Origin of the sequence: Paenibacillus sp. 1011MAR3C5 (assembly GCF_003591485.1) — a bacterium.
Taxonomy (GTDB): domain Bacteria; phylum Bacillota; class Bacilli; order Paenibacillales; family Paenibacillaceae; genus Pristimantibacillus.
Genome location: NZ_QZCF01000005.1, coordinates 172,500 through 230,170, shown reverse-complemented (window position 1 = coordinate 230,170; position 57,671 = coordinate 172,500). Strand labels below are relative to the sequence as shown.

Annotated in this window: 45 protein-coding genes and 1 riboswitch (2 of these 46 cut by a window edge); of the genes, 5 read left to right on the top strand and 40 right to left on the bottom strand. The window is 54.0% G+C overall.

The annotated features are described in order from the left end of the window. From D3P07_RS16970 to D3P07_RS16900, 16 genes are all read right to left on the bottom strand, one after another. Nucleotides 1–1,540 carry the 5' portion of a histidine kinase gene (locus D3P07_RS16970; protein ID WP_119801435.1) on the bottom strand. It extends 851 nt beyond the left edge of the window, so the window shows 1,540 of its 2,391 coding nt (coding positions 1–1,540); it begins with the start codon at nt 1,538–1,540; the stop codon falls past the left edge of the window. Nucleotides 1,541–1,835: 295 nt separating this feature from the next. Then, nucleotides 1,836–3,950 carry a HelD family protein gene (locus D3P07_RS16965; protein ID WP_119801434.1) on the bottom strand — a complete coding sequence of 705 codons (2,115 nt, stop codon included), beginning with the start codon at nt 3,948–3,950 and terminating at the stop codon, nt 1,836–1,838. A 72-nt stretch (nt 3,951–4,022) separates the two neighbouring features. Beyond that, a complete protein-coding gene (locus D3P07_RS16960) occupies nt 4,023–4,316 on the bottom strand; it encodes a DUF1294 domain-containing protein (protein ID WP_259391552.1) in 294 nt (97 codons plus the stop codon). A 20-nt stretch (nt 4,317–4,336) separates the two neighbouring features. Further along, nucleotides 4,337–6,841 carry an ATP-dependent helicase HrpB gene (gene hrpB, locus D3P07_RS16955; RefSeq protein ID WP_119801433.1) on the bottom strand — a complete coding sequence of 835 codons (2,505 nt, stop codon included), beginning with the start codon at nt 6,839–6,841 and terminating at the stop codon, nt 4,337–4,339. A gap of 43 nt (nt 6,842–6,884) precedes the next feature. Beyond that, the gene (locus tag D3P07_RS16950) at nt 6,885–7,727 is read right to left on the bottom strand and encodes a phosphodiester glycosidase family protein (protein WP_259391551.1); all 843 of its coding nucleotides are present in this window, start codon (nt 7,725–7,727) and stop codon (nt 6,885–6,887) included. 160 nt (nt 7,728–7,887) lie between these two features. Continuing rightward, nucleotides 7,888–9,669: a copper amine oxidase N-terminal domain-containing protein gene (locus tag D3P07_RS16945; protein WP_119801432.1), complete on the bottom strand. Its 1,782-nt coding sequence runs from the start codon at nt 9,667–9,669 to the stop codon at nt 7,888–7,890. Between the two features lie 218 nt (nt 9,670–9,887). After that, complete coding sequence (locus tag D3P07_RS16940; protein ID WP_119801431.1) at nt 9,888–10,601, bottom strand: adenosylcobinamide amidohydrolase; 714 nt, start codon at nt 10,599–10,601, stop codon at nt 9,888–9,890. Then, nucleotides 10,582–12,249, bottom strand: coding sequence for a cobyric acid synthase (locus tag D3P07_RS27115; RefSeq protein ID WP_310732559.1), 1,668 nt, complete (start codon nt 12,247–12,249; stop codon nt 10,582–10,584). Before D3P07_RS27115 ends, D3P07_RS16940 begins: the two co-directional genes overlap by 20 nt. Before the next feature lie 3 nt (nt 12,250–12,252). Further along, nucleotides 12,253–13,347, bottom strand: a complete 1,095-nt coding sequence (gene cobD / locus D3P07_RS27110; RefSeq protein ID WP_182914366.1) for a threonine-phosphate decarboxylase CobD — start codon at nt 13,345–13,347, stop codon at nt 12,253–12,255. Nucleotides 13,348–13,434: 87 nt separating this feature from the next. Then, nucleotides 13,435–14,244, bottom strand: a complete 810-nt coding sequence (gene cobS, locus D3P07_RS16930) for an adenosylcobinamide-GDP ribazoletransferase (RefSeq protein WP_259391550.1) — start codon at nt 14,242–14,244, stop codon at nt 13,435–13,437. Continuing rightward, a complete protein-coding gene (cbiB, locus tag D3P07_RS16925) occupies nt 14,232–15,212 on the bottom strand; it encodes an adenosylcobinamide-phosphate synthase CbiB (protein WP_119801429.1) in 981 nt (326 codons plus the stop codon). Before cbiB ends, cobS begins: the two co-directional genes overlap by 13 nt. Then, nucleotides 15,209–15,817 (bottom strand): bifunctional adenosylcobinamide kinase/adenosylcobinamide-phosphate guanylyltransferase, encoded by a 609-nt coding sequence (gene cobU / locus D3P07_RS16920; RefSeq protein ID WP_119801428.1) that lies wholly within the window; start codon nt 15,815–15,817, stop codon nt 15,209–15,211. The genes cbiB and cobU overlap by 4 nt, the downstream gene beginning before the upstream one ends. Nucleotides 15,818–15,832: 15 nt before the next feature. Then, the gene (gene cobT / locus D3P07_RS16915) at nt 15,833–16,900 is read right to left on the bottom strand and encodes a nicotinate-nucleotide--dimethylbenzimidazole phosphoribosyltransferase (RefSeq protein ID WP_119801427.1); all 1,068 of its coding nucleotides are present in this window, start codon (nt 16,898–16,900) and stop codon (nt 15,833–15,835) included. A 108-nt stretch (nt 16,901–17,008) separates the two neighbouring features. Then, a complete protein-coding gene (locus D3P07_RS16910) occupies nt 17,009–17,791 on the bottom strand; it encodes an ABC transporter ATP-binding protein (protein ID WP_259391549.1) in 783 nt (260 codons plus the stop codon). Then, nucleotides 17,788–18,831, bottom strand: a complete 1,044-nt coding sequence (locus D3P07_RS16905; protein WP_119801426.1) for a FecCD family ABC transporter permease — start codon at nt 18,829–18,831, stop codon at nt 17,788–17,790. Before D3P07_RS16905 ends, D3P07_RS16910 begins: the two co-directional genes overlap by 4 nt. Beyond that, nucleotides 18,832–19,839 carry a helical backbone metal receptor gene (locus D3P07_RS16900; protein WP_259391548.1) on the bottom strand — a complete coding sequence of 336 codons (1,008 nt, stop codon included), beginning with the start codon at nt 19,837–19,839 and terminating at the stop codon, nt 18,832–18,834. It abuts the gene before it with no gap. Between the two features lie 182 nt (nt 19,840–20,021). Continuing rightward, a riboswitch (cobalamin riboswitch) is annotated at nt 20,022–20,221 on the bottom strand. Nucleotides 20,222–20,474: 253 nt separating this feature from the next. Here D3P07_RS16900 and D3P07_RS16895 point away from each other — a divergent pair. After that, the gene (locus D3P07_RS16895) at nt 20,475–20,942 is read left to right on the top strand and encodes a FixH family protein (RefSeq protein WP_119801424.1); all 468 of its coding nucleotides are present in this window, start codon (nt 20,475–20,477) and stop codon (nt 20,940–20,942) included. Between the two features lie 156 nt (nt 20,943–21,098). Here D3P07_RS16895 and D3P07_RS16890 read toward each other — a convergent pair whose 3' ends face one another. The 6 genes from D3P07_RS16890 to D3P07_RS16865 form a co-directional block, all read right to left on the bottom strand. After that, on the bottom strand, nt 21,099–21,785 hold the full coding sequence (locus D3P07_RS16890) for a sulfite exporter TauE/SafE family protein (RefSeq protein WP_119801423.1): 687 nt from the start codon (nt 21,783–21,785) through the stop codon (nt 21,099–21,101). Then, on the bottom strand, nt 21,785–24,037 hold the full coding sequence (locus D3P07_RS16885) for a heavy metal translocating P-type ATPase (protein ID WP_182914365.1): 2,253 nt from the start codon (nt 24,035–24,037) through the stop codon (nt 21,785–21,787). Before D3P07_RS16885 ends, D3P07_RS16890 begins: the two co-directional genes overlap by 1 nt. Nucleotides 24,038–24,160: 123 nt before the next feature. After that, nucleotides 24,161–25,480 carry a deoxyguanosinetriphosphate triphosphohydrolase family protein gene (locus D3P07_RS16880; RefSeq protein ID WP_119801421.1) on the bottom strand — a complete coding sequence of 440 codons (1,320 nt, stop codon included), beginning with the start codon at nt 25,478–25,480 and terminating at the stop codon, nt 24,161–24,163. Between the two features lie 494 nt (nt 25,481–25,974). Continuing rightward, entirely contained in the window at nt 25,975–26,877 is a 903-nt protein-coding gene (locus D3P07_RS16875) for an FAD binding domain-containing protein (RefSeq protein ID WP_119801420.1), read from the bottom strand. A 179-nt stretch (nt 26,878–27,056) separates the two neighbouring features. Beyond that, a complete protein-coding gene (gene uraD / locus D3P07_RS16870; RefSeq protein ID WP_119801419.1) occupies nt 27,057–27,578 on the bottom strand; it encodes a 2-oxo-4-hydroxy-4-carboxy-5-ureidoimidazoline decarboxylase in 522 nt (173 codons plus the stop codon). Further along, nucleotides 27,550–28,074, bottom strand: a complete 525-nt coding sequence (locus tag D3P07_RS16865) for a hypothetical protein (RefSeq protein ID WP_119801418.1) — start codon at nt 28,072–28,074, stop codon at nt 27,550–27,552. The genes uraD and D3P07_RS16865 overlap by 29 nt, the downstream gene beginning before the upstream one ends. Nucleotides 28,075–28,323: 249 nt before the next feature. Between D3P07_RS16865 and D3P07_RS16860 the strand changes: the two genes are divergently transcribed. Next, a complete protein-coding gene (locus D3P07_RS16860) occupies nt 28,324–29,964 on the top strand; it encodes a PucR family transcriptional regulator (RefSeq protein ID WP_119801417.1) in 1,641 nt (546 codons plus the stop codon). A 4-nt stretch (nt 29,965–29,968) separates the two neighbouring features. Here the strand turns inward: D3P07_RS16860 and add are convergent, their stop codons facing one another. The 10 genes from add to D3P07_RS16810 all read right to left on the bottom strand — a co-directional run bounded on the left by add (nt 29,969) and on the right by D3P07_RS16810 (nt 44,904). After that, complete coding sequence (add, locus tag D3P07_RS16855; protein ID WP_119801416.1) at nt 29,969–30,991, bottom strand: adenosine deaminase; 1,023 nt, start codon at nt 30,989–30,991, stop codon at nt 29,969–29,971. Between the two features lie 189 nt (nt 30,992–31,180). Continuing rightward, a complete protein-coding gene (locus D3P07_RS16850; RefSeq protein ID WP_119801415.1) occupies nt 31,181–31,492 on the bottom strand; it encodes a rhodanese-like domain-containing protein in 312 nt (103 codons plus the stop codon). 84 nt (nt 31,493–31,576) lie between these two features. Then, entirely contained in the window at nt 31,577–34,564 is a 2,988-nt protein-coding gene (locus D3P07_RS16845; RefSeq protein ID WP_259391570.1) for a VWA domain-containing protein, read from the bottom strand. Beyond that, nucleotides 34,554–36,533 (bottom strand): vWA domain-containing protein, encoded by a 1,980-nt coding sequence (locus tag D3P07_RS16840; protein WP_182914364.1) that lies wholly within the window; start codon nt 36,531–36,533, stop codon nt 34,554–34,556. Before D3P07_RS16840 ends, D3P07_RS16845 begins: the two co-directional genes overlap by 11 nt. A 152-nt stretch (nt 36,534–36,685) precedes the next feature. Continuing rightward, the gene (locus D3P07_RS16835) at nt 36,686–37,729 is read right to left on the bottom strand and encodes a DUF58 domain-containing protein (protein WP_147384528.1); all 1,044 of its coding nucleotides are present in this window, start codon (nt 37,727–37,729) and stop codon (nt 36,686–36,688) included. Next, nucleotides 37,726–38,715: an AAA family ATPase gene (locus tag D3P07_RS16830; protein ID WP_119801411.1), complete on the bottom strand. Its 990-nt coding sequence runs from the start codon at nt 38,713–38,715 to the stop codon at nt 37,726–37,728. The genes D3P07_RS16835 and D3P07_RS16830 overlap by 4 nt, the downstream gene beginning before the upstream one ends. Nucleotides 38,716–38,759: 44 nt before the next feature. Next, nucleotides 38,760–40,556 (bottom strand): hypothetical protein, encoded by a 1,797-nt coding sequence (locus D3P07_RS16825; RefSeq protein ID WP_119801410.1) that lies wholly within the window; start codon nt 40,554–40,556, stop codon nt 38,760–38,762. Nucleotides 40,557–40,586: 30 nt separating this feature from the next. Next, on the bottom strand, nt 40,587–41,510 hold the full coding sequence (locus D3P07_RS16820; protein ID WP_259391547.1) for an ABC transporter permease: 924 nt from the start codon (nt 41,508–41,510) through the stop codon (nt 40,587–40,589). Then, nucleotides 41,507–42,439: an ABC transporter ATP-binding protein gene (locus D3P07_RS16815; protein WP_119801636.1), complete on the bottom strand. Its 933-nt coding sequence runs from the start codon at nt 42,437–42,439 to the stop codon at nt 41,507–41,509. Before D3P07_RS16815 ends, D3P07_RS16820 begins: the two co-directional genes overlap by 4 nt. Before the next feature lie 68 nt (nt 42,440–42,507). Next, entirely contained in the window at nt 42,508–44,904 is a 2,397-nt protein-coding gene (locus D3P07_RS16810) for a hypothetical protein (RefSeq protein WP_119801409.1), read from the bottom strand. Between the two features lie 392 nt (nt 44,905–45,296). Here D3P07_RS16810 and D3P07_RS16805 point away from each other — a divergent pair, with 392 nt between their 5' ends. Then, complete coding sequence (locus tag D3P07_RS16805; protein ID WP_119801408.1) at nt 45,297–46,577, top strand: extracellular solute-binding protein; 1,281 nt, start codon at nt 45,297–45,299, stop codon at nt 46,575–46,577. Between the two features lie 113 nt (nt 46,578–46,690). Here the strand turns inward: D3P07_RS16805 and D3P07_RS16800 are convergent, their stop codons facing one another. The 6 genes from D3P07_RS16800 to lepB form a co-directional block, all read right to left on the bottom strand. Then, the gene (locus D3P07_RS16800) at nt 46,691–47,011 is read right to left on the bottom strand and encodes a DUF3889 domain-containing protein (RefSeq protein ID WP_182914363.1); all 321 of its coding nucleotides are present in this window, start codon (nt 47,009–47,011) and stop codon (nt 46,691–46,693) included. Between the two features lie 131 nt (nt 47,012–47,142). After that, a complete protein-coding gene (locus D3P07_RS16795; RefSeq protein ID WP_119801406.1) occupies nt 47,143–48,018 on the bottom strand; it encodes an NAD(P)-dependent oxidoreductase in 876 nt (291 codons plus the stop codon). Between the two features lie 130 nt (nt 48,019–48,148). Further along, complete coding sequence (locus tag D3P07_RS16790; protein WP_119801405.1) at nt 48,149–51,181, bottom strand: efflux RND transporter permease subunit; 3,033 nt, start codon at nt 51,179–51,181, stop codon at nt 48,149–48,151. Nucleotides 51,182–51,215: 34 nt separating this feature from the next. Continuing rightward, nucleotides 51,216–51,905 carry a response regulator transcription factor gene (locus D3P07_RS16785; RefSeq protein WP_119801404.1) on the bottom strand — a complete coding sequence of 230 codons (690 nt, stop codon included), beginning with the start codon at nt 51,903–51,905 and terminating at the stop codon, nt 51,216–51,218. Beyond that, a complete protein-coding gene (locus D3P07_RS16780) occupies nt 51,883–53,376 on the bottom strand; it encodes a sensor histidine kinase (RefSeq protein WP_259391546.1) in 1,494 nt (497 codons plus the stop codon). Before D3P07_RS16780 ends, D3P07_RS16785 begins: the two co-directional genes overlap by 23 nt. A 121-nt stretch (nt 53,377–53,497) precedes the next feature. Next, complete coding sequence (gene lepB, locus D3P07_RS16775) at nt 53,498–54,043, bottom strand: signal peptidase I (protein ID WP_119801403.1); 546 nt, start codon at nt 54,041–54,043, stop codon at nt 53,498–53,500. A gap of 233 nt (nt 54,044–54,276) precedes the next feature. Between lepB and D3P07_RS16770 the strand changes: the two genes are divergently transcribed. Next, nucleotides 54,277–54,930 (top strand): HAD-IA family hydrolase, encoded by a 654-nt coding sequence (locus tag D3P07_RS16770; protein ID WP_119801402.1) that lies wholly within the window; start codon nt 54,277–54,279, stop codon nt 54,928–54,930. On the opposite strand, the gene D3P07_RS16765 is transcribed toward D3P07_RS16770, so the two are convergent. Next, nucleotides 54,907–56,664: an ATP-binding cassette domain-containing protein gene (locus tag D3P07_RS16765; protein ID WP_119801401.1), complete on the bottom strand. Its 1,758-nt coding sequence runs from the start codon at nt 56,662–56,664 to the stop codon at nt 54,907–54,909. The genes D3P07_RS16770 and D3P07_RS16765 overlap by 24 nt on opposite strands. Continuing rightward, on the bottom strand, nt 56,654–57,496 hold the full coding sequence (locus D3P07_RS16760) for an energy-coupling factor ABC transporter ATP-binding protein (RefSeq protein WP_182914362.1): 843 nt from the start codon (nt 57,494–57,496) through the stop codon (nt 56,654–56,656). Before D3P07_RS16760 ends, D3P07_RS16765 begins: the two co-directional genes overlap by 11 nt. 123 nt (nt 57,497–57,619) lie before the next feature. Between D3P07_RS16760 and D3P07_RS16755 the strand changes: the two genes are divergently transcribed. After that, nucleotides 57,620–57,671, top strand: the start of a protein-coding gene (locus tag D3P07_RS16755; protein WP_119801399.1) for a biotin transporter BioY. The gene runs 566 nt beyond the window's last position; only the first 52 of its 618 coding nucleotides appear in the window; it begins with the start codon at nt 57,620–57,622; the stop codon falls past the right edge of the window.

Genomic DNA, 57,671 nt, shown 5'->3' with positions numbered 1-57,671 from the left:
CATCCAGCTTGCGAGCTTGGTCGATATGCGCCAGCGCTTCCGCTCCGTTCATCACCGATGCGATCTTGTAGCGGTCGTCCGTCAGCGTATCATGAATCATCCGCAGCGAGCAGCAGTCTTCGTCGACCACGAGGATGTGAAGCGTCGTATCGCTACCCTGTTCGGTTCTCGATACTGCATGCTCCATTGCCGCGCTGTCCGATCTGTCCTCTGTTTCTTCAGGAACCTCCCTCGCAAGATAAGCGCTGTCCGGGGACCGGATTCGCGCTGGCAAGCGCGGCTCCAGAAACCGCCTGGAGAAGTCGGTCGTCTCAAGGAATATCAACAAAAAGATGACATAATACAAGATTGGCTTATTGAACAGCATGGCTGCATTCCGGCTAAGCATATAGTCATGGACGAGCGCCAGCACGCTCAGCACCAATCCCGCAAGCCGGGCAATCGATCCTTCCCTGCCGCTTCTGATGGCATGCATAAGCATATATAGCAAATGACCGCCTGCCACGGATACATATATGTAAAACGCTACCCGAATCGCCGGATACAGATGCAGCGGCACTGCGAACAAAGACAGATTGAACAAGATACCCGCCCATGCCAGCACCTTCATGACAGACCGATTGAATTCATTCGGGAACAGCTGATGAACAAAGAGGATCGTAATCGCAATGCCCCCGTATAGCGAGAGAGCATCCAGAAAGGTCAGCCAGTCCACGGACAAGCCGGGAGCTAGCTGCAAGATAAACATATGATCGATGACGAGCATTCTGATCGCGGCCAGCATACACAGAATACTATAATATAAAGCGGCCGGCACGAAGCCGTACACGATCCATGTATAGAAATAATACAGGGAAATAATGATGGCGGAGCCGAGAAAAAACATTGTCCCCGCCAGCTCTTGGTCTCTGAGCATCCGCATCTGGTCCGCGCTGCCGAGTTCGAGCGCTTCCACCATGCCCCCGTCCCGTTCTGTATAATTGGAGATCTGGACGATCAGATCGAGTGAAGTCGATTGCGGCTTGAAGTAGACCGTTTGGGGCAGATAGGCCGCGACAGAGCTCTCTTCCCGAGCAGAGACATGGCCGCCTGCTGCAATCGTTTTTCCGTTCGCCATCACTTTATAAGCGGTAGACAGTACCGGTATTTTTAACGCCAGCACATCGGAGGAAGTCTGCAACTCTACTCTTAGCCGAAATGTCGCATATCCCTTGTGATGTGGCCTAAGCCCGCCCAGATTGTAATGATTCCATGCTTGCGGCACGTGTACGTTGGTTCCGGCGCTGAGGACTTCGTGCGAATGAAGATCCCCGCTTGTCAAGAGCTTGTCCCAATAGAAAGACCATTCTCCCGCAAGTGACACTCTCCCGTCCTTCTGCATGCTCCAATTCTCCAACTGCAATACGCCTTCAGCCGAAACTGGCGAAGACTCCTCCAAACTGCCCTTCATTGCAGATGCCGCGACCAATAACACAACGGCGAGCAAGATCACCAAAAAATAAGTGCTGCTAGCAATCGATCGTTTCTGTTGAACTACCATTCTCTAGGAATCTCTCACTCTCGGCTGACAATCTCAACATATTTCCTTTATTATACTGAAACGGAAAGGGACGCGCGAATGAGCAAGCAACAGTCGGCTTTTGGCATGGTTTCATTGCAAAAACGCCGAAAAGAATCTTTTCGGCTTTCGGCTAAGGCAGTACTTCTATTGTAGGACAGCAATGAATTTCGATCGGCACTAACAGGTCAGCATGCCCGTTCACGAATGAAATCGCAACGGGCACACGCGTACCTGACTGCATGATGGATACGGGAATCCAAGTATCATTTACCGATTAAGTACGAGGTTGTTCGTCGGCAATGAGCGAAGACTTATCCCCGCGATAAAGCAGCTTTAGCTTGTGCAGAGCTCTCGTACAGCCGACATACAGCAGCTTCGCATCCATCTCGTCGTAATTGGCGCTGCCTGCATCCGCAATTAGCACGGCATCGAACTCCAAGCCTTTGGACAGATAGACAGGTACGACCGTCAGGCCGCCGCCGTAGGTAGGCTGCTTGCTCTGAACAAGCGAAGCCTCTAGACCTTGATCCGTCAAATAACGGTGGATCTCCCCGCACTCTCGCGCCGTTCTGCCAATGACGGATATGGTATCGTAATCCCCTTTGTCACGCCAATCCAAAACCGTAGCATACAGCTTCGGCAGCCACTCCTGATCCGATACGGCTTGCGTCTCGACAGAATCGCCGCTCCGAAAGACGGGTACAGCAGGTTTTACGCTGCCAGTCATGCCGCTCAGAATAATATTGGCGAAATCGATAATCTCCATTGTGGAGCGGTAGCTTCGGTTGAGCTCGAAAAATCCGGTATCCTCCTCGGGGAACAATTCCATCAGCGCATTCCAGTTTGAAATGCCCGCATATCCATGGATACCTTGCTGAAGATCGCCAAGGATTGTCATAGAAGTCGACCGCTGACAAAGCCGCAGCGCCTCGAGCTGGAACGGCGAATAATCCTGTGCCTCGTCGATGACGATATGATCGAATTGCGGCACCTTGAGCCCATACAGCCTGAGCTGGATGTAAGCAAGCGGCGCCAGATCCTCAGCTGCAGCCACACCAGCCCCAAGCCGCTCTGCCGTTGCCTTTGCGATAGGCTTCGGCACATGAGGCAGCGCGTTTTTACCTTTGAACAACGAGGCATAGAGCTGGACAGCAGTGAAGGACGGAATCCGCTTCACATAGGCGTTCACCTTGGCAAGGGCCGTCGACCGTTTCTTCTTGTCGGCCACGCCGCGGTGCTTCAGCTCCGACTCCAGCCAGCGCTTGATTCGGCTGGCAAGACGGTCTCGCTTGACCATAATCGTCTCTTCGCCATAATCCGTGTCGTACCACTCCCGCATCGTCTCCGGTGTCAGCAGGAAGCCCTCCAGCGGGCTGAATTCGCTAGTTGGCACAATACTGGCTTGCAGCTCAACCAGCCGCTTATCAATGGCTTCCTTGAACGCGAGGCTTCCCTTCCAGCGGCCGGAAGCCTGCTCTAGCTCCTCGCTTGTCCGATGCTCCTCAAACCAGTACGCCATCGTCTCAGACGGATCAGCCAGCTTAATGTCATGTTCAAGCAATTCCACGGCCCAATCGCTGAACGTCGTCTGTCCGATATCGCCGACGCCAAGCTCCGGCAGAACGCCGGAAATATAATCAAGGAACATTCGGTTCGGAGCAAAGATCATCATGCGTTCCGCCCGGATCCTGCCCTCATATTGGTAAAGCAGGAAGGCGAGCCGATGCAGCGCGACAGTCGTTTTACCGCTGCCCGCAACCCCCTGGATAAACAGCGCTTTGCCGCGCTCCGCCCGAATAATGCTGTCCTGCTCGCCTTGAATGGTGGAGACGATATCCCGCAGCTTATTGTCCTTGTTCTCGCCAAGCCGGTATAGCAGGAATTCATCCGTTACCGCGCCTTCCTCCTGCCCCCGGACATAGCTGTCCACCAAGCGGAGAATTTCACCGCCGCGAATCATAAAGTTACGCTTCAAGTGTACGTAACCCGTCACCTCGCCGTCAGGCGATTCGTAAGCGGCCGCATCGTCGCCGCCTGTGAAGGAATAGAACATGCTGGCTGCAGGAGCGCGCCAATCGATGACCAGCAGCTCATTGCCCCCGTTTCTGGCTACGCCTGCTTTGCCGATATAATACGCTTGTGCATGATTCGGCTCCGCTGGCTTACGGCCGTCCTGGGACAGCTCCTGAAAGTCCAATCGGCCGAAATACGGTTCTTTCCTCGCAATCTCCAGGCGCCGCTTACGCTCCTCTCGCTGCAGGTCGAGCATTTGCTCTGTGAAGTCGTCTCCCGTATAGCGGGGTCCGATGCTGCGAATCTGTTCCTCTATGTCTTGCAGAGCGCTGTCAAGCCTCTCTTGTTCCCATTGCTGAACCGTTTTCTCTGACATGCTTCTTTCCCTCCTAACTATAAATAGCCGAGCCCGCAATGAGCCCAGCTTGAATGAATGATTAACGCCCGGTTATGCAGCGGCTCCCCTCACCCAGAAGCCGGTAATGAGCAGAAGCATAATGATATGGACTGCAACCAAATAAGGTATTCCGACTGTAAAAGATTGATGCTTCGTCTTATGGCGCCATAGCTTCATGCCGTACCATGTGCCCACCGCACCGCCGACAGCCGCTACAAAAAACAACCGGCGTTCCGGAATGCGCCTTGCTCTTCTTTGCGCCCGGCGCTTATCCATCCCCATAAGCGCAAATCCGTACAGGCTAAGCAGAATCCAATAGCCGTAAACGATAGATAACCATGTCAATGCGACCGCTCTCCTTCCTGCTATGATTGGGGCGCTCTTGGCTTTGCCCGGTTTGTTGCGACCGCCTCATAGGGATCATCCGGCCAATAATGCTTGGGATAACGTCCCTTTAAATCTTTTTTAACTTCGAAATACGCAAGCTCCCAGAAGCTCGCCAAATCTTTGGTCACTTGCACAGGACGCTGTGACGGCGAGAGCAAGTGCAGCGTTAAGGGCAATCTGCCGTTCACCAGCCTCGGCGTCTCCCTCCATCCGAACAGCTCCTGCAGTCTTACAGCCAGCACCGGGGAACCCGGATTGCTGTAATCAATCGGAATGCGCGAGCCGCTGGGTACCGTAATATGGGTCGGAACCTGCTCATCCAGCTCCCGCGTCTGCTTCCAGGTCATCCGATCGCCGACCAACTGCGCCATCGGCAGCTTGCCTAGATCGGAGAGGCTTTTCATTCCGTAAATATGCGGCTTAAGCCACAGCTCCATCGTATCAAGCAAGGCCTCGTCCGATACATCGGGCCACTGCGGATCGCCGCTAAGGCTCATCAACCGCATACGGCCGAGCAGACTCGCGGCATTCTTGCTCATGGGCAACGCTGAGATGCCCTTCAGCCTAATGCCCCGCAAGAGCGTATCCGCTACCGCTTCGGGGTCCGGTCCTTCAAGAGGAACCTCACTAAGCACGATCGCTCCAAGCTTCATTCGTCGTCTTGCGCGAACGGACTGCGTGCCGGCATCCCATTCCACCGCTTCCTCTAGCGTCAGATGCGCGGGCAAGCTTGCCTCAATCTCGGGCAGGCTAATGCCTGCAGCGAGACGAATCCGCCCTTCTGAACCGGCGTCATCCAGCTCGCATACGACGAGATAAGGAGACCGCGACAGCGGCTGCAGCTCCGGCAGAACAGCGCCTCTGCCATTTGCCATCACGTACCTGCCGTCTGGCCTCCGTTGGGCGATGCGATCGGGGTAGGCACTGGCAAGCAGCGACCCTTCCGCCCACGTCTTTGACTGATTGTGTGGAAGATTCGTAGCGGCCTCGTCCGCGCGCCGCTCATCCATTCTTCGCTTCCACTGCTGGGCCTGTGACTTTATCCGATGGGCCGCAGGCTCTTTGCCGCCGGCTTTGCGCAGCGCATCCACTCGAAGTGCTATATCCACATTGCGCTCGGAACCCAGCAGATCGCGTTCACTCAGCAATGCTGCCAATTCACAAGCACGCTCCAGCGCCGCTGGCTGCTCTTCCGCAGCAAGCAGCATAGCGCCGAGGCGGGGATGCATGCCCAGCTTGGCGATTCGCTGTCCGGATGGCGTCGGCTTACCGTGTTCGTCCATTGCATTCAAGCTTTGCAGCAATGCGACGGCGCCATCATACGCGGCTTGCGGCGGAGGCGTGAGCCATTGCAGCTCTGCCGGGTCTGGTGTCCCCCATACCGCAAGCTCCAGCGCCAGGGCGGATAAATCCGCATCCAGCATCTCAGGTCTAGTATGAAGCGGCAGATGGTGATGCTCTTGCTCGGTCCACATGCGATAGCAATAGCCTGGCGCCACACGGCCTGCGCGCCCTCTGCGCTGATCGGCTGAATCCCGCGATACCGGCACGGTCTCCAGCCGGCTAAGTCCTGTACGGGGTGAAAACCTGGGCACTCTCGACAAGCCGCTGTCGACAACAATTTTGACGCCTTCTACTGTCAGGCTGGACTCCGCGACTGATGTCGAGAGCACGATTTTGCGTTCATTCGGCGCACAAGGCGCAATCGCCGAGGCCTGCTCATCCAGCGTCAGGCTGCCATGCAATTCAGCGAGACGAACACCGGCAGGAAGTCCTTGTCCTCGCAGCCAGCTCGCAGTTCTGCGAATTTCGGCGGCTCCAGGGAGGAATACAAGTACATCCCCATCCGCTTCCCTCATAACTTGGAAGATCGCTTGTCCCACGGCCTGCTCTAGCGGAGCGGTTGATCTCGCAGGCGCGTAATGCGTCGTGACGGGATAGCTTCGCCCCTTGCTGCGGATCACCGCAGCGCCTCCCAGAAGATCGGCTACCGGCTCGGCTTCCAGCGTCGCCGACATGACGAGCAGCCGAAGCTCTTCCCGCAGCAGCGATTGCGCCTCCAAGCATAAGGCGAGACCCAGGTCGCCATGAAGATGACGCTCATGGAATTCATCGAACAATACCGCGCCGACATCATCGAGCGAAGGATCTTCCTGCAGCATCCGCGTAAGTACGCCTTCCGTTACGACCTCAATCAATGTCCTCGGACCGACCTTGGAATCCAGACGGACGCGATACCCGACCGTCTCCCCAACCTTTTCTCCCAGCATCCGGGCCATATATTGCGCTGCCGAGCGCGCGGACAGCCGTCTTGGCTCCAGCATCACTATTTTCTTGCCGCCTAGCCATGGCTGTTCCAGCAAAGCGAGCGGCACTCTCGTCGTCTTGCCGGCGCCCGGCTCGGCTACGAGAACGGCCCCGTTCCCGCTTTGCAGCGCGAGCAGCAATTCGGGCAGCACCTCATCGATGGGCAATCGTGTCATCGTCCAGCTTCCTCCAACCTTCCAGGCCGTTGCCTAAGTAAACCTACTTTGTAATCCGCAGCATTTGCAGGACGGGGCGATTATCACCGGCAAGCTTCATCTCCTTGCTCAGCAATTGCGACGAGCCGTCACCGTCCAGGAAGATGCCGTCCACGAGCCCTCCGTCACCGATCGTGTCCATAATCGCCGTTCTGAAGTCATGAAGCGAACCGCCTGTCTCGCTTACGATTAGATATAACATGCCACTCTCATCGTATACGGCAGCCGAACGCAGCCGCTGCTCGTCCGGGAACGGCGCGTTCTCAGCTACCGTCTGATTCACCCAGCCGGCTTCATCCCCCAGACTCATGCTGATGCCGCCCTGAGCCCAGAATCGGGTATGATCCTTGACCTTAACCTCATTGGCGGTCGATACCACTTGAACGGAGAGCGAATCGGAGGCGCCGTCCCATACGAGCGTCCCCCTCGCATACTTCATATTTTCTCCGCCGCTTCCGTATGCGTTGGCCGCTCCATTGACAGTCCGGCCATTGACGATCCCCATGCTGATCAGGGTGTCGCCATAGAAAAAACCGCCATTAATACCGACTTTGTTCGTCAATGTCACATTCTCGCGCACCACCTCTAGCGTGACGAATGCAGGCTTCGTCACGAGCGCATGGAGCTTCATACCGTTCGCAGCTTCGGCGTATTCATAACGGTATTGGGTGATCGCTTCCAGCGGCGCATCGGCTCCCGGTGATCTATTGCTTAACGAGTTGTACAAGATCATGAATAGAATACCGGCAAATAGCAAAATGCCTCCTATGATTCCGATTACCAATGTAATTTGCTTTTTGCTCAGCCGTTCCGCTTGCCCTTGGCCCATGCCAGAATTCGTACTCATGCCTTGACGTCCTCTCCTTGTCATCCGAATCTATTAAGCATTATATTTTACCGCTTTCATAGGCGGTTTGTCTACTTATTGACACCTTAATTCCTCCATCCCCACTCGGACAAAAATAAACATCGCTGCTCACGAGGGAGCAGCGATGCTGCGATTACGCTTATTGAGCCCTATCGTCAAGCGGATAGAAGATCAGGTTGATCGGAAACGCCGATCCGGCCGGAGGACTGAACTCGATGTCCAGACTCGCTTCCTTGCCGGTTGTTTTATGCAGCATGATCATGCCGTCGAATGCGGTCAACACGCCCGATGCAGGCACTTTGACCATCTCGCCGTTTATTTTGAACGGACCTTTGAATGGACCGCCTTTGGCGAGAATCATAATCGCCATCTTCCGCGGCTTATCGGAGTGAATCTTGTAGACTGTGCCGTAGTTGCCGCTCAGAACCGCCTCTGTGCCGCGCTGTGGGTCAAAGCCCTTCTGGAAGGCATCCGTCTTCCCGTCGCCAATGACGAGCTTCATCGGCTTCTTGAAGGCATTCGCCGTCAGGTCGAGGCCCCAATCGAAGCCCGCAATCTGGAACGTTCCGCGAATATGGCCGGTGAACGGCAATTTCGGCATATCCAGAATCGCATTCGATACTTTGTCCGCGGCGGCAAATGTAAATTGTACTTCGCCGTCGGTCTCCACATCATACATCAGATTGACACCCGAGCCAGGGTAGAAATCCGGGAATTGCTTGTAGACAAATGTACTGCCCGCAGGAATCGTCATCGTCTCTTCTACGGAGTCGTCCATCAAATAATCGACCATCGCTTCGCTGCCAATCAGATGGGCATAAATGGACGGATAAACCTCGCCTTTATTCGTCGTGCGTATCGTCACCGGCTTATCGGACTTATTGGTGGCCATGATGGCGAAGCTCACTGTTTTATCCGTGCCGTTCAGATGGTCGGCATATAGTCTGCCCTTGCCATTGATGCTGTCTTGATACAAAATGCCAAGCTCACGAAAGGTTTCCGGACTATCACTCATGAGCAGCGTGCGCGATTTGTCCTCCGTCACTTTTTTCGGCACATCCGGCAGGTTGAAATAATTGTTGTACAGCGTACTCCAATTAGTCGCGATATAACTGCCGGCCGGTTTGGTGTAGATCGGATATTCCGCTTCGCTCAGATAGACCTCGTTGGTTACGACGATATCCCGTGTGAATGGCTTGCTCTTATGCCCCATCTTGTCGGTTGCCACAAGTGTGACAGGATAAGTCCCCGCTTTGAAGAATACATCTTCCTTGCCGGACCACTCCAGCTTCACCCCTTCTGCATCGGGATCATAGCTGAGATTGATATATTTGACAGGCTCGCCAATCCGGTAAGTCTGCTTGCCAAGCGTGAACTTCGCTATGGGAGCGGAGTTATTCAGGTCAGGGTTGTAGTTGCCCTCCGGCTTATTCACGTGAATAACGTCAACGCGGCGAAGCTCTTGATTGTACGTATATGTAGCGCCCATATAATCCGACAGCCAGGTGAGCTTGATCATCAGCCTCCCGTTCAGCAGCATCGCCACATCGTCGAACGGATAGGCCAATCCATTCACCCAAGCTTGCTTGTTCACGGTGTCCAGCAAGATTTCATGCGTTGGCGTAACCATCAGCACGGTGCGGGTTTTCTCTTGCCATTCCACCTTCATGCCGAAGGCGTCGCCGAGAAACTTGGCAGGCACATAGGTTCTTCCCTTGCGCGCGACCGCCGGCGAATCCAGCGTCACTTGTTGTCCGTTGAGGAAAGCTTCTTTGTTGTCCAGATAGAACACGACGTAACTCGTTCCTGATGTAATCGGCGTCTCTCCAGCAGACGCATGGCTGATCGGTGCGGTCATTAACATAGCGGAGAGAATTAATGCAGCCGCTTTATTTCTTTTGCTCCATCTAGGTTGCAGCATTCAGTCACAACTCCTCAATCTGATAAAATAGGATCGCTTGACGGTTTGAACCTGACAAGCCCACACCTATAGACGCTCAACAATTGGAAAAGTTGCAACATAATTTCACACAAATCATGCAATCCCTGGTATCTCCCAAGTGTGACCGTTAGCTTGCTCTTTCCATCTTTCAGCTGACCCTTCCAATGTCTTATCAGCCTTGCCTGATTTCAGCCGCTTTAGACCTCATGCTGGGTCGCTCCGGCCTCCAGCACAGTCTCATAGACCGCTTCGCCGATGGCGCAACCAATTGTAGTAGCCGCTCCGGCATAAGCGTGAACAGCTTCCCCCCACTCCGCAGACTGGCTTACGCCAATTGCGACGGCATCCGTTGTCGTCCCGGTCGCGGACAGCCCGTTGGCCGCTTCCCGAATATTCAGCTGCTGCAGCGCAGCCGCCTTCGCTTCCGTTGCCGTAATGACTGCATTCACCATGGCAGATTCCGTCATTCTGGCGTCGATCAGCAAGATCGAATTGATTGTCCCCGGCGCATAAGCGGAATATGTCTCCCGCTTCAGCCCTGCCCGAGCCGCATTACGGGTTCCTACAGTCGTTATGCACAGCAGACGGAACCGGTCTCCTTCCAGCTCCGTCACCGAAGCATGAGTCAGCTTGGCGGCCGTCAGGAAGCCTACCGTAGAATCCGGACGGAATCCCCATTCCCCGCATCTGCGCTTAAGATCAGAGACAGGTTCATCGCAACGGTAGTCCAGAGGAACCTTCCAATTGACGAAACCGTCCGCCATGGAGAATCCGCCTGGCCATATCGCACTGCTTAATGTATGGCAGATGTGAGGAAGACGAACTTCAATTCTGTCCTCCTTTAGCTCTGCCGAAACCCCGTTCCAATAGCGAGAGAAATAACGGACATCTTTACGAAAGGGCTGCGTCATCCGGCTCCGCCTCCCTTAGTCCTGCAATGGCGTAGATGCGGGTCAAGTCCAGATATGTCCTCGCCGCAACCGCAAGCCGGTCGAATGCCGCCTCTCGCCTCTCGCGGAATCGGATGCCCTCAGCCAGCGGGGCCCATCCCCTATCCCTTCTTGCTTCGTTAAGCCATGCTCTCCGGAAGCTGTCGTTATGAAGAACGCCGTGAATGAATGTGCCCCAGACTTTGCCGTCCGGCGTGCTTACGCCTTCCGGCTGGAACGGCTCCTCGCCATAGACCTCTTGTTCATATCGTTTCTCTCTTATGAGAAATGGCATCTGCAAATCTGGACGATTCGGCATCATTTGACCCATATGAATCTCGTAGCCGTCGATCGGGAAGCTCTCGACGTTTCCCCCAAGCCGTACCGTCCCCTCAACACGCACCGTTGTTTTGAAGGACTGAAATTCGATATGAAACGGAAACAGCCCTAGCCCCTGAGATTCCACTTGCGATGATTCTACCCCCAGCGGGTCCAAGAGCCGCTCGCCAAGCATTTCGTATCCGCCGCATATGGCCGCAACCCTTCCGCCGCTGCGGATATGATTCAGGACGAGCTCAGCGAGTCCTTGTTCCCGCAGCCAAGCCAGATCGGCAATCGTATTTTTGCTTCCGGGCAACAGAACAAGATCAGGCGATCCCCATTCTTGAGCGTGTTCGACGAACCGCACGTCAGCATCAGGCTCCGCCAGCAGCGGATCGACATCGGTAAAGTTGGATATACGGGGAAGCTTGACCACAATAATATCCAGCCTCTGAGCTTCAGCTTGTAGCTGAATACCAGACTTCGATGCATTAGTATCAGGGCGGCGATAAGCTGCGGCCCTCGACCCGTTAAGAGACAGCGAGTCCTCATCCTCCAGCTCCAGTCCCGGCAAATACGGCAGCACGCCCAGCACTGGCTTGCCCGTCCTCTCCTCCAGCCAATCCAATCCCGGCTTCAGCAACGCGACATCTCCACGAAATTTATTAATGACAAATCCACATACTCTGTCCCGTTCATGAGGCTCCAACAGCTCCAGGGTACCGACAATCGATGCGAATACGCCGCCGCGGTCGATATCCGCCACCAGCACGACAGGGGCATCGGCCCATGCAGCCATATTCATATTGACGATATCCCGGTCCTTCAGATTAATTTCCGCAGGGCTGCCTGCACCCTCCAGCACCACGATATCGTACTTCTCTCGCAGGACGCGAAGCGATTCCCTGGCGATTCCGCCGGCCACAGGAAGATAACGCTCGCGATATTCCCGCGCCTCGTAATCTCTCAACGGCTTGCCGTGAACGACAACCTGAGACGACATCTCGCCAGTCGGCTTGAGCAGAATGGGATTCATATCCGTCGTCGCCGCAATACCGCAAGCATCGGCCTGCATGCCCTGAGCGCGTCCAATCTCTTTGCCGTCCCAAGTCACATAAGAATTGAGAGACATATTTTGCGATTTGAACGGAGCTGTCCGGTAGCCGTCCTGGGTGAATATCCGGCATAAGGCGGCTGTTATCAAGCTTTTGCCGACATCGGATGCCGTTCCCTGAATCATCAGCGTCCTGCCCGGACCTGTTTTACGATCCGTCATCCCGAGTTCTAGCCCGGATTCGTATCCCATCATAAGCTATTGCCCTCCTGTTCCGTACATGCAGGTCCTCAGCGTATCAATCAACCTCGCATTCTGCTCGCGCAGCTTCACCGCAACGCGAATATATCGCTCATCCAGTCCCGGAAAATGCGAGCCGTCACGAATAAGAACGCCTTCTACTCCCATTTTCCGTTGAAGCTCCCTAGAATGAAGTCCGCAACCTTCCGGCAAGCGCAGCAGCATGTAGTTCGTCACGCCCGGATAGACGCGGAATCCAAGAGCCTCAAGCTCACGAGTCATCCGTGGCCTCTCCTCCTGCAGCCAGCGCAAGGATTTTTGGGCGAATGCTTCATCGCTGAGGACAGCCTCGCCAATCGATTGAGCAAGCGAATTAACGCTCCAAGGCACTTGGAGTCTGCGCAGTTCGGCAAGGGATTCGGGATGTCCGATGATATAGCCCAGCCGGATGCCGGGAATGGAATAAAACTTCGTCATGGAGCGGACGACAAACAAATGGGGATGCCGGGATGCTTCCTGAACTAGACTATAGCTCTTTTCCTCCGGCACAAAATCCATAAAAGCTTCATCAACAACAACCGTTGCCCCGCTTGCCAACAGCTCTTTCACCCGCGCGGGCTCTACAAGCGCCCCTGTCGGATTATTAGGAGAACCTATCATATACAACTCCGCGCCCGAACGCTCCAGCGCTTCCTTTGCCCAGCGTTGGTTCAATTCGAATTGTTCCGCTTCAAGCAATAGCCCTTCATACAGGACAGCTTCGGCTTTTCGAATCGCGTCGCCGTACTCCGAGAAGCACGGAACAGCAATCGCAGCAGCTTTAGGACGCAGCGCTCTGACAACAAGATCGATCAGCTCAGCGGCTCCGTTGCCGATCAGGATAGCATTTTCTTCAATGCCATGCTTTGCGGCTAGCTTCGCGCTAAGCCTTCTCGAAGCTGGATCCGGGTATCTGTCGATATACGCCGCATACCGGGCCAATTCTTCACGGACCGCATCCGGCGGGCCGAGCGGATTCATATTGGAGCTGAAATCAAGGAACGAAGAAGAAGGCAATCCGAAGCATTCCTCCGCCGTTCTTAGATCCCCGCCATGTCCATAACGTTCTAGCATAGCTTCTCATTCCTTCCAACTAGATACTGCGATACAAAACCTCGCATCTACACACTAAGAGCCAGTTGAACGCGTTTTGCTTTAGCCCTAGTAATAAGCCCAAATGACAACCGCTGCCAGCATGGCAAGCTCGATCGCCTCATTCATGGCGCCGTACGTATCACCCGTCAAGCCGCCAAGTTTTCTGTTAAGCCAGACAGACAGCACGCCGCCTGTGATAAAGGTAACTACGCCAGCAGCAGTGGCTAATATGAATACTTCTATTAAATTAATGCCGTTAATTATTAATGAAATAAATGAAATGATAAAAGCCAACGCGACTGACACCAGCGCATGACTCAGCCTAACTCCGTGGAATAACCGACCGATTCCCTCATTCGGGCGTGCGGGCTTCCAGCCTGCAATGGCGACGCCCATCCAGGCGCGGCTCCATACCGCGCTAACAATAAGAATCGTTGGAATCGCTGCATGGCCGCTGTAATCAGCGCCCAACAACCAAGCGATTAACGAAGCCTTTAACAGCAGCAAAAGAACAGCCGCAATGACGCCCATTGCGCCAACCCGGCTGTCCTTCATAATTTCAAGCATCCTCTCCCTCGAGCGATGGCTAAGCACTCCGTCAGCCGTATCCATCCATCCGTCCAGATGCAGCCCTCCGCTTATTCCGATCCAGATCGCAAGCAGAACTATAGCGGACGGCCATGGAGGAAGAATGTAAGGCAGCGCCCAAGACGCAGCAGCAAGACATAAGCCGATCGCTGCGCCCGCTAATGGGAAATACGCAATGCTTCTCGTCAAGACCGGGCGTTCGAACGGCACTTCGACCGGAACCGGAATTCTAGTCAGAAATTGAAAGGCAGCTACCGCCGCTTGCACATGCCATTTTACACGAGACATAGCCATGCCACCCCCATTCCCGCCAGCGCCAAGACGCTGACGACATACATGATGTGAATCGAAGCCCGAATATCCCGCGTCTCCAGCTCACGAGTCTTCCAGCCCATACGCGCTCTTTCGCTCGCTACGCCAAAGTACCGGTTAATCCCGCCAAGCTGAATGCCGATCGCCCCCGCCACCGCAGATTCCGGTATCCCGCTGTTCGGGCTGGGATGAAGGGAAGCAAATGCCCTAATGGACCGACAGCTTCTGCCTGGCTTCATTCCCGGCAGCAATGCCGCGGCGGATACCATAAGAATTCCAGTCAGTCGAGCAGGTATATAGTTCAGCACATCATCCAGCCGTGCGGAGCACCAGCCGAAGTCGATATACGTTTCGTTGCGGTACCCTACCATCGAATCGAGCGTATTGGCGGACCGGTACAGCATCGCAAGCGGCGCGCCTCCGATCAGCGCGAACAGAAGTGGCGACAAGAAGGCGTCCACCGTATTTTCGGCCACTGTCTCGACGGTCGCCCTTGCTGCCTCCGGCTCGCTTAAGTCTTCGGTATCCCGGCCCACAATATAGCCGACATATCGGCGCGCGTCCGCCAGATTCCCCTGTGACAGGGGCAAGTAGACGAGCATTGCCGCATCCTTCAGCCCTTTGACCGCCAGCGTCGTCGAGATGAACCATGCGGACACGGCATATCCCGCCCATACATGGACGGCATCCGCAGTCCAGACGATCAGGAACATGACTCCCCAGCTCACTGTAATTGTAATAAGGGTCAGAAGGCAACCGCACAGCTTGACCGCAATCGGCGATGCCGAATTATTGTTCGGATACAGCAGCCGTTCCAGTCCTTTGATAAGTCGACCGATCCAAATGACAGGGTGAGTAGGCCACTTGGGATCGCCTATTATCCAGTCGATGATCACGGCTGCCATCGCGAGCAGCAGCAGCTCTTGCACACTATAGAAGATCACAGCTCGTCCCACCGAAAAGCGATCGACTTGAGCTCGACGGGAATGCCCGCCGTAACCAGAAATACGCGCTCGCATATTTCGGCCAGCCGCTGGTTCAATCTCCCCGCTTCATCGCGGAATCGGCGTCCAAGCGAGTATTCCGGCACGATACCGTCTCCCACCTCATTCGTCACAAGAAGAAGCGGATAGGGATAGCTGCGGACAGCTTCAATGAATGCTTCCATTTGTTCGGCGAGCCGGGCAGCCCCATCTTGCTCTGCCTCCGATTGCAGCAGCCGGTTGGTTAGCCATAAGGTAATACAATCAAGCAGAACGGGCGGAGCCGTCCACGGTTTGCCTGCAGCTAAGGCCTCGCGGCTCTCTTCCGTAAATCCCAAAGCCAGCTTGTAAAGCAAGGATGCGGCCTCCAGCGGCTCCTCCTTCGTTTCCCAACGGAAGCCGGAAGCCTCGCGATCCCGCACGTGCATGCGGATTCGTTCCTTCATCTCCTCATCGTATGGTTGGCAAGTGGCAATATAGATGCCATAGGTCCCAAGCCTGGCCGCGTATTGTTCCGCGAAGCGGCTTTTGCCGCTGCGTGCGCCGCCTGTAATCAATATGGCCATTAGCCATCCTCCCGGTTATGACTTGGATATTCCCGCGCTGTCAAAGGTCGCCATCTCTTGCATAAGAAGAAGTGAAGCGTCCAGCAGATGGAAGCTTAACACCGCTCCCGTCCCTTCGCCCAGCCTCATCTCCAGATGAATAAGCGGTGACAGGCCGATGGCTTCCATTAGTCTGGCATGGCCCAGCTCATGCGACAAGTGGGAAGCCAGCATATAGGGAACCGTGCGCGGCGCCAGTCTGGAAGCGACGAGCGCCGCCGTCGTAGAGATATAACCGTCAATGACAACAGGACAACGATTCGCCGCTGCCCCGATAATCACTCCGACAAGTCCTGCGATTTCTGCGCCGCCCACCTTGGCAAGCACATCAAGCCCATCGTCGGGATTCGGCTGATTCCTCTCGATTGCCCGCTTCACAACTTCGATCTTATGGGCAAGCACACCGTCATTAATGCCAGTTCCGCGTCCGACCGTCAGCTCAGGAGACAGATTCGCAAGCACGGACGTAATGGCAGCGCTGGCTGTCGTATTGCCGATGCCCATTTCCCCCGTTGCAAACAATCGCGTGCCCTTCGCGATTTGCGCCTCAGCGACTGCAATGCCGGTCAAGATAGCTTCCAGAGCTTCCAAGCGGGTCATCGCGGGCTCCTTCGCCATATTCCGGGTTCCCCAAACGACCTTGCGGCTTACGAGGCTATCGTGCTTGAGCTCGGCTGCTACCCCGATATCTACACATACAACCTCTGCCCCCGCCTGTCTAGCCAAAACGTTGACGGCTGCGCCGCCGTTCAAAAAGTTGTGTACCATCTGCGGCGTAACCGCTTGCGGGAATGCGCTGATGCCTTCTTCGCATACTCCGTGATCGCCAGCCATCACAATGACGGCACGCTTGGACAAATCCGGCCACAGCTGCCCTGTTGCGCCTGCGAGCTGAGCCGCAATCGCCTCCAGCTTGCCAAGACTGCCCGGCGGTTTCGTCAATTGGTCGGAATGTTGCTTAGCCCGGCGCGCCGCATCTTCATCGAATGGCGCTATCGAGCTGACGATAGCCGAAAGACGCTCCTCAAGTTCGGTAATGTTCATGCTATGAATTCCCCCTTATCTGACTGATCTGTATCAGGATGGCGCTTCACTTGACTAAGCTGACTCCAACAACGGCACCTTCTTGCCCCGACTGACATTCCCGAGGATTTACTCGGAGCCCGGCTGCAATATTAATTGCGGGACTCCCGTTGCGGGATGCTTGACGAGTGTTGTTTTCGCTCCGTATAGACGTTCAATCACAGCTGGCTGCAGCACCTCTTCGGGCGATCCTTCCGCCGATATCCGCCCCTTATGCAAGGCAATGAGCATATCGCAATATAAGGAAGCCAGATTCAAGTCATGCAGTACGGCAATAACTAGAAGGCTCTTCTGCTTCTGCCAAGCCTTCACCGTGTCCAGCAGCTCGATCTGGTAACCGATATCGAGATAAGTGGTCGGTTCATCCAGAAGCAGGATCTCCGGCTGCTGTGCCATCAGCTTCGCCAATGCAACCCGCTGGCGTTCTCCGCCGCTAAGCTGATGCAGCTTGCGGCTCTGCAGATCGACTAATCCCATCGCATGAAGAGCGTCGTCTATTACGGCATCAGGATCCTCCGCCTCACCGCCAAGCCAGTTCTGATGGGGATACCTGCCCATGGCCACAACCTCGCGAACCGTGAATCCAACGGGAGGCAAGCCGCCTTGCTGCAGAACAGCTAGTCTTTGAGCAAGCTTCTTGGACGGTATATCGGTCAACGGAATGCCATCCAGTGTGACGACTCCCGAGCTTGGCGCATCCGAACCGGATAAAATATGGAGCAGCGTCGATTTGCCAACGCCATTGGGACCAATAATTCCGTAGATGCGATTTCGTTCGAACGATACCGATATCGCATCCAGCACAGACGCTCCTTGTATAAGGGCGCCAACTTGCCTGGCAACCAGACTCAAGATTTAGCGCCTCCTTCCACCTTCATCCTCCGATGCAGCAAATAGGCGAAGAACGGAGCACCGATCAGCGCCGTTACAACCCCGAGCGGCAATTCCTTCGGACTGAGCACATTACGCGCCAGCGTATCCGCCCATAACATAAAGATCCCGCCCCCAATGCCTGCAAGCGGAATAATGAGCCGGTAATCCGGGCCTACAATTAATCGAATAAGATGCGGCACCACCAAGCCGACGAATCCGATAACACCCGAAACCGACACAGCCGCTGCAGTTAACAGCGTAGACACGAGCATGACAATCAGCTTTGTCCGTTCCACCTTCACGCCCAGATGGGAAGCATGCCTCTCGCCAAGGGTGAACAGATTTAAGGATTGGCTGAAGTACAGCAGAATGGGCAGCGCGATAACAAGAAAAGGAATCATCATATACACATGTTCCCAGCTTTTCATTGCGAGCGAGCCCATAATCCAGAACAGGATCTGGTTCACTACGCCTTGCGACATCGATACCATTAACGATACGAACGCTCCAAGGAACGATTGGATGATAACGCCGGACAAAATAATCGTTTCAATCTGCATAACGCCCCTGGTGCGGGATAGCCCTATAACAGCAATAAGGGTCAAAATGCCTGTACCGAATGCAACAACCGGAATCGTCCAGAGACCAAGCGCAAGCTGCATTCCTGTCAAAATAATAAATGCAGCTCCGACAGAGCTGCCCGATGCAACGCCAAGCGTATACGGATCAGCAAGCGGATTGCGAAGAACCCCTTGGAATCCAGCTCCGGCGAGCGCAAGGCATGCACCGACAAGTACGTCCAGCCATACCCGCGAAAGTCTGACCTGCGTCACAATCGCAATTTCGCCGCTTGTCCATTTGTCCGCCGGATCGGGCATGCCCGGAAGCTGGTGGATCAGTATGCCCCATACATCCACAAAGGACAATCCTGCGGAACCGATAGACAAGCTGGCTATCATAGAAACAGCAAGAAGGAGCAAAGCTGCTCCTCCATACGTTATCCCTTTTATGCGCAACATCTATTTGACAAGCTCAGGATGGATCGCTTTCGCAAGCTCAAGCAGTCCGTCCGCCAGTCGAGGACCAACGCGCACAAGCGGATCATTGGTTACGGCGAACATTTGATTGTTCTTCACCGCATCGATTGCTTCCCAGCCGGGACGCGATTCGATACCTGCGACGATGGAGCTTTTCTCCTCTCCGAAATCAGGGTAAATAATCAACTGCGGATTTTGTGTAATGACTTCTTCGCCATTGACTTCGAACCAGCCAGGTTGCGCCGCAGAGATGTTAATGCCGCCAGCCAGCGTCAGCAGCTCGTCCAAAAACTCTCCCGATCCGACAGTCCAGCCTGACGAAAACTCCAGGTAAACCTTTTTCTTCTCTGCGTCCTTAACCGCAGTCGTGACTTGCTCTTTCACTTCACGCATATGATCCGCAACTTCTGCGGCTCCAGCTTGCATATTCATAATTTTACCGATTTCCTCTACTTTGGCAACTACTTCGTCGTAGGTTTTCGGATTTGTTGCATAGACATTCAGTCCAAGCTCGCGCAGCTTCGCAATCGCGTCGACATTCATGGAAGACGAGGCCAGGATCAGATCGGGATTAAGCGCAGTAACTGACTCAATATTCGTCGTCATGTCGCCGATTTTTGCAATAGACGCCGCTTCATCTGGATAGTTGCTCCATTCATCGACACCGACCACTTGTGCGCCTGCTCCGATGGCGAATATCGTTTCTGTCTCGCTAGGCACCAGCGTTACGATGGCGCTTGGCGCTTTTTCGAACGTGATCGCTGTGCCAGTTGCGTCTGTCACTTCATATGGATAGGTCGTTTGACTGGCTTCCTTCGATGGCTCCGGTGTTGCTTCCGGGCTAGGGGATGCCGATGCGCCCTGCTCGGTCTGGTTGTTGCTGTTTGCTGCGCCCTTGTCTGTATCTGTAGTTGCGCCGCATGCCGCCAGCACTACCATCATCATAATGAGCAGCAGGCTTACAGCCGTTTTCATTTTAGTCCAAGACATAACCTTCATCTTCTCATTCACTCCTGTATCAGATCGTCAATTTATCGCAGAATCGCTTCTGCGTCTTGCATTCGGACACAAAAAAAAGCATTCCCGGCCTCTGTGCCGGAAACGCCCGTGTCAATCGCCGCGTACGCAGCGAAACATGCCTCTCCAACACCTCCCTAAGTCCACGTAGGTAACAGCGTTCATACAAAAAGGCAGGTCTCCTGACTCGGATTGTCGCAGGCCTCGTCTTCCCGAGCTGATCGCTCAGTGACATATCGCGGCTGCGATGGCATACACGCATCATCTGCTATGCATGCCCTCCTTACAGTGGCGGGTCCGTGCCGGAATTGCACCGGCTTCCCTATTAAGCTTTTACGATACGCAGGCGAATTTGAGCTTGTCCGCTGTTACCCTGCTGCGCAACGCAAAGCACCTCATTGCTTTCAACTATTAAAATATCAGTAGTTACTATACACTCCCCGTCCGCAATTGTCCATTCCTTTTACGCGATTCCGCTAACGTTTACCCGGAAATGAAGGCATAAATCGTTCTGCTGCCAATATAGGTAATGTATAAGAGTCAGCTCCATTTTCTGAATCATCTGCTTTTCGAATGCGTATTTGCTTTGCATATGAGGAGGCATCAAGATGACCGAAACCATTAACTCATCGGACAATACACCCCATAATCACAGTAAAAGCCGGATGTCCTGGGTGTTATTCATTGTGACGAGCTTAGCCGTAATGGCTATTGTCGTACTTATGCTCAGGCCGCAATCTATCTCTGCGGATGCTGCCATTACGATACACAGCCATACCAATGGGCAACTGGAATGGACGATTGTCGATTATCCCGCTACCGTCCTCGCCAACAATACCTTTCAGTTAATTCTGACCGATGCAGCGGGGAACCCGCTGGAGGGAGCGCAGCTCGATATCAAGCTGGAGATGATCGGCATGGTCTGCGGTGACTTCGATTTCTCCTTAACCGAAACAGCGCCAGGCTTCTATTCCGGCGAGGGTGTGCCGTTAATGCCCGGTCTATGGAAAGCTTCGCTTATAATCGATGGCGATCGAGACAGCATCATTACCCGAACGCTAAAAGCAGTCTACTAAGGGGCAGTTAGAGCTTGATGGCACTTCAGGCGGTTTCGCAGCATGAAGCGTGTCTCACAACACGGTTTCACCAATTTCACCATTTACGCACGTTAAACGTTTCTCGCAATGCTATTTTCACCAGTTTCTCTGTTTGCGCAATAACCCGTTAGCAAACTACCACAGCCACGGCGATACAGTCGGTATGATCCCATTCGCTGCCAAGCCTCTTAGAATCGAGATCAGACCGACGGCCACGGCTGTAACAACGCCGGCTCGACGCATGAACCGCCGCCAGCGCTTGCTGGCAAGCGCCGCAATCGATGCCGCGAAGACAAGGGCGGGCATGGTCGCAAGGCCGAATAGAGCCATCACAACCGCCCCCTCGGCCAATGAGCCGGTAGCAGCAGCGTTCATGCCCATTGCATAGGTCAAGCCACAGGGCAGGAAGCCAAAGGCAAACCCCGTTGCCAGCAGGTGAGCCGTCTCCTTGCGTCCGGAAGCGCGCGCACCGGAAGCCAGCTCCTGATGTAGCTTCCCCGACAATCGGTTAAGGAAAGGGATCTGCACCTTCCTCCATAACCATAAGAGGACGAAACAGCCGCCAATAATAGAAGCGAGCCCCCTAATCCCCGCGAATCTTCCCGCAACATCAACGAACGAACCCACTGCACCCATCATTGCTCCCAGCAGAGCGTAGGATACAATGCGTCCCGCATTATATAGCAGCATCGATCGCCTTGCAGTAGCGTTCGACTGCAGCGATACAGCCGATACGATGCCGCCGCACATGCCGATGCAATGAGGAGCGCTGAATAATCCCGTCAATAGAATAAGACCGACTCCGTTCAGACTGAGCGACATTAGCGCCCCCTCTCCGCAGCCCGCTCCATGCGGGCGCCAAGCCGCAGCGCATTGGCTACGACCGATACGGAACTGAGCGCCATCGCAGTCCCCGCCATCCACGGCTGGAGATAGCCGATTGCTGCGAATGGAATGATGACGGCGTTATAGCATAGCGCAAAAACGAGGTTTTGACGGATATTCCTAATCGTCAGCCGGCTGAGGCGGATCGCTTCGGTTATCGCCTGCAGTCTGGAGAAGATTAGCGTAATATGCCCCGCGTTAAGCGCTCCGTAGGTGCCATTCCCCATCGCGATGCCCACATCTGCCCCAGCCAGCGCTGGCGCGTCATTCCAGCCGTCACCGGCCATCGCGACCCGCTTGCCGCTCCGTTTTAGCTTCTCCACAAGGGCCAGCTTGCTCTCCGGCAGCATGGAAGCATGAAATTCTTGGATGCCGAGCGCTTTGGCGACGGCATTCGTGGGCGCTGCATGATCGCCCGTTGCCACGATCGGCTGGACGCCAAGGCGCTTCAACTCTCTTACCATCTGACTGGCATCGCCCTTCAACAGATCTCTGAATCCGATAATGCCCACGCAAGCTTCCCGTTCCATGACGTATACGACAGTCTCACCAAGCGCCTCACGCTCCGACGCTTGCCGTCTTGCCTCGCGCGATATTTCAAGCCCAAGATTTCCGACATACTTGGCATTGCCAATCGCGGCATGGACGCCGCGTATCCACCCCTGCGCACCGCCTCCCGCTGCATAAGAGATACGTTCTGCATCAGGGGTGACAAGACCGATCCGCGCTGCTTCTTCCCTAATGGCGTCCGCTAATGGATGCGAAGACTCCGCCTCCAGCGCAACCGCCAGCCGAAGAAGCGATGAACGGCCAAGCCCCAGCGTGCCGACAAAGCAGACCTTAGGCTTTCCCTCGGTCAACGTGCCTGTTTTGTCCAGCACAAGCGTGCGAATCGAAGCCAGCCGCTCCACCGCTCCCGCTTCCTTGGCCACAATGCCCCGTTTGGCTAACCGCCCCGACGCGATCACCAAAGATATCGGCGCAGCAAGTCCCAGCGCGCACGGGCAAGCTGCCAATAGAACAGCAATTGCGCATAGCGCGGCCTTGCTCCAATTGCCCGGCTCGACGACGAGTCCCCAAATGATCAAAGTCAAGGCCGCCGCGAGCAGCATGACGGGGACGAACCAGCTTGCGGCGGCGTCCACCTGCGACTGCAGCGAAGACTTTGCCCGCTGGCCTTGATGAACCAGCTCCTGAATGCGGCTAAGCAACGTCTCGTGGCCCGCTGCCCCCGTTACGACCGTCAGCTTGCCTGCGCCGTTGCGCGTCCCGGCCCAAACGCCGTCTCCCGGCCGCTTGGCAACGGCAGCGCTCTCGCCGGTCAGCAGCGACTCGTCCAACGTCGACTCACCGTGCTGAATCGTTCCGTCAACAGGCACAAATTCACCCTCGCCCACATGGACAATATCTCCCTTGCGCACATATTCAGTTCGCAGAGAAGTGATGACCCCCCCTCTCTCGACAACCGCCGATTGCACGCGCAGCTGATCGAAGCCAAGCGACTCGTGCTGCACTTTTAATGAAGCGGCGGTTTCGATATATTTGCCTAGCAATACCGCCGTCATCACCACGGCCGACGTCTCGAAGTACAGGGGCGAGCCATGCGTGCCGCCTGCGAACAGTCCATCGCGAAAGACGACATAATGACTGTACAAATAGGCGGCTGTCGTCCCGACCACGACCAGCACATCCATATTCGCGCTCCGTTGCCGGACTGCATAATAGGCGCCAAAATAAAAAGGCATCCCAATGACAAACTGCACAATAGTCGCAAGCACGAGCTGAAGCCAAGGCAGAAAGAAAATATCCGGCAGCAGCTCGGCAACCGGCTTCAGCCCCGGAAGATGCGTCGCCATTCCAGCCATGAGCGGCAGTGTCAGCGCAATCGCAGCAATAAGCCGGAGACGAAGCCAGCTCCTCTCCCGGTGCAGGCCTTCGCTCGCGCTTTCATTCAGCTTGGCGCTGAAGCCGAGCTGGCCTACTTTCTCCGCAAGCAGCTCCTTCGTAACTTGGCCGCCGCTCACTTGTACCCAAGCGGTGCGCAGCGGAAAGCTGACCGCTACCTCCGTTACCCCTTCCATGCGGCCAAGCGTCTTCTCGATTCTGGCTGCGCATGCGGCGCAGCTCATGCCTTGTATCGTAAAATCCAGCTCCCGGTTTGGTCCGTTCCCTTCACCTGCATTATTCATAGCCATCCAACCTCCAATCAGCGAAAAACCCCGCACGTCTGCGACGTCCGGGGCCTGTACCGCCGCCTTACACTATATGAGCGCAAGACGAATTGCATGATTGGAATCTATAGCTGCCGCATCTTAATCCCGTTCGTAGATCGAACCGGAGCGGCTTGCGAACAGCTCCGTATATACTTTCTCGGCGTACGCGTCCGTCATGCCGGCAATATAGTCGGCGACAACCCGCTCCCAGGGCCATTCCTCCTGCTGGCGGTCATAGCTTTCCACCCAGTCCGGCGGCAGAAGCAATCTGCCCGTATCATATTGCTCCAGAGCGTCCCATAGCCGAATCAGCATATTTTCGCTGCGCTTCTGCAGGCGCTGCACCCGGAAATCCTTGATCAGCGTTACCCACGCAAGCTTCTTCAAAATTTCCATCGTGCGCAGCAGCTCCAGATCCTCAGCGCCTTCCTTCACGAACGTTACGCGCTTCCAGCCTGTCTTCGGATCGTCGATAATGCCGACACCGCTAGCGAACTTGCTGACCCATCTGGCCTTCATCTCCCGCCGTGTACGGGAGGTTTCGCGGCCGTACTGGACGAAGATTGATTTCCACTCGAGATAATAGCTCTCCAGCACCCGCCGCACCATCGCTTTCAGATTGGTGCTCTCCCACTGCACTGCCGCTATGCTGGCAGGGTCATCCAGGATTTCACGCACCACGCCTTCTACCAAATGGTCATCCTCGATAAAATCCTCCGTCAAGACAATCTTGCCGGCTCGAATACCGTCTTCGATATCATGTGTAGAATACGCGATGTCGTCGCACAAATCCATAAGCTGTGCTTCAAGCGTGCTGCATCCGGCCGGCATACCCCACAGATTCCGCAAGTATTCAATGCCCTGCCATTCCATCGGATAAACGCCTTTCATCCGGCCGGGCTCATTAATGCAATACGGATATTTATTGATCGCCAGCAAGACGGCCGCCGTCAAGTCCAATCCGCGGTCGCTGCCGGCACGCTTCTCCAGAAACATGAGAATACGGAAGTTCTGCGCATTTCCTTCATAGGGTACACCGTACCGATCTCTCAAAATACGATCCAGCACTTCCTCACCCTTATGTCCGAATGGCGGATGCCCCAGATCATGTGCAAGTGACGCGCATTCCACAACCTCCGGGACGAGCTTCAATCCAGGATGCTCATTAGCAGCGAGGAACGGATAGGTCTTGCCCAGCCTGCGGGCTACCTCCCGCGCTATCTGGGACACTTCAAGAGAATGGGTCAGTCTCGTCCGGTAATAGTCTCCGGAGCCCGCGCCGAATACCTGCGACTTGCCCTGCAGCCGCCGGAAAGCCGGCGATTGGATAAGCCGCGCGTAATCCTTTTCGTATTCATCCCGATCCTCGCTCGATGGCGTATGGTCTGGCTCGTGGAATCTGATTTTGCGTATATTCATTGCGATCACCTGTCCTGAAGTCGATTTGTGTGCGAATGTGGCGAAACTGTGTTGGACTCCAAGAGGCCAAGTCTCCCGCATTTGAAAAGAAAGCGGCGCGTCCCGGAATACACTTCCGACCACGCGACGCTTTGGCTATACATGATGACGCTATGTTACCAGTCTCCAGCAGCATTCTGCGATATGCGAAGCTGCACTGCTCGTTCTTCGAGTGCATAAGCATGGGAGATGGGAGAGACGCTTAATGTCTGCTATGCTCTTCGTGAGCGATTCGCTTACAGGATAAAGATTTGACAGGTATAATAAGCGTAACGCCAACGCCTCGCCCCTCGGGTTCGGTACAACCGGAAATGCCGACGCATACCCATATCATACCATAAATCTCCGGCATGCATAAGCGGCCGCCCGAGCTTTCGTCGGAATCGCCATGCCTGTGTCTCCGGTGTATAGCGATTCATGAGGGAGTCATTGCCCCGACCCTCTCCATTAATCGTTTATTTCAGCTTCATCATCTTCCATAGCTGCGCAGAGATCAGGTTTGCCGTCGCTTCCTTCCGGTAATCCGATCCCGCGAACAGATCCTCCGCCGCTTTGTATTGTCCTTTAATCGCTTCATGAATCAACCCAAGCATATTGTCGCTGAGTCTCGATCCGTTCATCGTCCGCTCCGCTTCCGTCAGCCGATCCGGCAGAGCCGATCCGTCTTCCGTTGACGGCCGCAACTCCTTAAGCTCCCCGTCCTCGGCATTTTCGCCTTGGGCTGCGACCGTCACAAGCGACGGCGTGAACGATTCCCTTCTGCCTGCCTTCTCGTAAAACGCGAACAATTCTTCCTCCGCGCGGTCTGTATCACGTACGATCGGAATCACCACTCTAACGAGCAAATCGTCCGGTTCACGTACGCCTCCCTTTCCTTGTAACCAGTCCAGAATCGGACAACGACTCCAACCCCTGCCGCGAAAAATAACCAACTGAGAATCTAAGGCCATCAGAGCTGGCACCGCATCGCCCATCAGGCTGGATACATTCCCGCCGATTGTAGCGAGGTTGCGGACAGCTGGCGCAGCAATCTGACCGATCGCGGTGACAAGCAGCCCGCCACGGTTCTTCAGCAGCGGATGCTGACGGCATTCGTTCAGCGCTGCGCCCGCACCAACGCTGACAGCCCCCTCCGACAAGCGAATGCCATGTAACTCCGGGATGCCCGCCAGACTGATCAGATGCTTCGGCTCCGGTCTCACACCGTTCTGCCACTGCGTACGAAGCAGCGTACTCCCGGCTGTGTAACTGGACATCTTTCCGAATTTCCGCTTCAGACGCCAAGCTTCTTCGACACTGGCAGGCTGCCATACACTCAAAAACCCGGCATGATTATAATCCGCCATTTCCATCGCCATCACGTATCCCTCTCCCCTGCGGTTATTGGTCTAAAAGCGGTGCTTACTCACATAAGACACGCCCAGCGCCTTCGCCTCTGAAGAAGGTTTAGTACGCTTGCGCAAGCCGACGCCGATCAATACCAGGTTGGTCAAGACATAAGGCAGCATTTGCTGCCGTCCATCCGCACTCCTCGTCTCTAACCAATGGCGAGATCCTCCTCCACATGCGCAAGACGGAATTCCGCAATTTTGCACACTTCCATTAGCGCATGTCTTCTCTCTTGTTCTGCGGTATTCATCATCCGCCTCTGCATGGAATCGGCGGTCATATCCGCTGTCAGCCCTTTGACGGCCATAATAAACGGAAAACCGAATTTCTCTCGATAAGCGGCATTCATGCGCTGGAAAATATACGCTTCGTCGCGCTCCAAACGGTCGGCAGCGACGCCTGTACGCCGTTGTTCTTCTGTAGAAGCTGCTGTCATTCGCAGCTTGGCGCCGAGCTCGGGATGCGCCCGTAGCAACTCAAGCTGCAATCGGCTATCCGCCCCCATTACGATCTCCGACATCGACGAAAGCAGCTCTTGCCGCGACCGGAAAGGCCGGTTATGCCATGCCTTCTCCGCTACCCACGGCGAGCTCTCGAATAAATGACCATATCGCTCTACAAATGCGGCATGATCGCCGTCGTTATTCCAATCCACGCGTCGTTGCTCCATTCCTCATTCCCCCTATATTCATCATGTGCCGTCTCGGCTCTCTTCCATATCGTTCGGTTGCCGCCTGTACTGCTCTCCCGCGCGTCAAACGACAGCCCGCCTTCAGCAGCTCTGACTCCAGTGCAGCAAGCAATTCCAGTACACGGCATCTGTCCGCTTGCTCGCCTATTGCTGCTACTGACCAGTACGCTTGATCGGCAGCTTGGGCTACCAGCTCGACCCTTAATCCATAAGACTCCCGCAGCCTGAGTGCAACCATTGTGCCGTCCACTCCTTTCGGGACCGCTGCGCAAACTGCATATGGCAGCCGGCTCCCTGCATCCGCAGCCGGCAACAGCCCCATTGCTTGCATGCCTTGGTCCAGCGCTTCTGCATGAAGCCTCTCCTCCGCCAGCAGCGCGTTTCGCCTGCGATCGTCCATCCACAGGTGTACAGCCGGCCCTATGCTAGATTGGCTACCTGGGAATAATACAGAGCTTCGTTTGGCGCTATCCACGTTCTCTCCCCCTCGCATGATCCATCGTTCACCTTCTGACACCATATCTATTTTGTGTTAGTTAATATAACATATTTTGAGCTTGAAACTATCATATGACGCATAAACGGGTTTGTCATTGTTCAATTCCTATAAATAAACGGAAGTCACTCGTGCAGAATGACTAAGAAAGTGAAAAAAAAGATTCCCTTCCCTACAGAAATCCAGTATATTATGTTATATAAACTAACATATCGAGGGTGATACTTCATGCTTCTCAAGGATCTCATCCAAATTCCGGTACTGCAAAACGCTCGGCTGGTCGCAGGCGCCGATGGACTGAACCGAAGCGTAAGCTCGGTTCATATGATGGAATCGCCGAATAACATCCTGAAGCCTAACGAATTGTTGCTGACAACCGATTACGCGATAAAGAACCATCCCGAAACGCTGGATACGCTAGTCTCTAACATGGCCCATGCCGGATGCGCGGGACTCGCCATCAAGACGATGCGGTTTCTTGAAGAAATCCCGCCTTCTGTTATCGAGAAAGCCAGCCACCTCCAATTTCCATTGCTTGAGCTACCGTTCAATAATTCACTTGGAGAAGTGCTCAACGGAGCATTAAGCAGCATTCTCCAGAACAAAACAGCAGAGCTCAGCTATGCGCTTGATACGCACCATACGTTCTTCAACCTTATCCTGAATGGAGAAGGCCTTACGGAGATCGTCGACAAACTGGCGCAATTGATCTCCAGCCCCGTAGTGATCCTCGGGTCCAAGCTCGAGCTGATAAGTCTGTCCTCCACCGTCAAACCGAATATTCATCTTCTGAACAAATGGATATCGCAGGCGGCAAAACAACAGCTCTCGCCGGGTGTCTATCCGATCATTCACGCGCTGCCATCTGACGGCGCATGTTACGTCATTCTTCAGCCCATACCTGCTCCGCAGCGTCCCGGTTATATCATTGCGTTTTCCAATGAGGGGGACATACGAAAGCTGCATGCTTTGGCGCTGGAGCAAGCCGCTAATGTGCTCGCCTTTGAGCTGTTGAAAGCGCAGGCAGTCAAGGACAGAGCCCGACGGTTCAAGATTGAGTTTTTTACAGAGCTTGTACAGGGAGAGATGGCATCAGAGCAGGAAATTATTCACCGGGGCAAGCAATACGGCCTCTTCCCGGCCGAATCGATGTTATGTGTTCTATGCGGCAGGGATGGCGATGAGGGGACAAGCGCGGGTCAAGATCATGGAGAGGCCGAACGCAGAGCAAGAGAAAATGATCAGCTCTATCACTCGCTTACGAAGGAATTCGGAAAGCTGGGCATCCCTTATGTTTTGTTCACATTGAAGGACAAGTGTATTGCCCTGCTGTCAGCGAAGGAACTGCTAGGCTCTTCGGCTGAGGGGAAGCTGAGATTATCACATCAGTTAATGGGAATTTCCGAACGGTTGTCCGGCCAGGAGGATATGAGCTTGTCCTACGGCATAAGCGCCCCGATTAACAAGCTTGCCGACATCCCGACCGCCTATAAGCAATCGCTGGACGCCTATCGACTGGGCAGAGTGCATAATAAACAACGTTTTGTCCATTATTATCATACGAAGGCATTTACCGACCTGCTGAAACTTATTCCGAGGGATGATTTGCAGGAGTTTTTGCAGGAAACATTCGAGACGTGGAGCAGCATCGATGAGAGCGAGCAGCGCGAATGGCGGAAGACGCTTCGCGTATATTATGATAATCAGTGCCACATCGGCGAGACGGCTAAAGAGCTATATATTCACCGCAACACGGTGCTGTACCGCTTGAACCGGATTGAGCAGCAAACCGGCCTGCAGGTCCGGAATCCAGCGGACAGCCTGCGCATTCGCATTGCACTCATCATTAAAGATGATTTGGTCATATAGCCCCCTACTGCCATAGAGCGAGCTGCTGCCCGAATCGCGCAAGAAGCTCTTTTTTCTCCGCTCCCTTCACGAAAGCAGCCTCTGCTCCGTACATTGCGATGCGGCCAACTTCCTCTTCAGAGAAGCCCAGCTTGGCATGAAGCAGCTCATATTCTTTCGTAATTGTCGTATCGGATACCGTTAAGTTGTCGGTATTGACGGTAACGAGGATGCCCTTGTCAAAGTAATCCCGGATAGGGTAACTGGACAAACAATCGACCGCTTTGGTTTGCAGGTTGCTAATCGGGCACAGCTCCAGCGGAATTCGTCCCCGCCGGATCAGCTCCACGACAGCGGAATCCTCTCGCATTCGAACGCCATGGCCGACCCGGTTAGCGCCAAGCAGCTCTACAGCCGTGCGAACACTTGCAGCTCCCGCCGCTTCGCCCGCATGGATCGTAATCGGAAGACCGCGCTCACGGGCCATCGCAAAGATATCCCGGTAAAGCTCGGCGGGAAATGCCGCTTCCGCTCCCGCCAGATCCACCGCTACAACGCCTTTTCCCAGATACAACGAAGCTGCACGGATAACCTCGCGATTGAACTCTTCCGAATGCCCTCTTAGACAGATCGCAATACAGCGCGCCATCACACCGAAGTCCCGTTCGCCTTGCTGAAGTCCCCGCACCACATAATGAATTGCATCTTCTACCGTCAGTCCAAGTTTCCGATGCAGCTGAGGCGCAAAACGAACTTCAATATACAGGCAATTTTGCGCAGAAGCTTGCTCTACCACCTCGTAGGCTGCACGTTCCAGCGAATATGGCGTATGGAGAAATTGTCCGACGAAGCGGAATTTGTTCAAATATTCTATCAGGCTTTTGCATTCGCCCTCTACTCTCATATACGGAAGCAGTTGACCCGGCTCCTCGGCAGGCAGTCTCTCGCCAGCCTCGCGCGCAAGATCGATTATTGTAGCCGGCAGCACGCTTCCATCCAGATGCAGATGAAGATCTACTTTGGGCAATGCAAGCATTCGATTTGTCATAATAGAGACCTCCTTCATCTTCGACCAAGCTCGAACAGGTTTGAAACATACTATATACCGCGAGCCAGGAGGATGTAAATAAAATTAACATAACACCATTACCATTTTTATTTTGGGCATGTGGCGCCTTTCATAAACGCAAAAACGGAAGCCAGGCCGATTTCGCCTGCTCCCGTTCATACAAACGTATTATTTGCCCGTCACGACATCGCCGGTCCATGCCAGCATTCCGCCCGCCACGTTCACGACATCAAAGCCTTGGAGGCTCAAATGCTCGCATACGCGCCCGCTTCTGCCGCCGCTTCGGCAAATAAATACGACTTCGCCTTCCACATCATGCACTTCATGCGCGCGGGCTTGAAATTCGGACAGCGGGATCAGCCTCGCTTCCGCGATATGGCCTTCCTCCCATTCTTCCGGCTCACGCACATCGATCAAATTTACTTTTGCTCCAGCTTGCAGCTGCTCCTGCAGCTCCGAGGTCGTCATTTCGCGATACATCTATTCATCACCCTTCATCCATATAATCATCCATTCGAAAGCATTGTATCGTGTACAGGAACGATTGTCCATGACAACCATTGGCTAACGCTTATTTTTATGTTTGGCCGCAAGCAGCCTGTTGATCGTTGCATTGGATGCGGCTTGATCCTGATGGCCTATGTTTTCCGCACTTACAATTTTCTCGGCCTTGGCCGGAACTTTGGCTATTTCCCGTTCTTTTGGCGCTCGACTGTCGGCCTGTGGCGGTCCATTCCTTTCGCTGCGGCTCTCCGGCAAACGTTCTGATCCAACCCGCTCGGCCGGCTGCTGCCTCGCTTCAACACGAGAGGCTGCTGCCGCCTCAGCTTCATCTGGCAGAGATCCGAATTGATTCCCCAGGCCGTAAAAACGGCTGCGCTCGCTCGCCCGTTGCTTCAATCGATTGATCGGCTGATGCGGTACGTCTGCCGCTTCTGCGTTGTTGCCAGGGAGCGCATTGTTGCGCAGCGGCGCGTACAGCGCCTTACCGATCCGTGCCCAAGGGACGGAAAGCCTTCTGATCGCAATATCAGCCAGCCATAGGAGCAATAACAGCAAAAGGAGCTCGCGCGACCAGTCATATGGCTGCTTATACGAAGCCGGCTGGAACCGGTAGCTCTCTGAAGCATCCTCCAGGCTTAGCGTCCGGCCGCCAGCGAGGGAGGCGACTTTCTTCAGAAGCTCCTCTCCAACGTGACCTCCGATCCGGTATTCCGCCGCATAAGGCACAACGAATCCCGTCGTGATCCCGCTTGTTACAGTTGACGATTCTTCGTCGTTCCCATAGCTCCCGACATAAGACAAATAGGCGCCCGGAGCAAGCTGTGGCAGCAATGTCTCATATCGCCCGGGAGCGACCGGCATGAGCCGCTTGACTTCTTGAATGCCGTTTTCTCCCTCCAGGCTGACCGCAAGACCGCCTTCCGGCACGGCATCAACGCCACCCGTCGACTCCACAATGAGCTTGGCGGCTCCGCCGCTCGCCTCCGTTCTCGCACGATATGGCGAGCTGTCGAATTGAGGAAACGTCCACTTTACCCACTCGGCGAGCACCTGCGGCAATCCGTTCCATGTCACCCAATCCGGTGCCCACTTGCCCGTCATGTCGCTCGTCCAGGCTACCGTACGCCCAGCGCCATACGTCCAACGGGACAAGATCGGATCGCCCTCATGCGACCACAGCGCTACCTCCGCGAGGTCCTTGGCCGTCGTCGCAATATACGCGCGAAGCGGCGGCACACCGTCATTCCATAACCGTCTCCAGTCTCCTGCTTGACCAATGCTAGGAATCAATTCGCCTTCCACAATGTAAGTCCGCGACATTAATACGGTCTCGCGGCTGAAGATAGCCGGAAGGGTACTCTGGTCATTGGTAAAGTAATAGCGCCCTTTCCCTTTGTCAGCCAGCCACTCCAAGAGGGATTGGTCTGCTCCGTCGCCGATTGCGACAGTTGATAAGGTCATCCCGTGTTCATTCATGCCGCTGGTCACCGATTCATAAGAACCGTTCCCGGCAGATTCGCCGTCGGTAAGCAGAATCATATGCTTGCGCTGCGCATCTGTATTCAGCAGACCGTCATATCCAGCTGCTAGCGCCGAATAAATTTCCGTGCCGCCTTCGGCTTGTATGCCCTGAATTTTTGCAATCACTTCATCCCGATTGGTCAATGCGGCGGGCTCGACAATCCATGTTGGCGCCGAATCAAAGGCAATAACTCCCACCTTGTCATCGTCGCGCAGCAGCTCCACCGTCCGAATAGCCGCTTCCTTCGCAAGCTCCAGCTTGCCATCCGACATACTTCCGGAACGATCGATGACCAGCACGAGTCCAAGCGAAGGAATCTGCTTTCTGCCCTGCAAATCCATATAGACGGGCAGCGCTCGTTCGATCGGCGTATGAAAATAACCGCCAAGACCGAAGCTCTCCTCCCCGCCCAGCATCATAAGCCCTACACCATAATCGCCGACCGCGCGACCAATCCACTCCATCGGCTTCTCGGCAATGCGGGTCGCTGGCACGTTATGAAGAATGATGCTGTCATACATGGCATATTGCGCCAGCTCCAGCGACAATTGTTCAGGGCTGATCGTCTCATAGCCGATGAGCGAAGCGGCCAACGCCTCTTCAATATTGCCCGATGCGCCTTGTTGGCCTTCCACAATCAGAACGGCAGGAGGACCGCTTACGCGACTGAATGCATATGCCGCATTATTAGCAGATTGCTCATCACCGGACACGTGAACTTCTGCCCGATACCGATGGAAGCCGGGCTTCAGTGCGACGCCTTGCATCGAAAACCGATTTCCCCCCCGCTCCAATGGAATGGCAGAGACAGTCATCTCCTGATCGTCCTCGTACAGCCGAATTTCCGCTTCCCCCTCGAAGGTGCTTTGCACGGCAATCTGCAGACTGAAGGTCTCGCCTTGCTTGATCGAGAGCGGTATGATCAGCTCATCGATTGCCGCATCCCGTTCAAGTCCGGAGCCGATATAGACGGTATCCACATGAATGCCTGCTTCTTTCAACAACCTGGATTGGCGGAGCACATCCCCCGCATTCTGCTCGCCATCGGATACAAGAATAATCCGTCCGCCCTCCTTGCCAAGTAAAGACGCGCCCATCTGCAAACCTCTCGACAAATCGGTATACCGGTCATTAAGCGCTGTGCGAAAGGAAAATGCCCCCTGGCTCGGCAGCTGCTCTGAGGAACGTGTGCGGTCGGTAACGGCGTGCAGTCCAGTCGAGATAATGGCGCCTGTATCCCGAGCCTCCTTGCCGCTCCAAGCCTTCGCAATCCAGGATCCGATCAGCGTATCGTGCTTCATGCTGGCGGAACGGTCAGCTACGAATACGACATTCCGCTGTTCGAAGGAACGATAGGGATGAAGCCCGGCTAGCAGCGCTATGAGCAGCAGAATGATGAAGGAACGTACCGCAATGGCTGCATGCTTGCGCGCTCCCCCAAGGCGGGGCGTACGCCGGTACATCCAGAATATATAGGCCAGCCAAGGCGCCAAGAGGGTATACATCCATGGGAATTCAGCTTGCATGCCCACGACGATACACCTCCCATTCCGCCAATAGTACGATTAGAATGAACACGACCGCCCAAGTCAGCAGTGAATCCGGAACGGCGGCAGGATCATCAGCCGCCCCCGAATCGCTATCGGGCCCATTATCCTGCGATATGCCCGTTAATCGAAGTTTGGCCGTTGCCTGAAGTTCTTCCGGATGCGCCATAACCGACAAGTATCGGCTGGCGAGCAGCTTGCCATCCTTCCCCCACTCCAGTAACCGATACAATCCCGGTATGTCCGGCGCGTCGATCATTCCGTCTGTATCCGAAAGCGATAGCCGTTCCTTCAACTGTCGTTGTTCCTGTTCCGTGCTTGCGCCCGAACGTTCCACTGTCTCCCATTCCGCATAATCGATCTCTGCATGCAGAGATGCAGCGAGCTTGTCTCCAGCGGCTGCCGTCCCAAGCTCGCCTTGCGAGCCGCCATTCATCCATTGCGTGGATTGGAAGACCAGAACAGGAAATTCGGGACGGAGCGGAAGATCCGTATCTTGCAGCTTGAACGTATACCTGAGTCGCGGCTTGCCATCTACAAGTCCCGCAAGGATAGCCGGAACACCGCCATACGTAAGGACAGCCTCCCCCCAGTCGCCATCGTCTTGATTCAGTGTGTTCAACCGTCCAATATGCGTATCTGCAAACGTGATGTAAGACGTAAGCGGATGCTCCTGCGCATCTGCGATCGTACTGTTCGGCACAGCCGATCCCTCGCCGCTGTCCTTCGGATGATCGATGAGCCATATCGGTTTGCCAGCCAGCAGCGCCGACCAAGACACTTCATTCCGCAGCTGCTCATATGCGCCGTCGATCACGATCCAATCTATTCCTTCCGACTGTTCGCCGCTCGGCGGGACCGATTCTGGACTCGTTTTGACAGGGATTACGCCCGAAAGCAGCAGCGCTTTCTCCAGAAACAGATTTCCTTCTGTCGAGACGACCAGTACCTGGCTGCTTCGCTGCACAATCGGAAAGCCGTAAGCCACATTGTCTGTCCGAATACTATCGTTCATTGGGAGCAGCTGAGCTTTGTAGTACGTTGCCGGAGCCAGTCCAGATAGCTCGATGCTCCCCCATTCTCCCGGTTCAATGCTGACCTTGCGCACCGCAGCGCGCTCCAGTGATCGATCCTCATGACCGGAATAGATCTCCACTGTGAATTCCCGCTCACGATCTCCTTCATTGCGCACAGTTACCGCGGCATGATGATAACCCGCCTTCCCGGCATCGGGCCGGATGCCAAAGTGCAGGATAGAGCCATTCTCATCGGCTGAATCCGAGCCGACTGCCACAATTTCAAGAGGGTGAAACAGCTGCAAGCCGTTTGCTTCTTCCGCATCCCGCCACTTGCCGTCGGTGAAAACGACCGTCATGCCGCCGTTCTTTCCATGATGCAAGGAGTCGGCTAGCGAAAGGGCTGCCGTATGGTCCGTTCGTCCGTAATAAGGCGTCAATTCATCCAATGCGCGATGCAAGCTCTGACGATTGATCTCCGCGGATATAACCTCCACCGGGACAGCTCCGGCGGCAACAACACTGATTGGCTTATTGCCGGGCTGCCGGTCAATCCATTCCTTCGCCTCGTCAACAGCCAGCTCGAATTTTGTTCTCTGATTGGCCGAAGGCAGAGCCTCGCTTAATGCCGTCATGCTAACCGACCGATCCATGACGAGCACAGCTAATTCATCGGAGCTGTAGGGCTTCAGTACAAAGGGTTCCATCAAGGCCAGTACAAGAAGCGATGCCGCAAGCAATTGGAGAAGAAGGAGCCAACGGCTGAGCAGCCGCTGCCAGGGACGGTTCGCTTCCTGCTCCTGCAGCAGGCGCCGCCATAACAAGTGGCTCGCCACTTCGGTATCCCGGTACGTCTTTTTTAATAGATACATGGCTGCAATAACGAGCAGCGACGCGAAGAACCATGCCGACGCAACTGACAGAAATTGCATTTCGCTCCCCCCTTCTATTGCTCTCTCGCCTCTCATCCCTAACCATTTGCGTGCGATGACGATAGCTCGCGGGACTCTAATTCACCAGCCAGCCCATTCATTAAGCTATTCAAATAGGACTCGTTGAGAAGAGGAGACAGCATGTCCCATATCTATCGATTTAGAACGCCCTGCATCTCGACAAGCTCGCGAATGATATTCTGTACAGGAGCGCTCGTATCTACGAATGCGTAATCCGCCCCGCGCTCGGAGCATAGATTGTGCAGCTTATTCCGATAGTTGGCGACCTCTTCCCGGTACTGCTTTAGCAGCTTGTCCGACACCGCTACCTCCTTGCCCGTAACCAGCTCGCTATCGATCAGATTAAGTTCGCCGACCAAAGCCGGACGAAGCTCCTCCGGCGACAGAAGCTGAACCACTACCACCCGCTGACCGGCAGCCGCAAGCAACAATAACGTCTCCTCAATCCCTTTCTCGAACATCGCGTCCGTGAACAGCCAGGAGACGCCAGGGCGTCTGGGCAGCGCCCCCGGCAACCGAAAAGGTACAGATAAGTCCGAAGCCGGCGTTCGTTCGTTTCGGGTTGCAGAGATGCCCGTCTTTATAGCTCTCCGACCTCCCTCATCCGAAACTCTGCTGTCGTTGTACGGAACCGCCATAAAGCGGTATAGCTTCATGAAGGAAGCTCTGCCATGCATGGACGGCAGACTGTCCATCACGCTTCCTTGATCAAACAATCGAATCTCCACTCTGTCTTCGCCTGCCAATGCCGCATAGGATACAAGCGCTGCCAGCCTCAACGCATATTGCAGCTTCGAGCAAGCCGCTCCCCCCAAAAACGCCATCGAAGGCGTGATGTCAACGTACATGGCTGCATGCAGCTCCTGTTCATCCCAATATTGGCGAATGAAGGCACGTCCTGTACGGCCATATACATTCCAATCCAGCCGCCTGATATCGTCGCCCGGCACATAGGGACGATAGTCGGCGAACTCTTGCGAGCCGCCCAGCATCGCCGATCGCCGCTTGCCGGCCATCGTCCCTCTCAACCGATTGCCGCCTGCAAGCCGCAGCCGCTCGACTTCAGCCAGTAAGCTGGGGTCAGGAAATAAAAGCCTGAATGCCTCCTCAGCGTTCATAGTGCCTGTCGCACCAGCAGGATCCGACATCAGGCCGGGTGATTGCTCCCGGCTCAACGCTTGGCCTCGATCGACTGCAGGATCGATTCCGCCAGGCTATCCGTTGTAACACCAAGCGCCTGCGCTTCATACGTTAACACGATTCGATGCCGCAGCACCGGGAGAGCCGCTGCGCGCAAATCCTGCCAGGATACATGCATTCTGCCGCTGCATAACGCGCGCACCTTTCCGATTGAAATGAATGCCTGAAGCGCTCTCGGTCCCGCCCCGAACCTGGCATAACGCCTCACTTCATCTGGCGCGTCGTCCTCGGACGAATGCGTCATCATCACCATTCGAACCGCCAGATCCAGCACATCCTCTGCGACTAACAGTCCTTTGGCTGCCTGCTGAAGACCGATTAATTCATCTCCCGTCATTACAGGACGAGCCTTTGGCGATTCCAAGGCGGTTGTGCGCAGCACGATCTGCTTCAGCTCCTCCCTTGTCGGGTATTTCACACCGATCTTGAGCAGGAAACGGTCAAGCTGAGCCTCAGGGAGCGGATAGGTGCCCTCCTGCTCGATCGGATTTTGCGTAGCCAGTACAAAAAACGGCTTCGGCAGCTCATGGCTTGTCCCGCCTGCGGTAACCGTCCCTTCTTGCATCGCCTCCAGCAGAGCGCTTTGCGTTTTGGGCGTAGCCCGGTTGATCTCATCGGCAAGCACCAAATTGCCGAATATCGGTCCCGGCTGGAAGCGTTGAGACGCCGCACCGTGCGCGCCGAAATCAATCAGAGTCGTCCCTGTAATGTCAGATGGCATCAGATCCGGCGTGAATTGAATACGGGAATACGATAGCGCCACCGAATCCGCTACCGTCCGCACAAGCATCGTCTTGCCCAGTCCGGGTATCCCTTCCAGCAAGGCGTGCCCGCCTGCCAGCAAGCTCCATAGCAATTGCTCTACGACCGTTTCCTGGCCGACAATGACCTTCGCTATTTCTCGCTTAAGCGCCGCAATCTTCGCTACTGCCTCCTGAAGCTGTTCTTTCGATTCAATCATACGCAGTCCCTCCTCTATCCATCATCCGTTCCCGTTGATTGCCGCTATCGATTGGGCTGGATCTCGTCAAAATATTGCTTCACTTTATCCTGCATGCTTGCCGGCAATGCGGATCTGCCCAGCGACTGCTTGGCTTCCGCTGCATATTCATTGTACACCTCGTCGTAAGGACGGGTCAGCCCGTCGATCATCGGAGACTGGCCGCCTTGCTCGATTCGTCCGCCTGTTGACGGCCCGCCATCCTCGTAGACATCGCCTGTGCCTGCCATGGCACGGGGTGTTGTAATCAGCGTCCGGCTGCCTGCCCCCAAACCAGCCCCGCTGCCTTGGCCGCTACCGGAACCTGCGCCGCTTCCTGTACCCTGACCGCTTCCTGCTCCTGTTCCGCTGCCGGACCCCGTACCACTTCCAGTTCCTTGGCTGCCACCGGAGCCTGTTCCGCTTCCCGCCCCTGCTCCGCTGCCGGTATCCGTTGCGCTTCCTTTCTCCTGGCTGCCACTGTTGCCAGCACCATTTCCGCTGCCCGGACTGCTTCCGCTTCCTTGACCGCTGTTCAATCCGCCATCGGTTGTTCCGCTGCCGCTTGAGACAGCGCCGTCAGTCCCGGTTCCGCTTGAGACAGCGCCTCCCCAAGACGAGGGAATGGAACTGCCGGCTCCTTGACTCCGCATCCCTTCGGCAATCGCGTCCCCGCTGCGGCCGAGCTGCCCGGACATCGCACGAGCCAACTGCTCCAGCTCCCCTTGCGATAGCTCGCGGCCGAGCTCATCCATCAAGCCGGAGAGCGCATCACCGCTCTCCGGTGACGCTTCGCCGCCATTGCCGCGAACCTGCTTTGCCGCCTCTACGAACGCCGATGCCAGCTCACTGGCATTGGCACCCTGTCCTTGATCCAGCTGTGCTGCCAGCTTCTCCAATGCGTCCGCCAGCCGCTCCCGCTCTGCGGGCGCAAGCCGCTTCAAGCTGGAGCGAATATCTTCAACCGCTTGCTGTACCGCTGCAGAATCGCGATCCTGCAGCGCTGCGCCTAACGGCCGTAATTGCGGCTCTCCGCTCATGGCTTCTGCCGCAGTATCCAGTCTCTGTACAGCGTCCTTGGCCGCATCGGCGGCCCGCTCCAGCTCCCTCATCGCTTCAGCAAGCTTTTCCAGCGCCTCTGCTGGTTTCATACCGCTGGACGCCAGCTCCTTGCGAAGCTCATCTAAGGACTTCACGAGCTCTTTCTTAGCGTCCTGCGGCAGCTCCAGCTTCTCCAGTTCTTCTTCCAGCCCCTGCACTTCCTGTTCCAGCTCAGCAATAGAAGATCTAGCTTCAGCCTGAGCTTCTGCCAGCTCATAAAGCGGATTCGGAATAAGGAGCAGCAAGACGATTACCGCCCATACCGCAGCGAGCCCGTACAGAAGGGGACGTACAGAGCGCCATGAAGGCCAGGGCAATCGTTTATTCAGCTCAGAGACATATCGCGCGGCTGCCTGCGTTGCTTCCTCACGCTGGAGCGTTACAATAATAGGCTCATCCTTGTCTTCCCTGTAAGCGCCCAATCCGTCGAGCGCTGTTACAATAGCATCCTCCGTGACGGATTTGTCCATTTCTTTGGCAGCTTCCTTATCCGATGCTCTTCTCCAGATCCCAATCCCTATGCCTGCTATTAGACCAACGAGCACGAAGGTAGAGGATAGTATAGATGCATAAAGCAGCGGCCACAATCTTGCAGCGCTTAGCACGAGCGCACCCGCAATACTCCCGGCAAACAAGCCGAGCAATCCCAATCGCAACAACCTGAACAGCGTCATACGGCGCCGAACAGGCTTTAACCGCTCGAATAATGAGTGCCGATCCATGAGAATCCTCTCCTCCCTTCCTGTACTGGATTAGCGATGCCGTCTAGCTGTTGGTCGCAGGTTGCGAATAGCGGACCATAATGCGGCGGCCGATAGCACCGAATAGATCAGCATAAACTCCAGCCATAGCGGCATAGGCGCGCCTTTGCCGGTGTGACCGCTGTATCCGTGTCGGTTGGCCATAAACAATTCATCCGAAATCGAAGGCTCCAGTATGCTGTAAAGCGCCGCAACCGGATTCCATGCGATAATATGTCCTATCCAATTGTATGTTTGCGCAGCCCCCGCAGGCTGTGAATAAAAGTGATTCGACGTCACGCTCATCATGACAAAATACAACAAGGCCGTTCCTACAAACAAGAACAGCGTAACGCCATATGTGGCAATAACCGAAAGCATCGTCCGCTTCAGCAAAGTAGAGAAAAAGATGCCAAAAGAGCCTAGCACCAGCATAATGAACAAATAAAATAGAAAGACCAGCACCATCTGCTTCGGCGATATGCCGCCGTACAAAAACACCATGCTGTAAATCGGAATCGTACTGAACACAATTAGAACCATAAAGCCAAGCGAGGACAGCAGCTTGCTAATAATAATCGTAGCCGAGCTTTGCTGCGTCGTCAGCAGGAGATTCAGCGTCTGCTTCTCACGCTCCCCGCTTATTACACCTGCAGTAAGCCCAGGTGCCATGAACGCAACCAGACCAAGCTGAGCCATCGTGAGGAAATAGAACAATCCCTTGCTCTGCTCAGGATTAAAGGAGGAACCCCCGCGCCCTGACAGCTCCTGGGTCAAATAAATGGCGGCGAACGCTAGCAATCCGATCGCCAGCAAATAGAAAAACAACGTCCACATCGCCCGCGGCGATCTCATGCGCAGCCGAAATTCTTTGTCCAGCACCGGATTGATCAGACTGAACCTTCCAAGCCAGTCTCTCATCTCGCTTCTTCTCATTGGTCACCGCCTCCTCCCCGGGTAATCTCCAGAAACACATCCTCCAGATTCGTCTGCGCTTCGCTGAAGGATACAATACGGAATCCGGCATTCATTAGTGATTCCAGCAAGGCTGCCTGCTCCTCATCATGTCCGCCAAAATGGATCTGCCAGCCGCTCTCAACCCGCAGCAGCTGATTGACATACGGCTGCTCTTGCAAAAATTGCTCCGCTTCTTCTTCACGTCCTAACAGGCGGACATGAAGGTAGCGCTTGACCCGAAGCCTGTTCTGGATATCCGCCACATTCCCCACCGCAACCATGGCCCCGTGCTCGATGACACCGATCTCGTCGACCATCTCCGCAAGCTCCGGCAAAATATGCGACGATATAATAATCGTCTTGCCCATCGCCTTCAATTCCTTCAATATTTCGCGCATCTCGATTCTGGCGCGCGGATCCAGACCAGATGCCGGCTCATCCAAAATGAGCAGCTCGGGATCATGCACCAGGCAGCGAGCGAGGCAGAGCCTTTGTTTCATGCCGCGGGACAGCGTATCGACATACGCGTCCTGCTTATCGCTTAGATTCACCAGCTCAAGCAACTGAGGGATCAGCGCTTCGCGCTCCGTCTTCGGAATGCCGTAGCTGGCACCGTAAAAATGCAAATATTCGACCGTCTTGAACTGATCATAGACACCGAAGAAATCCGGCATGTAACCAATCCTCTTCCGCACTTCGTGAGGATGCTGCATGACATCAAAGCCGTCAACCTTAGCATAGCCGGAGCTAGGCGCCATCAGCGTAGCCAATATTGACATCGTCGTCGACTTGCCCGCTCCGTTAGGTCCCACAAACCCGAATACGGTTCCTTTGGCAATTGTCAGGTCAATCCCTTTGAGCGCTTGGAAGCTGCCGAATTGCTTCGTCAATCTGCGAATCTCGATCATCGGCTTCCCTTCCTGGGAGAACTGTTCGCCGCCCCTACGTCTGGTCATTTCCGCTGTCTGCACTTCATTCATGGACTCAGCTCCTCTCCTTCCAGGACAATGTAAGGAAACACGGTTTCCGTCTGGTTGAGAACATCAAGCTTGATTCGAATCGACCCTTGCTCCGTTATATATTCGCTTGGTGCACCAAGATCGTCTTTGATCGCAGTCCACTTGCCGGTAGCTTCATGCCAAACGCTCCAGTCCACCCCCGAATTGCCAAACCCTTGCGCAAATTGGATATCCAGATTGTCATAGGCGATCCGCTCGCCGTTTGGAATCAGATACTCCAGCTCAGCCGAACCAGTTCCTACCTGCATCACACCATTGCCGTAGCTTTGAAGCACTTGCAAAGTACTTGAAGAAATAAGCGGGGTGATGACTCCGGCCGGCACGACTACACGGTCTCCAATTCGATTAATCGGTTGAAGCTCCTGCACCCACATTCTCATATTGTCCGATTTCACTTTGCTGCCGTTAACGCTATAGTTGCTCTCGTGATCCTTGCTGAAGCCGACAATGACAGGTGCAGACATCGATGGAAGGCTATTTAAATGATCAAAGTAACCACGCATCACCTGTCGCTCCCGCTGCCACTCATCCCTGCCCGCTGTAGTGCCATACGGGAAGATCATGCCGGAGTAATCATAGTAGCTGCCAATAATCGGAGGCAAGTTGTAGCTCAAGTTGCTTATCACAGAACTTTCCCCGGCTTTCAAATCTCCAATCCTCTTCACCTGTCCGTTCATGAGCAGCGATACGTTGGTCAAATCGGTCCCCGTCTCGTTGCTCACCCTAGCCTCGATCGAACCATTTTCCTCCAAATACTCGGTCATCAACCCTCCGTTGGCATCAGGACTTGCAACTATCCGCTCCATCCACAGCTTGCGGGTCGACCAGTACGGCACGGAACGCCATTCAGCTTGAACGCTGTCTGTACGGTCGATGAGCTGATAATTGCCGTTCCGTTGCAGCGAACCGCCCCGGTAATCGTCCGAATACATGCCAAGCGGCCTCTTCTCGTCGAACTCTGCGGTCACGGTTCCGCCGGTCGGACTGAATATGGCTGTCGCTCCCGACAATACAGTCCGTCCGTCAACCGACATCTCAATCACTTCAATGCTATGTACCTGTGTGATGCGTTTGTCTCCCGCTCCAATGAAAAATACTAAAATACCGGTAACAACGGAGACCGAAGGGATAAGCCACCACGCCCACTCCCGGCGATCCGACTTGACCAGCACCCCATACAGCAGTGGCGCCACAATCAGTACATACAATCCGAACATCAGAAGCAATAGCGGGAAGGACGGCGGTTTAATTGAAGGGAATTGGTCGATCGCCGATTTCAGGCTGTTTTGCAAGTCGCTGTAGAAAGACACGCTGACCCGGCTGCCGCCTGTGCCTTGTGGATTGAGCAAGGAATCCTTCAAAAACTTGGACCAAAGTGTGGCACTTCCCGGCCAAGCCGCGAGCGGCGACAAGGAGGGATCAAATGCCACATAGAGAACGGAACCAAAGCCGACCTTCCGGTTGACGGCCAGAGGCAAGCTCCCATCCGCCATCTCAATCGTGCCCGCCACGATCCGCCCACTTGATACGGTAATCGGCTTATCCAACTGGAGCTGAGCGCCGCCGCCGGAAGCGGTCAGGACATCCGCATTAGCCAATTCGGTGAGGCTTGTCGCTTCAACCGCAGCAATGTCGAGGAAGGCTTCAGACGTTTTGGCATAGCCAGCCCCGCCGGACAGCACAAGCGTCCCGCCTTTCACAACCCAATCCTTGATTGCCTGAATGGAAGACTCCTTCCATTCGGCCGTCGGCATGTCGTTAATAACCAGCACATCCAGCATATCCAGCATGACCGAGTCTCCCGGAAGCTCTTCCGGAGTTAACGGCATGACTGTAATTTCATAACCCTTAAGGTTCAGGGTCGGCATAAAGTTAAGCGTATCCGGATCACGGGAAACGACGCCGATCGCAGAACCGTTGATCAAACGTCCATCCAGCGTATCCATACCGACTAATGGAACTGACTTCCCGCTCTTGAATGAGCCTTCGAAAAATCGAATTTGGCTTGTATCTTGATTAAGCACCGTGCCCGGCAACGCAAATGAAACATCTATAGCCGTACCAACAGGCAAATCTATAGGAACCACAAGATCAGTCGTGATGCCTTCGGAGGTGACTGCGGACAATACAGCTTCTCCCGACTTATCTTTACCCGTATGGTTTGTTAGCGTCACGCTGACCGGATACCACTTGTTCTGCTTGTAAGCACCTTGGAATCCGACCTTCCGCTGGATGGTGATTCCTCCCTCGTCGCCCGCCGCTTCCGCAATAGGAATGAATACAACCGCGAATAGCATGCATGCCATTACCACTGCAGTATGTAATGCAATGATCCGCTTCACTTTTTCTTTCACGCAACACCCTCTTTTCTATTCTATGACCTTTGTTAATTGTAACGAATAAAGGAGAGAATTGGTTGCTTTCTTTTCCAAAGTTTAGATAGATTGACATCTGCCAAGTGACCAAGTCATGCCGCTATCTACTATATTGACGGATTGAATCGGTTGGGTTATTTTGGGGATATACAAATATTTCAATAATAGGAGATGATGTTTATTTTTATATAATTTAAAGAAAATTTATACTTTTCCATGTTTTTTGAACCTGATATTTGTTTCACGCATATTTTTACCTACAATTGCATGAATAAACATCGAAATCGAACGGCTTTTTCTGATCGCTTATAACTGCCGCCGCAGGATATAAGCCTATTAGTGGATACAAATAAAAGGGGGAACGGATAGATATGAAATCGGCAAAATTCAAATGGTTTTCCGCGTTGCTTCTTCTGGCTCTTCTCATGCAAGGCTGCTCTGCAATCGGAATAGGCAAAGACAAAAAAGAAGAGATTACGCTGAAGGTATTAGCCTCGTCCCAAGAATTCCCGCTCTACATGCCTTTATTAAATGAGAAGTTTCCACACATCAGCTTTCAGGTGATTGATGTGTACAGACAGATGGTTAAAGAAGGGATCGAACTGGAGAGATGGGATGAGCGATTGGTTGAAATTATCGAAGAAGAGAAACCGGATTTTCACATGGAGATGCCCCCGGATCACTTCATCGAGGATTACCCGATGCTTGACATGGCGCCTCTATTGACACGTGATCGCGTTGAGCTCAACGACATCCAGAAGCAATTTACAGAAAGTCAGCTTAATGCAAAAGGCAAGCTGACCTTATTAAGCCCGACTTTCGACCGTGAGCTGCTATTTGTCAATCGCAAGCTATACCGTGAGCTGGGCGTTACGGAACCCGGTTCCCCGATGACTTGGGATCAATTCCGCCAATCGGCTTTAGCTATTCAGGCCAAGGATTCCTCCGCCACCGGCTATAAGATCAATCGCGATTGGTATTATTCTTACACCTGGGTGGGTGAGAACATCCTTGGCTTGCAGCGAATTGAAAATAATCAGCTCATGATTAATAACCTCGAGTGGCGCCAATTGTTCGAGCAGCTGTACGAGGATACGTTCAAGAACATGATCAAATCTCAGCAGATGATTGTAAACAACCCTAATCTGACTCATACAGGTCTATATATAGGCAGGGCTTCACACCTCAAAACCATATTGAAAAATAATGAGACATCCGACGATTGGGCACTCATCGAATTGCCGAGAGATCCCTCCAGCACATGGAGCAGCTCCGTCTATACTTCTACCAAACTCTCGATTTATGCTGAAAGCCCTTACAGTGACGAAGCATGGGATATTGTGAAGTATTTGATGAGCAAGGAGGCAGCGGAACGCATCGCATCCGATAACCTGGCAGAAGGATTCGTCACCTATCCGGACTACCTCGATATTGGAGACTTCTCGCTGGAGCCTCTTCTTGCAACAGGCTCGTCAGGGTCCATCTCTGCTATTGAGTTAGTTCAACCGGCAGAGCAAGCTCTGTCCGATGTATTCCGTACCCAATTCGAAGCCGTGTCCACGGGGATCCTCTCCTTCGACCAGGCTTGGGAGGCCGTCGACAAGGTCGTGCAGGATATCAACTCCAAGCCAGACAATTTCGTCAATAGCTAGAAAACCGGAAAAGGGCATGCTCCTTTGCATAAAAAAGGAGCATGCCCATTGTATTATCTAATTTTGCGCGTCATCTCATTCATTTGACACATCTATTTTAGTTCATTCCTTATTTAGTTCATCTCCGTAAGTTTTACAGTTAGCAGATTCTCCGTCTCCGTCTGAATCTTTAACGATACACGAACTCCGAATTCACGGCCTTCCTCCCGCAACCATAGCAGAAACCGCTCCTCTGATTCTCCTTCAGCACCAATAAATCTACCCTCATACTTGTAATCCACTATGGAAGCGCCGCGGTAAGCTTTCGCTGTTTCTTCCAAGGCAAGTTTGCTCCATTTGGCATAAGCCGGGTTGGCTGACTGAATTGTAACAGGATCAACTGACACCTGAACATCCGGATTCGCTATGCTGATAAGCAGGAATATCGCTTTCACAACGACCTGACCTAATATCCTATACCACCTCCCGTTCTTGCGCCAATCGGCAGAGATGTGGTTAGTTTAGCCAGACAACCCGTTGTTTAGTCAACCTGTATGAGTCTGGGGGCACAAATAAATTCATCCGCCTACTCGTCCCAGGCTTTGTAGAGTGCATGGGTGCCTTTGTCCCCCAACCCCGCGTCCGCAATGCGCTGGTACAGTTCTCTCGCAAGCGCCAGACCAGGCAGCTCAATCTGCATCTCCGCAGCGGAGTCAAGCGCAATGCCCATATCCTTAATAAAATGCTTCACGTAGAAGCCCGGTTCGAAGTTCCCGGCAACCATGCGCGGAGCCAGATTACTGAGTGACCAGCTGCCTGCGCTACCGGCACTAATGCTCTGCAGCACTTGGTCCAGTTCCAATCCGGCATTCTTCGCATAGATTAGCGCTTCGCATACGCCAATCATCGTAGAGGCAATCGCAATCTGATTCGCCATCTTCGTATGCTGGCCAGCACCGGCTGCGCCTTGCAGCAGTATCTGCTTCCCCATTCGCGACAAGATCGGAAGCACGCGCTCATAGTCTTCTCGGTCGCCGCCGGCCATAATGGTCAATGCCGCATTGCGGGCTCCGATGTCTCCGCCCGATACAGGAGCATCCAGCGCGTACATACCACGCGCCTTAGCTGCATCGTAGATGCGCCTTGCCAAAGCCGGGCTAGAGGTTGTCATATCGATGAAGGTTGTACCGCTCCTAGCGGAATCGATCAGGCCGGAAGGTCCCAGATACAGCTCCTCCACGTCGGAAGGATAGCCGACCATTGTAATAATAACGTCGCACACCCGCGCCAGATTACCCGGGGTATCCTGCCAGATTAGGCCCTGCTCGATAAGCGGAAGGGCCTTTTCCTTCGTACGCGTATAAATATGAACTTCGTAGCCGCCTTGCTGTACGTGGCTCGCCATACTGCCGCCCATAACACCTGTTCCTATGAAGCCTACTTTCGTCAGTTGCGGATTCATTCCTTTGCCACACTCCCTATCTGTCCATCCTTTAAGTTGTATCGTCCAATCTCATTTATTCCACAGTCATTATATCAAAAAAGCCTCCCCGCGGACGATCCATCCACAGGGAGGCACTCTCAAATCTTTATCACTCCGTTACAGCTGCAGCGCCTTTTTTCGCTTTTTTCCGATTCAGGAATTCATACACGATCGGAACGATAATGAGCGTAAGCAATGTCGAGCTCGTCAAGCCGCCGATAACGGTAACCGCCATGCCTTTCGAGATCAGGCCACCGGATTCGAAGCCGAATGCAAGCGGAAGCAATGCGCCGACTGTCGCGATCGCCGTCATCAGAATCGGACGCAGACGCGTTACGCCAGCCTCCAGAAGTGCTTCACGAACGGAAAGTCCTTCGTTTTCCTTATGAATGACGCGATCGATCAGTACAATTGCATTCGTGACGACGATACCGATCAGCATGAGAGCTCCAATTAGCGCTGTCGCACTGATTGTTTCACCCGTTACAAGCAAGCCCAGCATGGCACCGATTACGGTGAACGGAAGCGAGAACAGAATCGTCAGCGGTGTCAAGCCTCCGCCGAATGTCAGAACCAGCACGAGGTATACGACTGCTACAGCAGCAAGAATTGCCATGCCAAGCTGCGAGAATGTCTCGTTCATTTGTTCCGTTACGCCGCCCATGTCGATATTGACATTGCCCGGAAGCTTCATGCTGTCAATTGTTTTCTGAATATCTGTAGAAACTGCGCCTACATTGGATGCCGTTACATCAGCGGATACCGATGCGTAGATACGATCGTTCAGACGCGTAATCGTGTTCGGCGATTCACTTTCCTCAATCTTCACTAAATCCTTCAGAGCAACTTCCATGCCAAGCGGCGACATGATCATCACATTTTCCAGATCGGACAGATTGCGGTACGTTTTCTCCTCAACTTGCAGGTAGACATTAAGGTCTTCCCCGTCCTTCTCTATCGTTGTCAGAAGCGGACGGTCACGCACAGGGCTCAGCGCCATGGCAACCTGACCTGCTGTCAGGCCATATTGGCTCAGCTTGTCGCGGTCAGCAACGATGCGATATTGCTCATAGGTCTCGGACAAGCTGGAGCTGATTTTTTTCAGATCCGCGTTTTCGCCAAGCTTGGCCATCAGATCGTCAACGATAGGCTGCAGCGTCTTCATGTCTGGGCCATAAACGTTCATCGTAATGGTCGAACCGCCAAGGCCGCCGGAGAAGTCCTGCTCCTTCCACTCGCCTTGTCCGCCAAGTTCACGCAGCAGCGGAACGATCTTTTCTTTTTCTTCTGTGAATCCTTTGAAATCTTTGTCGTACGAGAGGTTGAACAAGCCCGACTTGGATGCGCCTGGGCTCATCGGATTTTGTCCGCCTACCGCGTATTGCACGACGGAGATTCCTTCGCGTTCCATCAAAATTTTCTCAGCCTCAAGCGCGACTTCCTCTACTTGCTCGCGAGTCTCGCCAGGAGCAGGGCTGTACGTAATAATCATCGACTTCTGCTCATCCGCCGGCAAGAAGCTGAAGCCGACTACAGGAGCCAGGAACAAGCTGCCTACAAGAAGCAGCACGGCTGCTGCAAAAGTGACGAACTTGTGATCCAGCGTCCAGCGCAGCACTTTCTTGTACCAAAGCGCCAGGCGGCCAGGTTTATCTTCATGAATTTGATTTGCCTTAAGTCCGTTGCGGAACATCATATGCGCCATCATCGGCACGACCGTAATCGCGACGACGAGCGATGCCGCCAATGCGAATACGACAGTCAGCGCAAACGGCATGAATACTTCCCCTACCATGCCGGATACGAATCCGAGCGGCAGGAATACGGCTACGGTTACAACTGTTGAAGCCATAATCGGTACGAACATCTCGCGCGTTGCTTCCAGAACAAGCTCTTTGCCCTTCAGCTTCTCGGTTGAAAGAGACATTCTCCGGTATATATTCTCGATGACGACAATGGAATCGTCGATTACCCGGCCGATGGCAACGGTAATCGCGCCTAGAGTCATGATGTTGAGCGTAATATCCATCTGCTTAAGCGCAAGCAGCGCCATCAGAATCGACAATGGGATCGACACGACGGATATAATCGTCGAACGAATATTGCGCAGGAACAACAGGATGATTATGATAGCCGCCAAAGCACCGATCAGCGCTTTGCTCAGCATAGTATGGACGGATGCTTCGATTGGCTCGCCTTGGTCGAATGCAACCGTAATCGTCAGCCCTTCGTTCGCTTCTTCCAGTTCTTTAATATTCTCCTTCACCCGATTGACGACATCAACCGTATTGGCGTCAGCTGCTTTGACGATACTGATGCCAATCGCGTTTTTGCCGTTCGTGCGGGATACGGATTCCGCTTTGCCGGAAATCTTCAGATCTGCTACATCGCTTAGCTTCACACCCGGAAGCAGCACAAGGTTGTTCAGATCCGTTTCTGTTACGATGTTGCCATCTACCAGAATCGACTTCTCGGAGTCGCCGAATTCGAAGATGCCAAGCGGTACAGAAAGCGCGGAAGCTTGTATGATGCCCTTAACGGCATCCTCCGTTAAGCCCGTTGCCGCCAAGGCTTCAGCGTCGAAGGCTAATTCGCCTTCCATGATGTTCTGTCCAGAAATTTGAACATCCGCAACGCCATCAAGTCCTTCCAGGCGTGGCAAGATGTTTTCCGTTACTTGCTTGGTCAGCTGATCCAGCTCCAGGCTTTCATTCGACAGGCTGAGCGACAGGACCGGGAACGCATTCATGCTGATGCGGGAGACGCCAGGCGCCTGGACGCCTTCCGGGAACTTCAGCTCGGACAGAAGGCTCTTCACTTCATCTGCCGCTTTATCCATATCCGTCTCGTATGTGTATTCGATTACGACGGAGGAAGCATTCTCAAAGGAGGTCGAGGATACATTATTGACGCCGGTCAAATTGCGCGTTCTTTGCTCAATCGGCTTCGTAACCTTCTCCATTACTTCTTCCGGCGCCGCGCCCGGATATACAGTCGTTACGCTGACGATCGGAATCGTAATGTCCGGGAGCGTCTCCATCTTCATGCTCGTGCCGGCGTATAGGCCGGAGAACAGGATGATGAGAGTCATGATCCATAAGGCGAACTTGTTGTTCAACGAAAACTTGATAACACTTTTCACTCTCTCCACTCCTCATCTTCTATCTCTCTTACTGCTATACCTTAAACCGATAACCAACACCCCAAATGGTCTCGATATATTGGGGATTGGACGGGTCGTGCTCGATCTTCTCGCGAAGCCGCCGAATATGGACGGTTACCGTCGCCGCATCGCCATTGGAATCCAGCCCCCAAATCCGCTCAAACAGCTTTTCCTTCTCAAATACGCGGTTGGGATGGGACGCAAGGAGGAGCAATAGCTCATACTCTTTGGTGGTCAGCATCGCTTCTTCATCATGAATGGTGACGCGTCTGGCTTGCTTGTCAATGGAAAGGCCGCGTATTTGAATATGCTGACCCAGACTTGGTTTATCCGCCGTCAGCCTTTCATAGCGCGAAAGATGGGCTTTGACGCGTGCCACAAGCTCGCTGGGACTGAAGGGTTTTGTCATATAATCATCCGCGCCAAGGCCCAGTCCCCTAATCTTGTCTATTTCTTCCTTCTTGGATGTCACCATGATAATCGGTGTGTTCTGCCGAGCCCGAATCTCGCGGCAAATCTCGAAGCCGTCCAGCTTCGGAAGCATCACATCGACGATAATCAGGTCATAACTGCCGTCAAGCGCCAATTGCAAGCCGATATCGCCTCGGCCTTCGATCTGCACTTGATAACCATGGCTTTCCAAATAATCGCGTTCGAGCTCGGCGATGGCCTTCTCGTCTTCAATGATCAATATGTTCTTCATGCTCGTTCACCGCCTTGATTGCCGTTGTGAGGGGAAGCTTGATGCAGAAGCGCGCGCCACCCTCCGGCAAGTTCTCCGCCCAGACGAAGCCGCCATGCCCCTCCGTCATCTGCTTGACGATGGCAAGTCCAAGCCCGCTACCGCCGGTCTCGGAGTTACGGGACTGCTCCGCCCGGTAGAAGCCGTCAAAAATATGAGGCAAGTCCGCCTGGTCGATCCCGGGACCGGTATCATCGATCATGATAATGGCGTATTCCTCTTCCCTTCTTATTCTTACCGTAATGACGTCCTCCCGATCAGCATGATCCTGTTGCATATACTTCACGCAATTGTTCAAGATGTTCGTGAATACGCGGTTCAGCTTATCGGGATCAGCCGCGACGCGCAGTCCGCCCTCGGAGAGATCTTCGAACTTCAAGGCTACGCCCGCTTTCTCCAAATCAAAACGCTGCTCGTCCATGAAATCCTCTACATAACGGCCAATATCGACGATTTTGAAATCGTAAGCGACCTTCTGCAGATCCAGCTTTGAGAAGAGGAACAGCTCGTCGATCAGCTGATCCATGTCGGTTGCCTTCCGATAGATCGTATGCATATAGCGCACGCGCTTCTCATCGGTATTGGCGATGCCGTCCAGAATACCTTCCACATACCCTTTGATGGCAGAAATCGGCGTCTTCAGATCATGGGAGATATGCGATAAAAGCTGCTTTCGGTTATCCTCATACTGCAAGCTCTGCTCAATGGAATGCTTCAGCCGGATACGCATCTCCTCGAAGGCGGAGCCAAGCTGGACGACTTCATTCTGCTTGCCCAGCTTCGTCTTCTTCGTGCGGAGCTCATGCGTCAGATCTCCCTCCTTGATTCGGAGCGCTGCCGTACGCAGCGATTGGATCGGCCGAATAATGCTGCGAGAGACAAAGTAGGTCAGCAGCAGACTCGTCAGACATACAAAGAGCAGTCCTGCAAGCAGCGTGAGTGGATGCCAGAATATAGGGACGGGTTCTGTACGGTGGAACAAAACCATCGTTCCTGGACTTCCATCCGGATAAGCAAATCCGATCTCATGGGAGGTGAACCGGTAAAGTCTGAAGGACATCTGCTCCGGAGGCTGGTCGGCAAGCGCCTTCCAATCCTCATCCGGTGAGAGATCCTGCAGAAAAGGCGACACCTCCGTCACCTCGCCGCTTCGGGTAAGCACAAAGCCCGCCCATTGCTCCTTAAGCCGCTCTTGCAGTCCTTGCACGAAAATGTCATTCTCAAGCTTGGCCGTATCCTCGCGGATGACGTAAGACAGCTCCCCATAGATAATCGCCTGATTAAAGCTCTCGTTCTGCTTGGCTTCGGTAAACTCCCTCAAATCTTGCTTTTCACCGGCAAAAAAAATAAACAGCATAAACAGCATTAGCAGGATCACCGGAACAAAAGCCATAGCCAGGTACGACATATAAAGCTTTACCTTTATAGACACTGCTTCACACTCCGTGTATACGATGAAATCTAAGCTTTCACCTATCGTCTATCATAAAGATCATTTCTAAACGAAACTGAACGCTTTTATTACAAAATTATTACGATTTCAGCTAGAATTCCTATTGAAGTCCTCCGAACTTGCCAAGCGGCCAGATCCGGTAGACGGCCTTGCCTTCCAGGCTGTCCAGCGATACTGCCCCGAATGCTCGGCTGTCCAAGCTCCTCTCGCGGTTGTCGCCCATTACGAATACATGCCCTTCAGGGACGGTGAAAGGAATCTCTACAACGTCGGGATAAGTGAGCCCCTTCGCATACGTTTCTTCCAGCTTCACGCCATCGACGTACACATAACCGTCTTTCATATCAACCGTTTGTCCCGGCAGCGCAATGATCCGCTTCACAAGCCTTCCATCATGCTCCGGTCCGTTAATGATGACGATATCCCCATGCTTTGGGTTATTGAAGTGATACGACCATTTGTCCTCAATCAGCCGCTGGCCTTCTACCAGCGTGTTCTGCATCGATACATTATGTACCTCGGTTTGCGCATACACATAATTTTGGAACAACAGCGCCACGACAATCGCTATGCCCAGCGACAGCGTCCAGTCCTTGATTTCTTTTAACCATCTGCTGCCCTTTGGTTTTGTTTGTTCTTGCTCCATATGGAAGCCTCCTCTTTCCACGATATGATAGTGGGATGATTGCTTTACTACTTATAGTCTACAACCTATCCCATATACGAGACAACCTGGGCTGACGTTCCGCTTGACCGAGCCTTAGGCGCATCGATAAGATGAACGTGAACCAGCTAAGCGCCTTGCAGAAGGATTGGCATCCTCATGACAATCAATGAGCGAATAAGATAAAGTTGAGATTGAAAGGGGTTGAATACAGAGTGTCTTATCTAATAAATGAAGATTATTCAGCAGCAGCCGGCGCGCGTCCCCAGTTGATGATGGATATCGGAGGCGTGCTTGCGACCAATCTGTCGCCCCGCTTCTGGAACGAGGTCGCAAGACTTGCGGAGTCACCGGCAGAGCGGCTATATGCCAAATATAAAGAAGAAGTAAGCCGTGGATTATGGATTGGACACTGGTCCGAGATTCAATTCTGGGATTGGATCGCTTCACAGGCTCCGTCCCTAAGCGCAGCGCAGGGCCAGACGATCCTCATGGAGAGTCTGACCCCGCTGCCCGGTCTGCTTGAGTTGCCAAAGTGGAGCAAGCAAGCCGATATTCATATTTTGAGCAATCATCTTTCCGCTTGGGTAGATCCTATTCTGGAGCCTGTGCGGCCCTATCTGTCCACCGTCACCATCTCCAGCCAAGTCGGCATGAGCAAGCCTCACCGGGAGCTCTACGATTATGCCAGCAGGTTGCTTCCAGCCTCAGCGCCCGTTCTGTTCATCGATGATCAGGACAAGAACCTGCGCCAAGGCGCAACAATCGGGTGGCATACGCTGCAAGCCGATTCGGAAGGCCATTGGATCGGTGATGCGGACCGATGGCTGGACCGGATGCTCTCGCTACAACCAGAATCGGACAGCTAGCAATGCTGCGCAAGCTGCGATGGCGGCAAGCAGCAGCTTCCCGTCCGCGCTTGTATAAGAAAGCTTGAAGCCTTGGGTCGTTCGGGCGGTGTGCTGGCCGAAACCTCTCGCTTCCAAGGCGTCGGCCATGCTCTCCGCCATCCGTAGAATGGCACGGATATAAGGAATGAACAGATACGCAAGAAGTCGAAGCGGAATGGCGCTGCCTCTGGCTGTTGATTTCCCGCGCGCTTTTACGATTTTGGCGAACCGGCCCCATTCTTTCATAAGCAGCGGTATAAAACGAAAAATTAGCATGACTAGCAAGCTTAGCGAATGAATCGGCACTCGAAGCTTGGTCATCCATCCGAAAGTTTGCTCCAATCCCCGCTGCAATCGAATCGGTGTCATGAGAGTGAGCAGCGGCAGTCCGAGCAGCATAATGAGCCATAACTGAAACATTCTAATGGCGAGAGGCTCGGACTTGCTCCATTGCAGCTCGAACGGCTGCAGCGACACTGCTCCGATAAAGATAAAGGCAAGGGAAAAATATAAAAATCCTCGTATGATCGGCCATAACGGGATAAGCAGCTTGCGAAATGGCGTGATGCATGCACCGGCAACTATTGCACCTATCGCTAACTTAGGCAAGCTATTGAGTGTTAAGAACCCCGTTGTAAGGATCAAATAAGCAGCGACAAGCGCTCTGGGATCAAATTTCTCTTCAAGCTTTTTACGAAACGATTTACTTTTCCTGTCCAGGGTTTCACTTTCGTTCCCCCCATAGTGATCATAAAGTCGCACAATATGTTCAGGATGTTCCGCTTGATCATCAAATGCAGCCTCTGGATTCGGTTGGGGCTGTGGAACCGCCGCTGCGGTGTCCTTCCTTAGCAGCTCACCAGCCAGGCGGCGAGCCAGCTCTTCCGGCTGCTGCCAGACTGGCCCTTCGTCTCCCTTCAATGCAGGGAACGGGCTTCTCGCGCGCAGCAAGCCCCTGTGTTGAAGCGTCGCTTCCGCTAGCAGCGCTTGAGGCGAGGCTGCGCCCAGCGCCAACGCCGCCTGCGTGGGAGCGGCTTCGAACGCTTGACCATCCCGTATGATGATCAAGCCGTCTGCCAAGGGCAGCAGCGCTTCAAGATCATGCGTCACCACGATCGCTCCGCGTCCAGACGCCCGATAATCCAACAGCATGCCGGTCAGGCGCTGGATGCCCTCTGTATCGAGTCCTGCGGTTGGCTCATCCAGCAGCAGCCAATCCGGCTCGCATGCCAGCAGACAAGCGATTGCCAGCCTGCGCTGCTGGCCGCCGCTCAGCGTCCACGGGTCTCGATCAAGCAGGGAAGCGTCCAGCCCCATACTGCTCATAGCAGCTTGTATGTGAGCATCTGCAGCTATAGCATCCACACGGTAAGGACGCAGCGAAAAGGCAAATTCCTCCCTAACCGTCGAGGCGAACCATTGTGCTTCCGATTGCTGCATGGCAATGCCAATGCGCCGGATAACACTGTTATTAAGCCGTTTTTTGCCTTTCTCTGCCCACAAGGGTTCATCTCCCAGCCGGATCGACCCGCTTTCCAGCTCCCGCAGACCCGCCAGACTCTCCAGCAGCGTCGATTTCCCCGCGCCGTTATGTCCCAGCAGCAGCATAATTTTACCCGCTTCAATACGCATACTCACGCCTTGCAGCAGCGCATGCTCCCTGTCGCCGGAAGCATGTACCCTTACGTTGTCCAACAGCCAATTAGCGGTCATGACATCTCACCGCCTCTGCCAGCTGGTCCGCCGTCAATGGGATGAACGGAAGCTCAATCCCCTGTACCGCAAGCTCCCATGCTACCTTGACCGTATAAGGAGCCTCGAAGCCTTCCCGCTCACCAGGACTATCCGTTACTTCCGAAGCTGTGCGCCGGAACAGCGCTCCGGCTGAGCCGTCGAATACGATACGGCCGTCCTTGAGGACGAGCGTACGATCTCCCGGAAGCAGCTCCTCCATACGCTGGGTAATCCAAAGCACCGTCGTTCCTTGCTGATGCATGCGCCTGACATGGCCGCATACGACCGCTGTCATCCCCGGATCGAGCATTGCTGTTACCTCATCAAGCAGCAGAATAGGCGCCTCTGCCGCGAGACAGCCTGCAATGGCTACAAGCTGCTTCTGGCCGCCGGATAACGTATCCAGCGGCTGATGCATGCGGCTGCCAAGCCCAACCTCCCTCAGCGCCTGCTCCGCGCGCAGAACCAGACCATCGGCTGGAGACCCCTGGCGCTCTAATAAGGTCACCACGTCCTCCCATGGTGTGGAGCCCACCAGACCCGCATCAGGCTGCTGCATCACAATCGGAATCGCCTTCCCGCGATGACCTTCCGCTCTATGCAGGCTGCCCCGTACGCCTTGACGGATCAGACCACCTGCCACTTTCAGCAGCGTGCTCTTCCCGCTCCCATTTCTACCTAATATCGTAATCCACTCGCCGCGTGTCACTTTCAAATGAATGCCGGCAAGTATTTCAACGCTTGGTTCGCTTGCCAATGAGATCGGCGCATATGAGACATCGGCTAATTCAAGCTGAATATGTTGAGTCAAAAAAATTTCCCCTTACCTCTTCCCATGATCGAAAGGCTGTGCTAGAATTCGATTTGTTAACCTGAATCTATGATAATTGGTTAACAATAATTCCGCAAGTATGAAAAGGAGATTCTATCGATCATGAAATCCATTTCTATTCGATCACTCGTGTACGTCGCATTATTCGCCGCAT

Bases quoted from the DNA above. Each gene is read 5' to 3' on its own strand.
- D3P07_RS16825 (WP_119801410.1), bottom strand. From the start codon at position 40,556: ATGGATCGGCACTCATTATTCGAGCGGTTAAAGCCTGTTCGGCGCCGT.
- cobS (WP_259391550.1), bottom strand. From the start codon at position 14,244: ATGTCTCGTGTAAAATGGCATGTGCAAGCGGCGGTAGCTGCCTTTCAA.
- D3P07_RS16860 (WP_119801417.1), top strand. From the start codon at position 28,324: ATGCTTCTCAAGGATCTCATCCAAATTCCGGTACTGCAAAACGCTCGG.
- D3P07_RS16945 (WP_119801432.1), bottom strand. From the start codon at position 9,669: ATGCTGCAACCTAGATGGAGCAAAAGAAATAAAGCGGCTGCATTAATT.
- D3P07_RS16765 (WP_119801401.1), bottom strand. From the start codon at position 56,664: ATGACCGCTAATTGGCTGTTGGACAACGTAAGGGTACATGCTTCCGGC.
- D3P07_RS16885 (WP_182914365.1), bottom strand. From the start codon at position 24,037: ATGAATAATGCAGGTGAAGGGAACGGACCAAACCGGGAGCTGGATTTT.
- D3P07_RS16805 (WP_119801408.1), top strand. From the start codon at position 45,297: ATGAAATCGGCAAAATTCAAATGGTTTTCCGCGTTGCTTCTTCTGGCT.
- D3P07_RS27115 (WP_310732559.1), bottom strand. From the start codon at position 12,249: ATGATGGGATACGAATCCGGGCTAGAACTCGGGATGACGGATCGTAAA.
- D3P07_RS16905 (WP_119801426.1), bottom strand. From the start codon at position 18,831: ATGTTGCGCATAAAAGGGATAACGTATGGAGGAGCAGCTTTGCTCCTT.
- uraD (WP_119801419.1), bottom strand. From the start codon at position 27,578: ATGGAGCAACGACGCGTGGATTGGAATAACGACGGCGATCATGCCGCA.
- D3P07_RS16815 (WP_119801636.1), bottom strand. From the start codon at position 42,439: ATGATCGAGATTCGCAGATTGACGAAGCAATTCGGCAGCTTCCAAGCG.
- D3P07_RS16900 (WP_259391548.1), bottom strand. From the start codon at position 19,839: ATGTCTTGGACTAAAATGAAAACGGCTGTAAGCCTGCTGCTCATTATG.
- cobD (WP_182914366.1), bottom strand. From the start codon at position 13,347: ATGCTAGAACGTTATGGACATGGCGGGGATCTAAGAACGGCGGAGGAA.
- D3P07_RS16940 (WP_119801431.1), bottom strand. From the start codon at position 10,601: ATGACGCAGCCCTTTCGTAAAGATGTCCGTTATTTCTCTCGCTATTGG.
- D3P07_RS16895 (WP_119801424.1), top strand. From the start codon at position 20,475: ATGACCGAAACCATTAACTCATCGGACAATACACCCCATAATCACAGT.
- D3P07_RS16830 (WP_119801411.1), bottom strand. From the start codon at position 38,715: ATGATTGAATCGAAAGAACAGCTTCAGGAGGCAGTAGCGAAGATTGCG.
- D3P07_RS16965 (WP_119801434.1), bottom strand. From the start codon at position 3,950: ATGTCAGAGAAAACGGTTCAGCAATGGGAACAAGAGAGGCTTGACAGC.
- lepB (WP_119801403.1), bottom strand. From the start codon at position 54,043: ATGGAGCAAGAACAAACAAAACCAAAGGGCAGCAGATGGTTAAAAGAA.
- D3P07_RS16950 (WP_259391551.1), bottom strand. From the start codon at position 7,727: ATGAGTACGAATTCTGGCATGGGCCAAGGGCAAGCGGAACGGCTGAGC.
- cobT (WP_119801427.1), bottom strand. From the start codon at position 16,900: ATGAACATTACCGAACTTGAGGAGCGTCTTTCGGCTATCGTCAGCTCG.
- D3P07_RS16795 (WP_119801406.1), bottom strand. From the start codon at position 48,018: ATGAATCCGCAACTGACGAAAGTAGGCTTCATAGGAACAGGTGTTATG.
- D3P07_RS16845 (WP_259391570.1), bottom strand. From the start codon at position 34,564: ATGCAAGCTGAATTCCCATGGATGTATACCCTCTTGGCGCCTTGGCTG.
- add (WP_119801416.1), bottom strand. From the start codon at position 30,991: ATGACAAATCGAATGCTTGCATTGCCCAAAGTAGATCTTCATCTGCAT.
- D3P07_RS16890 (WP_119801423.1), bottom strand. From the start codon at position 21,785: ATGTCGCTCAGTCTGAACGGAGTCGGTCTTATTCTATTGACGGGATTA.
- D3P07_RS16850 (WP_119801415.1), bottom strand. From the start codon at position 31,492: ATGTATCGCGAAATGACGACCTCGGAGCTGCAGGAGCAGCTGCAAGCT.
- D3P07_RS16785 (WP_119801404.1), bottom strand. From the start codon at position 51,905: ATGAAGAACATATTGATCATTGAAGACGAGAAGGCCATCGCCGAGCTC.
- D3P07_RS16820 (WP_259391547.1), bottom strand. From the start codon at position 41,510: ATGAGAAGAAGCGAGATGAGAGACTGGCTTGGAAGGTTCAGTCTGATC.
- cobU (WP_119801428.1), bottom strand. From the start codon at position 15,817: ATGGCCATATTGATTACAGGCGGCGCACGCAGCGGCAAAAGCCGCTTC.
- D3P07_RS16840 (WP_182914364.1), bottom strand. From the start codon at position 36,533: ATGCAATTTCTGTCAGTTGCGTCGGCATGGTTCTTCGCGTCGCTGCTC.
- D3P07_RS16875 (WP_119801420.1), bottom strand. From the start codon at position 26,877: ATGGCGATGGAAATGGCGGATTATAATCATGCCGGGTTTTTGAGTGTA.
- hrpB (WP_119801433.1), bottom strand. From the start codon at position 6,841: ATGACACGATTGCCCATCGATGAGGTGCTGCCCGAATTGCTGCTCGCG.
- D3P07_RS16880 (WP_119801421.1), bottom strand. From the start codon at position 25,480: ATGAATATACGCAAAATCAGATTCCACGAGCCAGACCATACGCCATCG.